The sequence below is a fragment of the Blastococcus sp. SYSU D00922 genome (genome assembly GCF_054050495.1).
The window spans coordinates 1-55,279 of the sequence record NZ_JBJGZL010000013.1 but is presented as its reverse complement, the minus strand read 5'-3'; the positions used below and the strand labels follow the sequence as shown (position 1 = coordinate 55,279).

Below are 55,279 nucleotides of genomic sequence, written 5' to 3'. Positions count from 1 at the left end.
TCCGGTGTTCGAGGGCGAGGAGGTCCCGGCCGACCACGGCCCGGGAGGCATCCCGCACCGCTGAGCCGCCTGTGGACAACGGCTGAGTGCGCCAGCCGGAACTGCCACGGTTCCGGCATGACGACGCTCCCGCCCCTCGCCGATGTCCCCGTCCGCTCCGCCGACGACCTCACCAGCCGCTGGACGCTGCTGCTCGAACCGCCGGTGTTCCGCGCGCGCAGCCTCTGGTTGGCCTGGCTGGGTCCCGACCGGCGGATGCTGCCGATCGTGATCCCGGTCGACGACGTCCCGCTGGTGCCGGAGCCGGCGATGCTCGAGAACCTGCGGCGACTGCACGACTCGCTCTTCGAGAGCCAGCTCGGCGGCGACGGGCACTTCGCGATGGCGCTCTGCCGGCCCGGTGAGCCGGTCGTCCGCGGGGACGACGAGGCGTGGGTCCAGGCCCTGTCCTCGGCGCTGGACGAGGGGCAGATCGACGGCACCTGGAGCCTGCACCTCGCGGCCGGGGGCCAGGTCGTGCCGATGGTCGAGGCGCCGAGCCGGCTCTGGTCGCGCTGACGGACGGGCGAGACGGCCGTTCACCCGATCGCGCGGTGGACGGCCGCTCTGTCCACAGTGAACGAGAAGGCCGCGTCTCGGACTGGCTACTCTCCGGCTGTGCGTGATCTTCGGGGGCTGCGTCGCACGGTCATCGGCGTCCTGGTCGGGACGGCGGTGCTGACCGGCTGCTCGGACAAGCAGGAAGCCAACGACACGCTGCCCTCGTCGAGCGCCGCGGAGACGACCGAGGCGCTCCCGCCGCTCGGCCCAGAGGACTTCCCGGTTCCCGACGAAGCCCGCACCAAGGACGCCGCAGGCGCGGAGGCATTCCTGCGCTACTACATCGAGCTCCTGAATCGCCTGCAAGCCATTCCCGCGGGAGAGCCGCTGCGCGAACTGAGCCCGGAGTGCGACACCTGTCTACGCATCGCCCGCGCTTTCGATGACGCAGCAGCGGCGGGCTGGACCTACGACGGAGGCGAAGTCTCGCTCAACGACGTCACGGCTCCGCAGTTGAACGGTGACACGGCTTCACTCGTCTTCGGGGCCCGCGTTGAGGCGCTGACTATCCGCGACTCCACTGGAGCGCCGATCCCTAATGGCGAGGAAGCCGTGTCACCGAACGCAGGCTCCGGAATGACTCTGGCGTGGTCACCTGAGCAGAAATCGTGGCTCGCAGCAGGGCTCACAATCGGATGAAGCGCTTCCTCCTGCCACTGCTGGCTATCGCGTGCTTCGCGACCTCATTCGCACTTGAGACGGGCACCGCACAAGCGTGCAACTCGATCCGTGGCTGCTCGGCTGGAGTGGGCGATGGCGCGGTGCAGGTTACCTATGAGGGGCCTGCTGTAGCGGGCGTGGTAGGGGCACCCGAATCCGAAGCGTCTGACTTCGCGTGGCGACTATTCGACCGCTGTCTCTCGGCCGCGGAATCCACGGGCTACTGCTCGCCTACCGACGTGCGCGCGTGTCCCCCCGCAGAACTGGGTCGGGTGGTCGGCTTTTTCGTCGTGGAGCGACGACCCATCGTTCGCCCGGATCTCATGTACGTGGATCCGGACACGCCCACCGGAGAACCACCGGCGCTGTTGCCTGCCCCGACTGGGGCGATGCCGGGCGATACGGTCGGTGACTGGCGGTTCCAGTCCGAGGGCTGCTTCGACATCACGCCGCTGAACCCGCCGCCGTCGCCTGCCGAGGTGTTCAGCTACTTCCAGCGCCTTCCGCTTCCCCAGCTGACCACTCAGCACCAGCCGCCGGGGAACGGGCTCACCGGACTGCCGGTCATCTTCTTCACCGACTCCCCCACGACGCAGACGTTCACCGTCGACATCCGCGGCTTCCAGGTCGTCATCGAGGCCACCGCCGAGCAATTCACCTGGCACACCGGCGACGCCACCGGCCAGATCGTCACCACTGATCCCGGCGCGCCCTATCCCGCCCAGACGATCGAGCACTCGTACCGGTCGGGCACCTACACCGCCTACCTGACCGTCACCTGGGGTGCGACGTTCACCGTCGACGGAAGCGCCGAGGCCGACGTCCCCGGCACGACGACGACCGACGGTCCCCCGGTGACCTTCGATGTCCTCCAGGCTCGGCCGGTGCTCACGAACCCGTACAACTGACTCGGGAAACGCCGCCCGGCGTCGTCAACGGTGGCCGCTGATCGATCGATCGAGCGGGGTGGCCGGGTCCTCGAACGTGCCCCACGTGCCGAAGGCCATCAGCCCGAGCGCGGCAGCGATGACGACTGCTGACTCGGCGACCTTCCTCAGCAGTCCCCGGCGCAGCACACGGCGATCCTGCCGACCGCTGGTCACCGTGCGTGACGCTCACGCGATCCGCCATCCCTCTCGGGGACACCGTCCACTCGTACGGGCGACGGCACCCGTCACTCACGGTCGGCGGTGCGGTCTCGACGCGTCCCCGTGACGAGGGGACCTCTGCTCCGAGCCCGTCGGGGCTGGACAGAGCCGAAAGTGCGAGTGACGCGCTGCCGTCGCCTCAGCCCTCGACGACCGCCAGCACCGCGTCGGCCAGCAGCTGCTGACCCTGGTCGGTCGGGTGCACGTCGTTCGGCAGCACCAGGCCCGCCGCGATCGAGTCGCCACCGGCCGCACCGGCCGCCGCCCGGAACGCCTCGTAGCCGTCCGCCACGTCGGCGTCGTACGTCGCAGCGAGCTGCGCGATCTGACCGCCCAGGGCACCGGTCGCCACACCGAACGCGTCCGAGTAGTTCAGCGCGTAGTACGTGACTACGACGATCTGGCCGTCGTAGCCGGCTTCGCCGCGCAGCGTCGAGAGGATCTGGTTGAGGTTCGTCTGCAGCGTCTGCCCGAGGTTCTGCAGCGCCGCGGCGTCCGAGCAGTTGGTCGGCGTCGTCCGCTGGCAGATGAACGCATCGTTGGCGCCGATCTGCAGGGTGACCAGCTCGATGTCGTCGTTCTCCTGCAGCGCCTGCACCGCGAAGTTCATCTGCGACTGGTCGAACGACTCGTACTGCACGTGCACCGGGTAGGCCTTGCGGTATCCGAAGTCGGAGTCGAGCGTGTTCTCGCACCCGTTGCTCTGCGCCGAGGCGTCCAGGAAGCTCGCCGTCGTCTCCCCCGGGCACGACGCGTTCAGCACCTCGAGGCCGAGCTCCTCACCGACCAGCTCCGGGTACCCGGTGAAGTTGTCGGCGTCCGGGAACTCCGCCGTCGCCCCACCCCGGTACCCGAACGGCACCGAGTCGCCGAGCGCGAGGTAGGCCCCGCTCTCCTCGACCGCGGAGGAGCCGGCCGCCGAGCCGCTCGAGGGCGAGGACTCCGACGAGCCGTCGTCCGACGAGCACGACGTCGTGACGAGGACGCAGGCCCCGAGCGCGACCGCGATCCGACCCAGCCGGCTTCCCATGTCCCTGCCTCCAGTCGCCCGCGAACCAGAGCGTCCGCGCGGCGGGCGCCACAGTAGGGGGACCAGCTGGGCACGCCCGCAGCGGCCCGCCGGTTCGGAGGCTCAGACGATCCGGATCCTCAGCCGGCGGAACCCACGCCCCTTGTTCTCCATCTTCACGACCTCCACCCGGCCCACCATCGACGTCGATGCGACATGGGTGCCGCCGTCCGCCTGCGTGTCCAGGCCGACGATGTCGACGATCCGCACCTCCTCGATGTCGGGCGGCAGCAGGTTGGTCGCCGTCCGGATGATGTCCGGGATCGCGAACGCCTCGTCCCGCGGCAGCGTCTTCACCTCGATCGGCCGATCGGCGGCGATCTCGGCGTTCACCGACTCCGCGATGCGGTCCTTGAAGTCGGGCGGCACCTCGGCGAGGTCGAAGTCCATCCGCGCGGTCAGCGGCTCCATGTTGCCGCCGGTCACCAGCGCGCCGAAGTCCCGGAAGACGACGCCGGTGAGCACGTGCAGTCCCGAGTGGGTGCGCATCAGCTGGGTGCGCCGCTCGTCGTCCAGCGCGCCGCGGACGGCGGTCCCGGGCGGCGGCACCGGGTCGCCCTCGACGGGAATCAGGTAGAGCTCGTCCCCCTTGCGCGTGCCGGCGATCCGGGTGCGGACGCCGCCCCACAGCAGCACGCCCTCGTCCGGCGGCTGCCCACCGCCACCCGGGTAGAAGGCCGAGCGGTCGAGCACGATGCCCTGCTCCGCGTCGGAGGACAGGACCGTCGCGTCCCATTCCCGGACGGTCGAGTCGGCGAGGTCCAGGCGGTGGGTGTGCCCGTGGTGGTCGGTCGCGGTCGTCACGAGGGCATGCTGCCCTCCCGCTGCGGGACGACGACAGGACCACGTCCGCCGAGTGGACCGAAACTGTCGTACGTGCTGGTTAGCGTCCAGCCATGGACGGCGACGAGGCACCCGAGGAGGGCGTGCCCGTCCACGTGCTGCCGGAGGATCTCGCACCGGCCCTGTCGGAGCTGGAACTCGTCGCCGACATCTGGGCGTCCGACGCCCGCGAGGCCCGGCACGTGGCCGAGCGGGCCGTCGCCCTCGCCCGGTTCGCCCGCCGGCGCCGTCGTGAGCGGATCCCGGAGTTCGGGCCGCGCGGTGGACCGGGGCTCGACAGCCGGCACCGCCAGCCGGCCTTCCTCGCCGACTTCTCCGAGACCCTGGTCCCGGAGGTGGCGCTGCTGCGCAACTGCTCGGAGCTCGAGGCCGAGCAGGTCCTGGTCGAGTCACTGATCCTCACCACGTCACTGCCCGGGACGTGGAGCGCGCTCTACGAGGGCCGGATCAGCGTCCCGAAGATGCGTGCGCTCGTCGACCTCCTCGGCACCGCGAAGCCCGCAGCAATCGAGGAGATCGAGTCGCTCGTGCTGCCGGCTGCCGAAGGGTGCACGGTGCCGCAGCTCCGCCAGCGCGTCCGCCGGGCCCTCGCCCGCCTCGACGCCGACGCGCTCGAGAGACGACGCCGGGAGCGGGAACTGCGCGCTGATGTCACCCACCAGGCGACGGGGGACGGCATGGGGCGCGTGGTCATCGACCTCCCCGTGTGGCGATCGGCCGCCTGCGTCGACGCCGTCCGACGGCTCGCCGACCAGCAGCGGTCGGGCGGCGACCTGCGCCCGATCGGGGTGATCCGGGCCGACATCGCCGCGGACATGCTGCTCCGGCCGTGGGACGCGTCCCGGCCACCTGTCACCGCCGTGCTCACCATCCACGCGCCGCTCGCCGCGCTCGACCCGTCCGGCGGCCAGCCGCCCGCCGAGGTGTCGGGCGACGTGGTCACTGCGGCGCAGTGCCGGGAGCTGCTCGAGCAGCTCGACATGCTGGGTGTCCGAGCGGCGCCCGCAGGCGGGTGCGTCCAGGTGGCGGTGAGCGATCCGGGCACCGGCCGGCTCCTCGCCGTGGGCACGCGCAGCGAACTGCGCCGAGCCGCGGGGAGACGCCGTCAGCGCCGCCCGTCGAACCGCCGAGCCGACGCCCGGCGCCGCAGCGGCGAGGGCCCACCGGAGAAACCGGTCGAGGACGGCACGGGTCTTCGGGCGCCGGAACCGACGACCACCTACCGCCCGACCGCCGCGCAGAGCCGCTTCGTGCGCGTCCGCGACCGGCACTGCCGCTGGCCCGGCTGCCGCCGCGCGCCGGCCCGCTGCGACATCGACCACGGCGAGGCCCATGCCGACGGCGGCCCCACCGACTGCTGGAATCTGTGCTGCCTCTGCCGGCGCCACCACCGCATCAAGACGTTCGCGCCGGGCTGGGGTTTCGAGCTGCTAGCCGACGGGTCGGTGGTGGTCCGGACCCCGAGCGGCGTCTCCCGGGTCACGCGGCCGACCGGACAGGGCGAGCTTCCAGAGCCCGATCCGCCCTGGGTGGATGAGCTGGCGCCGCCCCACCCGCTGCGCTGCTGAGCCGAAGCGTCCCCCGGCCGAGCTCCCCGTAGGCGTTGACCGTGCGGACCCGTCGCGCGCACTCTCGACAGGCGGCGGTGCCGCAGGGGCCCGCCCGCCCTGGCGAGGAGTGGTGGCATGTACGCCCGTTCCACGACCGTGCACGGCGATCCGCAGGTGCTCGACGAGGGGATCGCCTACGTCCGCGACAAGATGATGCCGGCGGTCCGCCAGATGGACGGTTGCATCGGCCTCTCGATGCTCTGCGACCGCACGTCCGGTCGTTCGATCGTCACGACGTCCTGGGCCGACGCCGAGGCGATGCGCCGCAGTGCCGACCCCATGTCGCCCATGCGGCACCGGGCGGCCGAACTCCTCGGCGGGGAGGCCGGCGACGTCAACGAGTGGGAGATCGCCGTCATGCACCGGATGCACGAGACGCACAACGGCGCCTGCGCCCGCGTCCTGGTGGGTCAGGGCGATCCGGCGCGCATCGACGAGCTCGTCGACACGTTCCGCATGAGCATGCTGCCGCGGATCGAGGACCTCCCCGGCTTCGTCAGCCTGAGCCTGATGGTGGACCGCGAGAGGGGTCGCACCGCGACGGCGGTCGGCTACGACAGCCGGCAGTCGATGGCCGAGGCCGAGCAGCCGGGCAGGGCGCTGCGCCAGGAGTTCACCAGCCGGATGGGCACCGAGGTCACCGACGTCGCGGTCTACGACATCGTCCTGGCCCACCTGCGGGTGCCCGAGACCACCTGACGCCCGCCGTCAGGCAGCGCGGCGCACCTCGTGGGGAGGGACCGGACCGGTCAGGTGCAGCGCCGCCGCGGAGGCGAGCACGTCCCGGTCCAGCCACTCGAGCAAGAACTTCGAGCCGTACACCTCGACGACGCTCGTGGCGTCCGGGAGGCGTCGAACAGGCGCGGTCTCGGTCATGCACCCATCGCAGCACCGGCGGATGACACGACCGTGGCCTCCAGACGTCGGGCATGTGTCGCTCCGGCCGTGCGGGTGACGACGGGTCACGGCATCCTCGTCTGAGGACCCCCCTGCACCTGAGGACGGACACCGTGACGACCTCTGATCCGACTCCCACGACCGAGAAGCGCGGCCGCCACGCCCGCTCCGCCGACTACGCCGACGCCGACGCAGCGCCGAACGAGAACCACCGCCCGGACGGCGACCCGCCTCACGACGGCGAGGCGCACGGCGCGACGGCGGCCGGCGCCGAACCGGAGGACCGCCGGCAGGACACCGCGCCACCTGGAGAGCCAGAACGACGCGAACAACCCCAGGCGCAGGACTACACCGAGACAGAGCCCGACAAGTCCGAGCAGTCCCGGAACGACGCGGAGGACGAGCCCGCGCAGCAGCAGCCCGCCAAGCGGTCGCGGTTCCGCCCCAGCCGCACCCTGCACCCGCTGGGCCACCACCCCGCCGGCACCTCGCTCCTGATGAGCTCCGGACTCCTCACCGGCCTGTCGCTCGCGCCGGTGATCTTCGACCAGCTCGACTTCGACGTCGCCACCCGCGCCGCACGCGCCGCCCGCAGCGCCGCCGCCCCGTGGCCGGGGGGCGGGGAGCCGTGGTTCTGGCCGTCCTGGGTCGCGATGATCGCGGCGGTCGTCGCCGCCGTCCTGATCGTCCTCGCGTTCACGGGGGTCAAGCTCCCCGACCTCGCCGTCCTGGTCCTCGGCGTCGTCCTCGCCGTCACGACCGCGCGCGCGGCCTGGTCAACTCTGGACGTCGTCAACTCCCGCCTCTGGGACCTGCTCCCGCTCTGCCTCATCTGCCTGCTCGCGTTCGGCCTGGCCATCAGCGGCGCCGCGCACTGGCGATCACCCGAGGCCGAGGCCAAGGGCAGCGGCGCCGGCGGAGCAGCCGGCGTGGTCGCCGGCGGGGCGGCGCTCTCCCTGATCCTGCTGGCCGGCGGCGCGGCCGTCGCCAGCGTCCAGGCGAAGGGCCTCGGCCCGGGCGGCCCGCCACAGGACGTCGCCGGCCTGCTGAGCACCCGCGCGGCGGACGCCCCCGAGGTCGACGTCCTCGCCGGCAGCTGGGCGCCGCAGCTCGCTGCCGCCCAGGTCGGGGACGACGACGCCGCGGCCACCGCCTTCTCGGCGCGGCACCGCGACGTCACGAACCGCGTGCCCGCCCTCCTCGCCCGCGGTGACGACCTGGGCGGCGACCTCGACGACACCTGGTGGGTGTCGCTGGCCGCCCAGCGGTTCGGCTCGGAGGCGGAAGCGGCGCAGTGGTGTTCCTCGAGCGGGCTGCCCGAGTGCACCCCGCTCGAGGTCAGCGGCTGATCAGACCACCCGGGTCAGCGCCGGCCACAAGGCGTCGGGGCCGTCGGCGAGCAGCCCGGCGCCGAGCACCCGCGACCACACGAGCTCGCTGCCGGCCTCGTCCCGCCACGACCACAGCCGCCGGGTCAGGTGGTGCAGCTTGTGCTCCTGCGTGAACCCGATCGCGCCGTGCACCTGGTGCGCCAGCCGGGCGACCACCTCGACCGCCGCACCGGCCCGCACCTTGGCCGCGGCCGCGGCCAGCACCACGTTCTCGCCCCGGTCCAGCGCCTGCACCGCGGCGTCGGTCAGCGCCGTCACCGCGGTCACCTCGCCGGCCATCTCGGCGAGCTCCATCTGGATCGCCTGGAACTTGCCCAGCGGCCGGCCGAACTGGTGCCGCTCCCCCGCGTACTGAACGGTCCACGCCAGCACCTGCTCCAGCGCCGCGGCCAGCTGCACCGCCCGCGCCAGCGCGTACCGCGCCCGCAGCTCGGCAGCCTGCACCGGGGTGAGCAGAGCGCCGGAGGTCCCCACCTGGTCGAGCACCAGCGACCCCCGCGGCTCACCGGCCAGGTTGAAGGCGTCAGTGGCCGGCAGCGACGACGCGTCCACCAGCGCCAGCACCGCGCCCTCGATCCCCGCCGGCGCGGGCGCCAGGACGACGACGTTCGCCGCCGCGCCCGCCCATGGCACGTCGGTCACGGTGCCGTTGAGCGTGAACCGCCCCGGCCCGTCGCCGTTGTCGACCGGGTGCACGGTCACCGCGTCGGCGATCGCGAACGTCGTCGGCTGGTCGGGCGACGGCAGCGACAGGGCGGCCGCCACCAACGCGGGACCGGCGACCAGCAGCTGCTCGGCCACCGGCACCGCCGCGGCCCCCGCCGCCAGCGTCCGGACGATCGCCACGGCGTCGGCCAGCTCCCCGCCGGAGCCACCGGCCTCCTCCGGCAGCCCGACGCCGGTCAGCCCGGCCTCGGCCAGCGCACCCCACAGCCCGGCGTCCCACCGGCGCTCGGCGGTGAGCACGAACGGCTCGAAGCCGCCGAGGATGTCCCGGACGGTCTCGACCACCAGGTCCTGGTCGCTCATCGCTCTACCCCCTGGCTCGACGCCGCGCTCGTTCCGCTCCTCGCTCGTTCCTCGCTGCGATGCTCGCTCGCTGTGGTCATCGCAGGCCCAGCCCGCGCGCCACGATCCCCCGCAGGATCTCGTTGGTCCCGCCGCGCAGCGTGTAGCCGGGCGCGTGCAGCTGCGCCTCGGCCATCGCCCTGCCGAGCGGATCGGGCGAGTCCAGCGACGGCGTCACGTCCACGACCTTCCGGATCTCCTCGACGACGTCCCCCTCGAACGTCGTCCCCACGTCCTTGACCAGCGCAGCCGGGATGTTGGGCAGCTCGCCGCGGTCGAGCGCCGACGCGATCCGCAGCGACATCTGGCGCAGCGCCAGCACCCGCGCCGACAGTCGGCCGAGGGTGGCCAGCGCCACCGGGTCGCCCGAGTCCGCCACCCGCCGGGCGAACTCGGCGACAAGTGGATATGTCGACAGGAAGCGCTCCGGCCCGGATCGCTCGAACGCCAGCTCCGCGGTCACCTGGTGCCAGCCGTTGCCCTCCTCGCCGAGGAGCATGTCGCCCGGGACGACGACGTCCTCGAAGACGACCTCGTTGAAGTGGTGCCCGCCGTCCAGGATGCGGATCGGGTTGATCGTGATGCCCGGCAGAGACAGGTCGACCAGCAGCTGCGACATCCCGGCGTGCCGGTTCGCGGTGTCCTGCGGCGAGGTGCGCACCAGCACGATCCCGTAGTGCGACTCGTGCGCGTTCGACGTCCAGACCTTGGCGCCGTTGACCACCCAGTCACCGGCCTCGTTGCGGGTGGCCTTGGTCCGGATCGAGGCGAGGTCGGACCCGGAGTCGGGCTCGCTCATCCCGATGACGAAGAAGCACTCCCCCGCCGCGATGCGCGGCAGGATCTCCTGCCGCTGCTTCTCGGTGCCGTAGGTCAGCAGGTTGGGGCCGGACTGCCGGTCGGCGATCCAGTGGGCCGCCACCGGCGCCCCCGCGGCCAGCAGTTCCTCGGTGACGGCGTAGCGCTCCATCGCCGACCGCTCGTGCCCGCCGTACTCCTTCGGCCACGTCATCCCGAGCCAGCCGCGCTCGCCCAGCTTCTTCGAGAAGGCGGGGTCGACGCCGGACAGCCAGGTGTCCACGTGGGTCCGGAACGTGCCGGCGGCCAGCTCGGCGGCGAGGAACTCGCGGACCTCCGCCCGTACCTGCTCCGCGGCCTCCGACCGCGGCGCGGGCGCCAGGGTCAACGAGTTGCTGCTCATGCGGCTCCCCACGTCGGTGTGGCTGCTGTCCCCTTCGGTTGTACAGGCACCCCCGCACGGCCACCGCGCGGAGGTCCCTGTCCCGGCAGGACCGGCGGGCGTAGCGTCCGCCGCGCTCCGCCCGGGCACGGAGCGGGGAGCCGACGGGGGAACGGCCATGCCGAGCACGCGAACTGCCGCCACGACCCTCGTGGTCGCCCTCCTGCTCGCCGGATGCGGCGCCGGTCGGGCACTGAGCGGGCTCACCGACGACGCCATGCGCTCGGGCGACGACCTCCTCCGCAGCGGCGACGAGCTCGCGGACGGCTCGCTCTACCTGCCGCACCTCGACGAGCCGATCCCGCCCGCGCAGGCCGCCGACCTCGCGGACGACCTGGAGCTGTCCATCGCGGCGCTCCTGGACCGGCACGTCGACGGGCTCTCCGAGGAGGAAGCCCGGCAGGTCGCCGGGTACTCGTGCGCCGCCAAGGACTGGCTCGAGGTCGGCATGGCCGACTCGGTCCCCGAGGCCGTCGAGAAGGCCCTGGTGAACGAGGGCGGCACCAGCACCTTCCGGCAGCGCGTCGAAGGCCTCACCCAGGACCTCGAGGACGCCGGCAACTCGGGCGAGGTCGCGGCGCAGATCGCCGCGTTCTCCCTCTGCGAGGCGGTCGACGCCGGCTAGCCGGACCGGTCGTCGTCCTCGTCCGACCCCCGGGTCAGCTGGCGGAACTCGCTGACGACGTCGGTCGCGACGGCGCCGAGCGAGTTCAGCGCGCCGGTGACCAGCCGCCGGACCCCGGTCATGTCCAGCCCGAGTCCCGCGCCGAGGCCCGCCGCGACGTCCAGCCCTCGCAGCTCCCCGACGGTCGTCTCCCGGTCGGCCAGCTCCGGGCACCACCGCATCGCGTCGCCCGACATCGACCAGTCGCCGGTCGCGCCGTCGATCGCGGTCGCCACCGGGTTGGGGGAAGAGTCCATGGCCGCCTCCAGCGCAGGGGTCCGCCCTCATGGTGACCCCGGCAGCGGGATGGCGGAAGGGCCCCGGGCTCAGCCGAGGCGGGTCAGTGCCAGCAGCGCGATGTCGTCGGCACGGTGCGCACCGGTGAGCTCGGCCAGCAGCCGGTCGCACAGCTCGTCGGGGTCCGACGTGCCCGCGTTCGTCGCGGCCGCGAGCAGGTGCGCGAGCCCCTCGTCGATGTCGGCCGACCGGCTCTCCACCAGCCCGTCGGTGAAGAACACCAGCGTGGCCCCGACCGGCAGCACGCCCGCCCACTCGACGGCCGGCGCCGGCGCGGGCGGGGCCCCGAGCATCCGGGTCGGCGCGACCGGCAGGAACTCGGCACGCCCACCGGCGATCAGCAGCGGCGCCAGGTGGCCCGCCGACGCGATCCGCAGCTGCCCGGTGACGGGGTCGAACGTCGCGAACAGCGCGGTCGCCATCCGCTTCAGCCCCAGCAGCGACCAGCTGGCCTGCAGCCGGTCGATGACCGCGCTGGGCGAGGGCCGGTCGACCAGCAGCGCCCGGTACACCGAGGTCAGCTGGCCCATCGTCGCCGCGGCCGTGATGTCGTGCCCGACGACGTCGCCGACCGCGAGCGCCACCTGGTCGCCGGGCAGCCGGACGACGTCGTAGAAGTCGCCGCCGACCTCGACCCCGTGCGTGGCGGCCAGGTACCGCACCGCGGAGGCCACCCCCTGCACGGCCGACTGCTCCGGCGGCAGCAGGTTGGCCTGGAGCTCGTGCGACGTCCGCACCTCGAGCTCGTACCGCTGCGCCTTGGCCAGGACCAGTGACAGCTGGAGGCCTAGCTGCTCCGCGACCTCGACGTCGGCGGCGGTGAACTGCCCGCGGCGGCTGTCGGCGCCCATGCTCAGCACGCCGAGCTGCCGGCCGTCGGCGACCAGGGGCACGGCGACGATGCCGACGAGGTCGAGCGCCCGCACCGCCTCGAGGTGCCGGTCGTCGGCGGTGACCCGGGCCAGGAACGCGTCGTCGACGGACCTGATCCACTGCGTCCGGCTCTCGGTCATCGCCCGCACCGACGGGTGCGGCGCCCCCTGCGGCGGCAGCGTCCGGCGCTGCAGCTCCTCGACCACCGCGGCCATGCCGGGGTCCCGGTGCCGGACCGTGCGCCGCGAGACCTCCTCCTCGGACGTGAGGTCGATGGTGCAGACGGCCGCCAGCCGGCTGACGACCAGTTCGGTCAGCCGCTCCACCGTCTCCGGCACGTCGGCGGCTCCGGCCAGCAAGCGGGCCGCCTCGAGCAGGAACGCGGCCCGCTCGCCCTGCCGCGCGGTCTCCTCGTGCAGCTGCGCCCGCTCCAGCGCCTGTCCCGCCTGGCGGCCCAGCGTCCAGAGCAGCTCGACGTCCGCCGGCGCGCTCGCCGGCAGCTGCTCCTCGAGGCTGATCAGCTCGTCCCCACGGCCGATGCCCAGCACGATCGCGCCCAGCCGGCGGCTGTCGGCCGCGACGGGCACGGTGACCAGCGCGGTCAGGCCCGCGTCGTCCATCGCCGTCGCGACCGCGGGCTGCGCCGTCCGCATGCGCTCGTCGAGCGGGATCGTCCGCACACCCTGGGCCAGCTCGAGGGCCAGCTGCTCGGCCGCGGCGTCGTGCAGCGCCTGCAGCAGGTCCTCGCCGAGCCCGTGCGACCGGGCCGACCACAGGCCGGCGGCGGCCTCGGGGTGGACGAGGTCCTCCACCAGCAGCAGGGCGGCGCCGGCGGCGCCGACCGCCGTCCGGCTCCGCTCCACGATCACCGTGGCGACGTCGGCCACCGAGGTGGCCGCCGCGAGGTCGGACACGACCGTCTGCACGAGCCGCGTCCGCGCCTCCGAGTCCTCCGCGGCCCGCTGCGCCGCCAGCAGCTCGCGCTCGTACCGGCGCCGGGCCGTCGCCTCGAACAGCGTCGCCCGGACCAGCACCGGTGCGCCCGTCTCGTCGCGCAGCTCGACGGCGTTGAGGAGGCAGGGCAGCAGCGAGCCGTCGACCCGGACGACGTCCAGCGCGATCTCCCGCACCGCCCCCTGCATGCGCAGGAGCGGCGCCAGGTGCGTCTCGTGGAACACCCGTCCCCCGACGGAGAGCAGGTCCTGGAACCGGGTCCCCATGAGCTCCTCGGCGGGGCGGCCGGTCCACGCGCAGAACGTCCGGTTCGCCTTGACGATCCGCCCGTCGGGGAGCGTGGAGAGGTACCCCATGGGCGCGTTCTCGTACAGGTCGGCGGGATCGTCCTCCAGCAGCCTGCCGAGCTGCGCCCGCGGGTCCTGCCCGGGGTTCCCGATGGCGTCCGTCGCGCTCACCCCGACAGGAACTCCCGGATCGCGGCCGTCGTCTCCTCCGGCGCGCTCAGGTGCGGCACGTGCCCGGTCGCCTTCAGCTGCGTGAACGTGCTGCCGGGCACCTGGGCGTGCACGAACCGGCCCACGACCTCGGGCGCGATGACGTCCTCGCTGCACTGCAGGACCAGGGTCGGGACGGCGACGCCGGCGAGGTCGGCCCGGTTGTCCGACAGGAACGTCACGCGGGCGAAGTGCCGGGCGATGTGCGGGTCGGTGCGGCAGAAGCTGTTGGTCAGCTCCTCGGCCAGCTCCGGGTGGTCGGGGTTGCCCATGATCACCGGTGCCATCTGCGCCGACCAGCCCAGGTGGTTGGCGTCGAGCGCGTCGAGCAGCCCCGCGATGTCGGTCCGGCTGAACCCGCCGACGTAGTCGCCGTCGTCGACGTACCGGGGGTTCGGGCCCACCATCACGAGCGCCCCGAAGAGCTCGGGCGCCTGCTGCAGCGCGAGCACCCCGATCATCGCGCTCACCGAGTGCCCCACGAAGACGACGTCGGTGAGGCCGAGTTCCCGGCAGACCTCGACGATGTCGCCCGCGTACCCCCGCAGGGACCCGTACCTCTGCGGGTCGTAGGCGCTCAGGTCGGAGTTGCCCGCCCCGACGAGGTCGAGCAGGACGACGCGGTGGTCGACCTCGAAGTCCGGCGCGACGAAGCGCCACATCGCCTGGTCGCAGCCGAAGCCGTGCACGAACACGATGGGCCGCCCGTCGGGGAGACCGCTGACGCGGACGCAGTTGCGCTCGAGGACGCCGGCCACGGTTCGAATCTAGGGGACCTCCGGCCGGGTGTCGCGCGTTTCCGCACCCAACGGTTCCGGACCGCTCCGCTACCCGACGGGACGACGCGCCGAGGACGGGGCGTGGGACACCACCGTCCGTATCCGGAATCCCCTGTCGCGTCGGCGATGAGGCCCCTAACCTCCCCCGCATCGCCCCGGTAGGACCGCCGGTGCGCCGGCACGACCGCCGAACGAGGTGCTGCATGACCGCAACCGCGGTCCGGCCGACCGGCCTGATCCCCGCCCCGCGCGCCGCCGCGGACGACACCGCCCCGCGCACCGCTCCGGCCTCCGCCGCCTGCCGCGCCGTCGCCTACCAGCGCGTGCTGCACCAGCTGGTGCGCCGCGAGCTGCGGCTGCTCGCCGACCTGGCCGCCTGGGCCCCCGCCGACGAGGCGGAGCGGACGGCCATGCTGACCCGGCACGCCGACCTGATCGGCCGCGTCCTGCTGCACCACCACGGCGTCGAGCGGGACGCCGTCTGGCCGGCGCTGCTGCGCGCCGCGCCGGTCGAGGCCCGGGAAGCCGTCGACGACTGGACGGCCCGGTGCGCGCGGATCGACCACATGCTGCGCGACGTCGCCACGGCCGCCCGCCAGTGGCAGGTGGCCGCCACCGCCCCCGCGCGCGACGCCTTCGCGACCGCCTGCCGGGAGCTGGCCGACGAGGTGGAGGCCCAGACCGCCGACGAGGAGCGGACGCTCGTCCCGCTGCTGGCCGAGCACCTCGCCGCCGAGGACTGGACGGCGATCGCCGCCCGGTCGCACTGCCGGCTCTCCGCCCCCGAGCAGCTGTTCGTCCTCGGGCTGGCGCTCGAGGACTCGTCGGCCACCGACCGCGCACGGCTCCTCGACGGCCTGCCGTGGTCGGTCCGCCGCGCGTGGCGGCGGCACGGCGCCCGGCGCTACCGCGCCGCGGTCGTGCGCCTGCGGGGTGCGCCCCCGTCGGCCTGACCCTGGGTCAGTAGCGGGACGTCCCGCAGTCGGAGCAGCGCTTGCGCTCCGTCGACGTGACGGCGGTGCAGTTGTCGCAGACCCAGGTGGCCCGCTCCGTCGTCCGTTCCTTGGTGGCTGTGCTCATGTCGTTCTCCCCCTCCTCCGAGGCTCGGGGAGAACGCTAGGCACCGAGTGTGTCCAGAAGGTGACGCCAGAGTTGCGCTTGGCATCAAACTAATTGCCGCCGATCAGTTCCGGCTCCGCGCACGGTCTCCCCTGGCATGACGACCTTCGTGCTGGTGCCCGGCGCCGGCGGGGACACGCTGTTCTGGCACCGGCTGGTGGCCGAGCTCGAGCGACGGGGGCACGAGGCCCTGCCGGTCGAGCTGCCGGTCCGCGACGACTCGGCCGGCCTGGCCGCCTACGCCGACCGCGTCGTCGAGGTCATCGGGGACCGCTCCCCCGTCGTCCTGGTCGCGCAGTCGATGGGCGGGCTCACGGCCCCGCTGGTCTGCGAGCGGGTGCCGGTGGAGCTGCTGGTCCTGCTCAACGCCATGGTGCCGCTGCCCGGCGAGACCGGTGGCGAGTGGTGGGCCGTCACCGGGCAGGGCGAGGCCGCGGCCGCCTACCGCGAGAGCCAGGGCCTGCCTGCCGAGCTCGACGACGAGGCGACCTACTTCCACGACGTCCCACCCGAGGCCGTCGCGGCCTACACGAGCCAGGAGTTCGCGCAGTCGGGGCGGCCGTTCGAGGACCCCTGGCCGCTCGACCGGTGGCCCGACGTGCCGACCCGGGTGGTCGCCGGCCGCGACGACCGGCTCTTCCCGCTCGACTTCCAGCGGAAGCTCGCCGCAGAGCGGCTCGGGCTGGACGTCGACGAGATACCGGGCGGCCACTGCGCCGCGCTGAGCCGGCCGGTCGAGCTGGCCGATCTGCTGGAGAGCTACCTGGGGTCGAGGTAGGCCACGCCGCTGTCGAGGTCGATCCGCCCGTACGGCGGGGCGCCGTCCTCGACGTCGTCGCGCCGCAGCTCCCGGACCCGCCGCTCCTCCAGGTCCACCGCCCTCCCGGGGAGGAGCGCGGAGGAGAACACGTCCATCCCACCCGCCGACAGCGCGTGCCGACGGCGCCCGTGCAGCCGGCTGCGGCGGCCCAGCCGCGACCAGGCATGCTCGACCGAGGCGAGGACGACGAGCAGGACCACCAGTCCCGGCAGCGTCAGCGCGAAGAGCGCACCCGCACCCATGCCGCCACGCTAACGGCTCCGGCCCTGCCCACGACCCCGGCCGGGCACAATGGTCGGTTCCGCGCGGCGGCGTGCGGTGGTGCGCAGGTCAGCAGGAAGAGGAGAGCTTGACGACGGTACGGCCCGAGGCTGCCCACGCGGCCGATCTGGCGGCGGAACAGCAGTACGTGAGCGGCCTGTACGCCCGGCTCGACGAGCTGCGCGCCCGCACCGTGGGTCGCCTCGAGGAGCAGCTGGCACTGGTCCCGCACAACCCGCAGGCCATCGGGGAGCGCGAGGCGCAGGTCGAGCTGCACACCCAGCGCATCGTCGCGCTCGACGCGGCCGAGAGCGGGCTGTGCTTCGGTCGGCTGGACCGCCACGACACCGACGTGCCGCGCTACATCGGCCGGATCGGCCTGTCGTCCGAGGACGGCAGCGACGAGCCACTGCTGGTCGACTGGCGAGCCCCCGCCGCGCAGCCGTTCTACACCGCCACTCCCCTGCACGACCTCGGCGTCCGCCGCCGCCGGCACATCCGCACCCGCGGCCGCACCGTCGACTCGATCGCCGACGAGACGCTCGACCTCACCGCCCCGGACGTCGCCGAGCGGGCCGGGCCCGCGAGCGAGTCGGTGCTGCTGGCCGCGCTGAACGCCACCCGCACCGGCCGGATGACCGACATCGTGCGCACCATCCAGGCCGAGCAGGACCGGATCATCCGGGCCGACTCCCGCGGCGTGGTCGTCGTCCAGGGCGGGCCCGGCACCGGGAAGACCGCCGTCGCCCTGCACCGCGCGGCCTACCTGCTCTACACCCACCGCGAGCGGCTGGCCCGCAGCGGCCTGCTGGTCGTCGGCCCGACCCGGACCTTCCTCCGCTACATCGCCGACGTGCTGCCCTCGCTCGGCGAGACCGGCGTGGTCCTCGCCGACCTCGCCGGGCTGCGCCCGGGCATGCGCGCCGACGCCGTCGAGCGGCCGGAGGTGGCCGAGGTGAAGGGCCGGCTCGCGATGGCCGACGTTCTCGCCGCGGCCCTGCGGAACCGGCAGGCCGTGATCGACCGGCCGGTCGAGCTCGAGATCGACGGCACGCCGCTGCGGTTCACCAAGGCCGACGCGGCGCGCGTCCGCTCCCGCGCGCGGGCCGCCTCGCGGCTGCACAACGAGGCCCGCCCCGCCGCCGCCCGCACGGTGGTCGACCTGGTGGCCCGCAAGTACGCCGACAAGCTGGGCGAGAACGTCCTCGGCGGCGCCAACCTGCTGGGTGAGGGCGACGTCGCCGCGCTGCGCCGGGAGGTCGCCGCCGAGCCTGCCGTCCACCGCCTGGTCGACCGGCTCTGGCCGCGGCTGACGGCGGAGCGCCTGGTCACCGACCTGCTCGCCTCGCCGGCGCAGTTGGCCGCCGCGGCGCCCGGCTGGAGCGAGGCCGACCTGGCGCTGCTGCACCGTCCGGCCTCCGCGCCGTGGACGCCGGCCGACGTCCCGCTGCTCGACGAGGCCGACGAGCTGCTCGGCGTCGACGACTCGGCGCAGCGGGCGGCCGACCGCCGCGAGGAGCGGCGCCGGCTCCGGCACGCCCAGGAGACCCTGGACCTGCTGCACGGCTCGCGGTCGCAGGACAACGAGACCGAGGACGAGTCGGAGGAGCTCAGCGCCGGCGACCTGCTCGACGCCGAGGGCCTCGCCGAGCGCCAGGAGGTGTCCGACACCCGGTCGACCGCCGAGCGCGCGGCTGCCGACCGCACCTGGACCTACGGGCACGTCATCGTCGACGAGGCGCAGGAGCTGTCGGCCATGGCGTGGCGGCTGCTGCTGCGCCGGTGCCCGACCCGGTCGATGACCCTCGTCGGCGACGTCGCCCAGACCGGGTCCGCCGCCGGCGCCTCCAGCTGGGCGGAGGTGCTCACCCCGCACCTCGGGCAGGCCTGGCGGCTGGAGGAGCTGACCGTCAACTACCGGACGCCGGCCGAGATCATGGCCGTCGCCGACGACGTCCTCGCCGCCGGCGGCACCGGCGGGACGACGGCCCAGGCGGTGCGCTCGACCGGGGTGCGGCCGTGGTCGCAGCGGGTCGAGGAGGCCGGGCTCGCGGACGCAGTGGCCGAGGCCGCAGCGGAGTTCGACAAGAAAGAAGGCACGCTCGCCGTCGTCGTCCCGCGCAGCCGGTTCCCCGCGGTGGCCGACTCGGTGCGGTCCCGCCTGCCGGAGACCAGCACGGACGGCGAGCTGACGACCGGCCCCGCCGTCCTCGTGCCGGAGGCGGTCAAGGGGCTGGAGTTCGACTCGGTGCTGGTCGTCGACCCGGTCGCGATCCTCGAGGAGGGCGTGCGCGGCACCAACGACCTCTACGTGGCCCTCACCCGGGCGACGCAGCGGCTCGGCGTCGTCCACCCCGGGGAGCTGCCCGGGATGCTGTCGGGGCTCGACCCGCGCTGAACGCGCGAACGGGCCCGGCGGCCGATGCCGCCGGGCCCGTCTCCGTGCGGATGGGTCACATCCGGGCCCACACCTCGTCGCGGGTGCGCAGGACGATCAGCCCGGCCCAGCCGAGACCGATCGCGACCAGCGCGGTGCCGATCGAGGGCAGCCACGGGTCGCCGGAGAACATCGTGAAGACGACCCAGCCGACGACGTTGAGCACCAGCGGGTAGACCGGGATGGCGCGGGCCCGCCAGGCGGCGAAGACGGCCAGGTTGATGCCGAGCGCCATGCCGAACACGCTGCTGGCCGCGATGATCGCGCCCTGGCCGTAACTCCCGGCGAGGTTCCAGATGTCGAGCGCCTGGTCGGCGGGCAGCGCGTTGGCCAGCGCCACGTCGTAGAAGTCGACGACGATGATCCCGGACAGGCCCGAGCCGAGGCCGGCGAGCACCATCGCGACCAGCGACGTCCTCGGCGCCCCGCGGCGGGCCAACCGGACGAGCGTGAACGCCGCCGGCACCAGCAGCAGGTAGCCGAAGTGCAGGACGACGGCGGCCCACAGGATGTTCGTCCTGTGGTCGACGCCGGTCTGCAGGTACTCGGCGTGCGTCTCGTTCTGGTACGGGATCATCAGCAGGCTGACGCAGGTCAGCGTGCCGGCGCCCAGCAGGGACAGCGCTCCGCCGATCCGGCGGAACCGGGTCTGCGGCTTGAGGTCGGCGGCCGCCGCGGTGGGCGCCGGCTCGGTGGTGGTGGTCATCGGGATCGGGTCCTTCCAGAGGGTCGGTTCGTTCTGGGGAAGACCCTCGTGCGCCCCGCGTCCCCGATCCCAGGGACGGCCGTCCCGAACTCCCGGGCAGCGAGATCCGGGTAGGCCGTCCCGGCCCCGCCGCCTCAGCCTGCCGTCGCGTGGCGGAAGGCGGCCCGCTCCTTGCGCTCGAACGGACGGCGGAAGGCCAGCGACCACAGCGTGTACGCCGGCTTGCCGAGGAACCCGGCGGCGGCGGTGCGCCCGTCGGCCGGCAGGTCGTGCATGACCCACGCCAGCGTGAACGGGATGAGCTTCGCCGGGTAACCCGCGCCGACCTGCTTGTCCATGCGCGCCCAGTCCTCGACGGTGAGGAACCGCTGCACCAGGGCGAGGGCGTCGCGCTCCTCGTGCCCCAGGTGGGCGCCCAGCTTCTCCCGGGTCCGCGTCACGTCGGCCACCAGCGCGGCGCGCGCGGTCTCGTCGGCCCGCTCGGCCAGCCGGGCGAAGCCGCGGGCGCACGCCTCCAGCATCGGGTCGATCTCGCCGTGCTCGGCCTCCATGGCCTCCAGCGTCGCCAGGTCCTCCGGCCCCCCGCCCTTCTCCGCCGCGGCCACCAGCTCGGGCCAGATGAAGCGGTCCTCGCCGCTGTGGTGGTGGTGCAGGATCGTCGCGAAGCGCTGCCACCGCTGGTCCAGGGCGCGCCACGTGGACCGGTCGGCCACCGGCGTCGCGCGCACCGCGCTCGCGAAGTTGCCCAGGTCGCGCCGGAACGCGTGGTGCATGAGGAACATCGGGGTGAGGTCCACCGGGCCGTCCGGCGACGCGGCCTGGCCGGGGAGCGTCAACTGGCCCTGCGTGGAAGTGCTGGTCATCGGGTTCCCTCTCGTGGGCGGCCGCCTGCCGGCCGGCTCGCGGTGACTGTCGCCGTCACCACTTGGAGGCCACTGAAAGGTGACTGGGATACCGAGGGCTGTCCGGAACCGGACCCCGCCGGGCAGGATGTCGCCCGTGCGTCGCTGGGTGCCGGGCCTCCTCGCCGCCCTCGGCGTCGGGTGCACGCTCGCGGCGGTGGCCGTGGGCGCGCTCGTCGAGGACGCCCGGCCGGTGGACGCCGGCGACGCCACCCTCGGCCTGCTCTACCCGCTGGTCGCCGCGCTGGTGCTCAGGCGGCAGCCGGGCAACCTCGTCGGCCGGCTGCTCATGGTCACGGTGGTGACCGGGCCGTACCTGCTGGCCGCCGAGTACGTCGTGCTGACCGGGAGCACCGACGGGCTGCTCGGCGGGGCGGCCGCCTGGCTCACCGCCTGGGGCTTCGTGCCGTACTACGTGATCGTCGCGCTCGTGCCGCTCTACTTCCCCGACGGCACCCTGCCCTCGCCGCGGTGGCGGCCGATCGCCCGCGTCCTCGCCACCGTGGTGGTCGTCGGCACCGTCGCCGCGATGTTCCGCAGCGGGCCGCTCGACTACGCGCCCGAGCACGAGAACCCGCTCGCCGTCGGCCTGTGGGTCAACGTCGTCCTGCTCGCCTGCTCGTTCACCGCCTTCCTGGTCGGCGGCGCGGTCGGTGTCGCCGCCCAGCTGGTCCGCATGCGGCGCGCGGAGGGCGTGGAGCGCACCCGGCTGCAGTGGCTGCTGCTCGGTGAGTCCGTGCTGTTCGTCTGCACGATCGCCTCGCTGGTGCTCGACCTGCCGGTCGTCTCCAGCGCGCTGTTCGCCGTCGGCTTCGCCGCGCTGCCAGTGGCCGTGGCGGTCGCGGTGCTCCGGCACGGCCTGTTCGACGTCGGCCTGGTGGTCAGCCGCGCCGTGGTGTTCAGCGTCCTGTCGGGGCTGCTGCTGATCGGCTACGCCGTGCTGGTCGCGGTGGTCGGCGAGCTGAGCGCCGGCGAGCGGCGGTTCGCCGTCGCGGCGGCCGCGCTCGCCTCGCTGGCCGCGGCGGCCGGCTGGGAACGCGCGCAGCGCGCCGTCGACCGGCTGCTCTACGGCGAGCGGCGCGACCCGCTCGCCGTCGCCACCCGGCTGGGGACGACGCTGGACTCGGCCGCCGCACCCGCCGAGGCGCTGCAGGCGCTGGCCGACGAGACCGCCCGCGCGCTCCGGCTCCCCCGGGTCGAGATCGTGCCGGCCGACCCGCGCCTGGCGCCGGCCGCTTCCTCCGGTCCGGTCCGCGGGGAGCCGACGGCCGACGTCCTGCCGCTGGTCTCGCTCGGCCGCGAGGTCGGCCGGCTCGCGGTGACCCACCGGCACCCCGGCGAGCGGTGGCGGCGGTCGGAGAAGGACGCCCTGGACGACGCCGCGCGACGGGCCGCCGCCCTCGTCTGGGCCGCCGGCCTGGTCGCCGACCTGCAGGCCGGCCGTGAGCGGATCGTGGCCGGGCGCGAGGAGGAGCGCCGCCGGCTGCGGCACGACCTGCACGACGGCGTCGGCCCCGAGCTCGCCGGGATGGCGCTGCAGCTCGAGCGGCTGGCCGGGAAGCTCTCCGACGACCCCGACCTGGCCGCGCTCGCCGGGCGGCTGCGCGACCAGATGCGCCGCACGGTGGCCGCCGTCCGGCGCGCCGTCGACGACCTGCGTCCACCGGCGCTGGACGAGCTGGGCCTGGTCGAGGCCCTCCGCGAGCACGTCGCCGCCTACCGGCTCCCGGTCCCCGCGGGCGGCCCGGCCGGCCAGGAGGACGCCCGCGTCACGGTGACCGCCGGCGACCTCCCGGACCTGCGCGCCGCGGTCGAGGTGGCCGCCTACCGGATCGCGACCGAGGCCGTCGCCAACGCCGTCCGCCACGCCGGTGCGTCGTCGTGCACCGTCTCGCTGGGCCTCTCCGGCGACGATCTGCTCGTGGAGATCGCCGACGACGGGCGCGGGGTCGCGGCCGACGCCGTCCCCGGGGTCGGCTCGACGAGCATGCGGGAGCGGGCGGCCGAGCTGGGCGGCTCGCTCGACGTGACGTCGGCCCCCGGTTCCGGGACGACGGTCCGCGCCCGGCTGCCGCTGGTGGCCCGGTGAGCGCCCCGATCCGGGTGGTCGTCGTCGACGACCACCCGCTCTACCGCGAGGGCGTCGCCGACGCGCTCGGCGACGCCGACGACATCGACGTCGTGGGCACCGCCGCCGACGGCGAGTCCGGCGTGGCCGTCGTCGACGAGGTGCGGCCGGACGTCGTCCTCATGGACCTGCGGATGCCCGGTGGCGGCGGGCTGCCGGCGACGACCGCCATCGCCGCGAGGCACCCCGGTACCGCGGTCGTCGTGCTCACGATGAGCGACGACGACGACTCGGTGTTCGCCGCCCTGCGCGCCGGTGCCCGGGGCTACCTGCTCAAGGAGAGCGAGGGCGCCGACATCGCGCGGGCGGTGCGCGCGGCCGCCCGCTCGGAGGCGGTGTTCGGCCCGCGCATCGCCGACCGCGTGCTGGCGTTCTTCGCCAACTCCCGGGCCCGCGCCGCCGCGGTGCCCTTCCCCGAGCTCACCGACCGGGAGCGCGAGGTGCTGGACCTGGTCGCGCACGGGCTGCCCAACGCCGCCATCGCCGCCCGGCTGTTCCTGAGCGAGAAGACGGTGCGGAACCGGGTGTCCGACGTGCTCACCAAGCTGCACGCCGCCAGCCGCGCCGAGGCGGTCGCCCTGGCCCGCGACGCGGGGCTCGGACCTAGCTGAGGCTGCCGGTCACGCGCAGGACGACGCCGCTGGCCGGCTTGGCCGGGATCCGGTGCAGCGCGATGGTCAGGTCCTGCTCCGGGACGTCGAACTGCAGCCGCGCCAGCCGGACCGCCAGCGCCGACAGCAGCGCGACCGTCAGCTGCTCGCCCGGGCAGCGGTGGTTGGTGCGCGGGTCGCCGCCGCCCTGGGGCACGAGCTCGAACGCCCCGATGTCCCGGCCGAGGAACCGCTCGGGCCGGAACGCGTACGGGTCGCCCCAGAGGTCCGGGTCGTGGTTCTGCCCGTACAGGTCGAGCAGCACCATCGAGTGCTTCGGGATCCGGACGCCGTCCCACTCCACCTCGCGCGGTGCCCGGCCGCCGATGAACGGGGCGAACGGGTAGAACCGGCGCACCTCGTGGGCCCACGCCTCGGCGTAGGCGGGGTCTCCGTCGGCGAGCCGCTTCCGGTTCTCCGGCCAGCGGATCAGCGCGTGCCCGGAGAAGGCCGTGAACCAGGCGACGGCGGTGGTCGGCCGGACGATGTTGAGCAGCTCCACCGCGGCGACCCGCGGGTCGAGCTGCTCGCCGTCGGCGTCCCGGTGCCGCGCGACGACCTCGACCGCCGATCCCGGCGCGACAGTCGTGCGGCCGGCCCTCACGTCGTCGACGAGCTGCGCCAGCCAGGCCTCGCGGCGGCCGCGGGCACGCCGGGCCCGCCAGTGCCGCGGGCCGCCGGTGGCGAAGCCGTCGACCATCGCCACCAGGTCGCGGGCGAGGCCCGGCACCTCGTCGTCGGTCACGGGGACGCCGGCCCAGCGCGTGACGGCGCCGGCGATCACCTGGGCCGCCTCGTCGAACAGCACGATCCGCGGGCGGCGGGTCCACTCCCCGACCGCGGCGTCCCAGGCGGCGCTCACCTGCTCCACCAGCGAGGCGATCCCGTCCTCGCGCATGAGCAGCGCGACGAACATCGCCTTGCGCACACGGTGCGCCTCGCCGTCGAGCGTGTGCACCGCGCCCTTGCCGAACAGCGTCCCCTGCACCGGCTCCGGGATCGCGTGCGCCCGGTGGACGTGGTCCTCGTCGTAGAGGAAGCGGGCGGCGTCGGGCCCCTCGACGGCGGTCACCGGCAGCCCGCCGAGGCGGGCGCCGACCGTGCGCCGGCCGGTCGCGCGGCGCCGGTCGGGGAGCCAGCCGTACCCGCGGGTCAGCAGCTGCAGGGCGTTCTCGGGACGACGCACCTTCGATCCGGGCATGTGGGGCACGGTGCCCCGGGGCCGCCGCGCACAACCACTCAGCCGGGGCGCTGCTCCTGCACGCGGTCGTCGTGGCCGTCGGTGGCGACGTCGCTGGGCCGGTCGTCGCCGTCCGCCGCCGTGCCGCCGTGGCCCAGCCGGCGCAGCAGCGCCGCGACCTCCTGCGCGGCCGCGGAGTCCGACTCGTGCCCGACCGCCTCGGCCACGCCGCCCAGGGCGTCGGCCAGGGCCCGCTCCCTCTCGTGGAGCAGCCCGCGGTACGCCGGGTCCAGCAGGTAGCCGGTCGGCGGCGTGGAGAGGCAGCCGATGAGGTCGAGCAGCACCTCGAGCCGCCGGGCCGCCTCGGCCGCCGGCGTGCCGGCCGCGCCCATGGCCACCGTCTCGACGTCGCGCTCCCACAGCCGGGCCCGCGCGGGGTCCTCCCGCAGCGCGAGCACGGTGCCGTTGCGGCGGCGCGACGGCGAGCCCTGCAGCTGGAGCGCGCTGCGCACCTGGTGGGCGATCCGGATCAGGTCGTCGTCGAGCATCGACGTGCCGACGAAGAGCACGTGCCGGGTGAGCAGCAGCGAGTGCAGGACGCCGGCCAGCGCCGCCCGGGTGTCACCGGACTGCAGGTACTCCTCGCGCGTGAGGACGACGCTCTCCGGGTGCGCGGCGTCCCCGTGCAGCTTGAGCAGCCACGGCGCGCCGGGTGTCGCCTCCTCGAAGGGCAGCACCCGGACGTCGCGGCCGATGTCGCGGGCCACCTGCTCCACGAGCGGGTCGTAGTTGGTGGTGACGAACTCCTGCACGGGCAGGTCGGCGATCAGCGCGTGCGCCAGCGAGTAGGAGCCGGGGCCGAACCGCTCCTTGACGAACGCCTCCAGCCGCTCGCGACCGAGCTCACGGGCGAGCAGCGCGGCGGAGTCCTGCGGGGGCAGCCGCGAGAGCCCTTCGCGCAGCTCGCCCTCGAGCCCCGAGGCCTCGGCGAGCTCGTCGACCAGCTCCTCCCACGTCGGCAGGCCCGCCGCGGCGCTCACGCCGGCGCCGAAGAACACGGCGAGCTGCCCCTTGCGCGCCTGCTCCCCCAGCCGCTCGGCCAACGCCCGCAGCTCGTCGGGGAGGTCCCAGCCGCCGTCCTCGCCGCGCCGCACGCGCTGGGCGGCGGCCAGGTCGCTGGGCCCGCGGAGCACCAGGGCGACGTCGAAACCGTGCTCGTCCGCGGCGGCGCGCAGGACCGGCAGCAGCTGCTGCAGCAGCGCTCCGCGCCGGCCGGCGGCGCCACCCCAGCCGGTGCCCAGCGCCGGCAGCCCGACCAGCCGGCGGGCGCGGCCGTGCGCCGGGTGGGGCACCTCCCGCCGGGCGACGGCGGCCAGCGCCTCGCGGGCGCCGTCGAGCAACCGGTCGAGCCCCCGGCCGTCGTCGTCCACGGAGTCGACCAGCCAGACCCGTCGGTCCCCCTCGCCGGGGACCTCGAGGACCCGCTCGTCGCCTTCCCACCGGAGCGCCACGCAGGCGCCGTCGTCGTCCTGCTCGGTCACCAGCTCACGCGGGAGCAGCGGGCAGAAACCGGGCGCCACCCGCAGGGTGCGGTCGGTCGGCACGAGGACGTCGTCGCACGAGAGCCGGGTCAGGTCGGCGCCGACCACGAACACGTGACCGCTCACGGCCACTGCCTTACCCAGGAACCGGTCCCGAACCGGCCGGATCTCCCCGGAGGCGGATCAGGCCCCGCAGCCGCCGGCGCCGCAGGCGCAGCCGGCGCACGCCGACGAGATGGTGCGGGTGGGGACGGGCCGGGCGGCGACCGTGCGCAGCCCGGAGGCGCCCACCAGCACCGGCACGGCGAGCGCGGCGACGACGAGCGCGGCGATCACGGTGGCGACGTCGGCCGCCCGCTCCCAGCTCTGCCCGAGCCCCGTGACGACGAGGAGGCCGGTGACCAGGGCGGCCCAGACCAGCAGCGCCTGCCCCCCGCGCCGGAGGCCGCCACCGCGACCGAGCAGCGCGGCACCGGCCACCAGGAGCAGCACCGGGACGGCGACGAGCAGGACGCCGGCCGCCGCGGTCTCCGACACCAGGGCGGCGACGAGCGCCCCGGCTCCGGCGGCGGTCGCCACGGCACCGAGCCCGCGCGCGCCGGCCGCCAGCTCGGCCGCCGCCGTCCGCGCCCCGCGCAGGAGCACCGTGCCGCGGACGACGAGGAAGGCGCCGATCGCGCCCAGCAGCAGCCGCGCCCCGGCGGCGTCCCACAGGACCGCGGTGACGGCGACGACGAGCATTCCCACGCCGAGCGCCACCCAGCGCGGCCACGTCCGGCGCGCCACCTCGGGGGCCATCGACTCGGTGCTGCCGGTCAGGATTCCGTTCGCCACCCGCCCAGTGTCCCTCACGCCGGCCGTCTCCTCCGCAGGCCGGGCACCGTGCCCTGTGCCACGCTGAGCCGTTGGCGTCGCGCGGTCGGAGGAGCCGGTCATGAGTGCGGAGAGTGCGGCGGGTTCGGCGCTGCGTGGGGTCCGGCAGGCGGGGAACGGCGACGCCCTGGAGCACCTGGCGCGCGTCGGGCTGCTGGCCTACGGCGTCGTCCACCTGCTGGTGGCCTGGCTGGCGCTGCAGCTGGCCTGGGGTGGAGGCGGCCAGTCCGCCGACCAGTCCGGCGCGATGGCGACGGTCGCCGAGTCCCCCGTCGGGAAGCCGCTGCTGTGGGTCGTCGCCGTCGGGCTGATCGCGCTCGCCGCGTGGCAGGCGGCCGAGATCCTCCGGTGGCGGAGCGGCTGGTCCGCCAGCGGCAAGGCGCGGACCAAGGCGCTGCGCAGGTCGGGGCGGGCGCTGGTGAAGGCCGTCGTCTACGCGGCGCTCGCCGTGCTGGCGATCAAGTTCGCCACGGGCAGCGGCACGTCCAGCTCCCAGTCGCAGCAGCAGACCACCGCCGGTGTCTTCGGCTGGCCGGCCGGGCAGTGGCTGGTCGGGGCCGCGGGCCTGGTGCTGATCGGGGTCGGCGCCTGGCACGTCCGCAAGGGGTTCAACAAGCACTTCCTCAAGGAGATCGACACCTCCGAGGCCTCGCCCGGAGCGCTCCGCCTGGTCACGCGGCTGGGCCAGGTCGGCTTCCCGGGCAAGGGCATCGCGCTCGCGGCGGTCGGCGTCCTGCTGATCTGGGCGGCGGTCACCTTCGACCCGGCCAAGGCCCGCGGGCTCGACGGCGCGCTGCGCGCGATCCTCGACCTGCCGTTCGGCCAGGTCCTGCTGACCATCGTCGCGGTGGGCGTCGCGGCGTTCGGCGCCTTCTGCTTCGCCCGGGCCCGCTACCCCGAGCGCACCTAGCCGTCACCGGCCGGGCCGCCGCACGCCGAGCCGTCGGCACGCTCTGCCTCTGCTCGCACAGGGAAGCAGAGGCAGAGCGTGCCGGATGCCCTCCAGCTCGCCCGGCCGGCACCTGTCCCGGACGATCAGCGGGTGCTCTCCGCCCGCTCGCTGCTCGACCGCGTGCACGAGGTCGTGGAACGGGCCCGCACCGTCACCGACCACCCCGTCCTGACCCACGTCGCCCGCATCGGCCTGGTCGCCTACGGCGCGATACACCTCCTCATCGCGTGGCTGGCGCTCCGGCTCGCCTGGGGGCTGCGCGGAGCGGACGCCGACCAGACCGGGGCCCTGCAGACCGTGGCGGCCGGCCCCGGCGGGCGGGTCCTCCTCTGGCTGATCGGCCTCGGGATGCTGTCGCTGGCGCTCTGGCAGGCCGGCGAGGTCCTGCTGTGGTGGCGCGGGCTCCTCGACCGCGCCCACCGCAGGCGCACCGCCGTCGTCTGCGCCAAGTGCCTGGCCAAGGCGCTCGTCTACGCCGTCCTCGGCATCACCGCGCTGCTGTTCGCCGTGGGGCTGGAGTACGAGGCGGACGAGCGGCTGGCCGACCTCACCGACGACGCGCTGGAGATCCCCGGGGGCGCCGCGCTGGTGTTCGTCGCCGCCGCCGGTGTCGTGGCGGTCGGCCTCTACACGCTGGTGCGCGGGCTCACCGGCGGCTTCATGCGCGACATCGACCTGCCCGCCGCCCCGGACCGCTGGGAGCCGCTGATCGAGGCGGTCGGGAGGGTCGGCTACGTCGCGAAGGGCGCCGCGTTCGGACTGGTCGGCGTCCTGCTCTGGCGGGCGGCCGCGTCGGCCGACGTCTCGACCGCCACCGGCCTGGACGGCGCGATGACCGCGATCGCCGGCGTCCGGACCGGGCCGTGGCTGCTCACCGCCGTGGCGGTGGGCTTCGCGGCCTTCGGCGGCTACGCCCTGGCGCGGGCGCGCTACCCCGACCGCGACCCGTCGTCCTAGTTGCGGGGACCGCCGGCGACGTAGACGACCTGGCCGGAGACGAAGCCTGCGCCCTCGCTGACGAAGAACGACACCGCGTGGGCGATGTCCTCGGGCACCCCGGCGCGGGCGACGGGGATGGCCGCCGCGCGCTTCTGCACGTAGGACTCCCACTCCTCGCCGATGCGCTCAGCGGTCGCCTTGGTCATCTCGGTCTGGATGAAGCCGGGGGCGATGGCGTTCGCGGTGACGCCGAACTTGCCCAGCTCGATCGCCAGCGTCTTGGTGAAGCCCTGCAGCCCGGCCTTGGCGGTGGCGTAGTTCGCCTGGCCGCGGTTGCCCAGCGCCGAGGTGCTCGACAGGTTCACGATCCGGCCCCACTTGGCGTCGATCATGTGCTTCTGCGCCGCGCGGGTCATGAGGAACGACCCGCGCAGGTGCACGTGCATGACCAGGTCCCAGTCGGCGTCGCTCATCTTGAACAGCAGGTTGTCGCGGGTCACCCCGGCGTTGTTGACCAGCACGACCGGCGGCCCGAGCTCGGCGGCGATCCGGTCGACGGCGGCCTGCACCTGCTCGGCGTCGCCGACGTCGGCGCCCACCGCCAGCGCCCGGCCACCCGCGGCCTCGATCGCCTCGACGGTGCCGCGGGCGTCGTCCTCGGACAGGTCCAGGACGGCGACGTCGAAGCCGTCGGCTGCCAGCCGCTGCGCCGTGGCGGCGCCGATTCCCCGGGCGGCCCCCGTGACGATGGCGACGCGGGCCATCAGGCGACCCGCTCGAAGACCGCGGCCAGGCCCTGGCCGCCGCCGATGCACATGGTCTCCAGTCCGTAGCGGGCCCCGCGGCGGTCCATCTCGCGCAGCAGCGTGGCGAGGATGCGCCCGCCGGTCGCGCCGACGGGGTGGCCGAGCGAGATGCCCGAGCCGTTGACGTTGGTGCGGTCCCAGTCGCTCTCGGTGAAGTCCCACTCGCGGGCGACCGCGAGGACCTGCGACGCGAACGCCTCGTTGAGCTCGATCAGGTCGATGTCGGAGAGCTTGAGGTCGGCCTGCGCGAGCGCCTTCGCCGTGGCCGGCACGGGACCGATGCCCATCGTCCTCGGCGGCACGCCCGCGACACCCCACGAGACCAGCCGGGCCAGGGGCCGAAGCCCGAGCTCGGCCGCCTTCTCCGGCGTGGTGACGACCGCGATCGCGGCGCCGTCGTTCTGCCCGCTGGCGTTGCCGGCGGTGACGGTCGCCTCGGGGTCGTCCTTGCCCATGATCGGGCGCAGCTTCGCGAGGGTCTCGACGTTCGAGTCGGGCCGGATGTGCTCGTCCCTGTCGACGACGGTCTCGGCCTTCCGGCTCGTCACGGTGACCGGGACGATCTCGTCGGCGAACCGGCCCGCCTCGGTGGCCGCGGCGGCGCGCTGGTGGCTCCGGACGGAGTACTCGTCCTGCTCGTCACGGCCGATCTTGTACTCGCGACGCAGGTTCTCCGCCGTCTCCAGCATGCCGCCGGGAACCGGGTGGTTCTGGCCGCCGGCGGTGACCCGGCCTCGGGCCAGGCCGTCCTGCAGCAGGACACCGGGCCCGGCCTTGACGCCCCAGCGCATGGCCGTCGAGTAGAAGGGCGCGTTGCTCATGGACTCCGCGCCACCGGCCAGCACGAGGTCGGAGGCGCCGGACTGGACCTGCATCGCGCCGTAGAGGACCGCCTGCAGGCCCGAGCCGCAGCGCCGGTCGATCTGGAGCCCGGAGGCCGTCACCGGCAGGCCGGCGTCGAGGGCGGCGACGCGGCCGATGGCGGGTGCGTCCATCGTCGGGTAGCAGTGGCCGAGGAGGACGTCCTCCACCGACTCCGGCGGCAGTCCCGTCCGCTCCATCAGCGCGCGGATCACCGTCGCGGCGAGCTCCTGCGCCGGCACGTCCCGCAGCGATCCGCCGAAACCCCCGACCGGGGTCCGCAGCGGCTCGCAGATGACCGCATCTCGCACGGTGGTCCTCCCTGAACCTCTCGACCGAGCCCCGCCCCGTCAGCCGGGGACGGCGGCACCGAGTCTGCCCCCGCGGGCACGCGGCCGCGCGAGCGGCCCGGTCAGCGGGGGCGGGGAGGTGCGGCTGGAGGGGTCAGGCGACGCCCTGCGCGGCGCTGTCGCCCACGCGCTCGGCCTTGAGGAGCTCCCACAGGCCGGTGATCTGCAGCGGGCGGATGACCGCCCGCGAGGACGCCAGCACCCGCATCGTCACGTCCTGTCGCACGGCACGGCGGTGGGCCGCGGCGAGGACGCACAGGCCGGCGGAGTCGAGGAAGGTGACCTGCCCGAGGTCGACGGTGAGCTCGCGGACGTCGCCGCCCTCGAGGAGGGTCTCGAGCTGCTGGCGGAGGACGGGAGCCGAGGTCGAGTCGACCTCACCGGACGCGGTGACGCAGACCGACGAGCCGGTGCCCGACACGTCGACGGACACGAGGTCCGTGGTGGTGGGTTCGAGTGAGGAAGCGGTCACGGATGTGCCTCTCGAGGCGGTGAAACCGGACCAGCGACGGGGCCTCCGAGGCGGAGGCGGCGGAACTGGCGAGACGGCTGACTGTTGAACCGCTACCCATGACCGTAGGGATCCGGCTCTCCGACCGCAAGGCTTCCGCCCCCGCACGTGTCCCATCCGTCACACGGGGAGCGGCCGCGAGCGGGCGCCCGGCCGGCGGATACTGGTGCGCGTGAGGACTCGGTGGGCAGTGGGCGGCGCGGTCGCGGTGGCCGTGTCGGTCGCCGCCTACCTGCTGCTCGACCCGGTCGTCGCCACCTTCGTGGCGATCGTGCTGGTCACCGTCGTGGGCATCGCCGTCCTGGCCGCCGACTGGGACCGGCACTCCACCTTCGAGGAGCGGGAGCTCCAGCGCGCCCGCCGGCGCAAGGAGAAGTGGGAGCGGGGGGCGGCCGCCCGGGAGCGCGACCGCGTGAAGTGGGAGGCGCACCGGGCCCGCCAGGAGGCGAAGAAGGCCGGCCAGGGGCAGTAGGCGGTTATTCGCTCGACGCGTCCGCGGACCGTCCCTAGCCTTCCCGGCATGCGGTACTCCGTGCGCGCGCGCACCGTCTGAGCCGACCACTCCCGCGGAGCGGCATCGCCGCCCGCCGTCGGCACCCGTGACTCCTCCGGGTGCCCGCTCCCTCTGCCCGGCGGGGCTGCTCCGGCGTCCCCGGGCACCCCTGCGACCTCTCCCGGAGGCACCCCGTGTCACGTCCCACCCCTGTCGGCGACGGCCCCGCGGCCGCCGCCCGCGCCGCCCTGCCCGAGTCCGACACCGCGGCGTTCGACCGGCTCGCCGGCGCCGTGCTCGCCTCGGCCGGCGCTCCGCTCGGTGCGCTGCTGCGCGCCCAGCTCCCCGGCACCGCCGGTGTCCGCTGGCTCCGCCAGGAGGGCCTGCCGCCGACCACGCGGCCCACGGCGCTCACCGCGGTGCACTGGCGCTCGCTCTTCGAGTGCTGGCGCGCCACCTCCCGCGCCCCCGGACCCGGTGCACCGGCCGGGCGGCGCGGCGGGCGCCCGTCCACCCACGGCCACGCCCCGGGTGCGGCCGCGATCCCGCGCTGGGGCCAGTAGAAGGACCCCCTCCCTCTCACCGCTCGCCCGCTCGCGGCGAGCCTCCGGAGAGGGCCGGTGGAGCCTGACCGGAAGAGATCCTTCAGCCCCCGACCGCGTCCTCGGCCGCCAGGTCGAGGACGCGGTCGGGGTGCGCGAAGGCCTCGGCCAGCGCCTGGCGCGCCGACCACGCCCCGGCCCGCCACGCCAGGGCGCGGCCGAGCCCCTCCGGGGTGCCGTCCACGTGGTCGACGTCCCCGTCCGGCCACCAGCTGACGGGCCGCCCGTCGACGACCAGCCGCTCGTGGACGACGACGTCACCGGCCAGGCGGTCGACGCCGAGCCGGGCGGCGGCCAGGTCGGCACCGGGCACGTCCGCCCAGGCGCGCCGCTCCCCCGGGCCCGTCGGCGCGCCCCTGACGACCTCGCTGGCCAGCGGCAGGTCGAGCAGGTCCGCGACCGCTCCGGGCGCACCACCGGCAGGGACGATGGGCGCTCGCACCAGTGGCTGCAACCACGGGGCGTCCAGCACCACGGCGTCCTCGACCACCCGGTCCGGCGCGACCCGCACCCGGTCCGGTGGGTCGACGTCGATGCCCTCGAGTGCCACTGCCAGGCGGGCGTAGACGGTGCGGAGGACGTCGGGGCGCACCGTCAGCGCCGGGTTCCCGAGCCGGTCGAGCAGATCGATGGCGGCGTCGACGTCGGCGAGGACGTCACCGACCGTCGCCGGTGGCCGGAGCAGGGCCAGGAGCCCGGCCGGCCCGTGCGCGGGTTCGTACAGTCCCTGTAACTCCGTGCTCTCGGGGTGCCGGAGCCGGTCGGGACGCCGGCCGGCCAGCACCGGGTGCGTGAGCAGCCACCACCGCAGGTACCCCGGTACCGCGACACCGCCCAGGTCGACGTCGGCCCAGGCGTCCGCCGGGAGTGCGGCGGCCAGCGGCAGCGCGCGCTCCCAGTCCGTGACCAGCTCGAGGTCGCGGACGGCGACCACCGCGGGCCACCCGGGCGGCGGGGCGTCGTGCGGGAGGCGGTCGAGGACGGCGTCCACCCATTCCTCGGCGCCGTCGACGTCGAGGTCGTCGGGGTGGTCGGCGCGCACGAGCGCGAAGGTGTCGAGCACGCCGACGGCCCGCAGCACGTCCGGGTCGGTGGCCGCCGCCGTCCGCGGGTCCAGCACCCCCAGCGCCCCCTCGGCCAGGACTCCCGCGAGCACCGACCCCGGCAGCACGAGCTCCCCGGCGGGTGCCCAGCCGCCGTCCGCGTCGGGCAGGGCGAGCTCGGCCAGCCACGGCAGCTCCCCCACCGCCGGCCGGGCCGCCGCCACCAGGGCCAGCACCGCCTCCGCGAGGTCCTCCGGATCCGGCGCGCTCTCCAGCGCGTCCTCGACCGAGTCCATCGACGCCTCGACGGCGGCCCGCACGCCCGGGTCGGCGAGCACGGCGTGCGCGGTCGCGGGCCGGGCGCCGAGGCGTTCCAGCAGCAGGCGGGCAGCGCGCGGGGCGACCGCGTCCGGCTCCGCCAGCCGCAGCCCGAGCGCACCGAGGCGGCGGACCGGGAGCCCCTCCTCCGGCAGCAGCACCCCGGCCGGACCGTGCGCCAGCCGGCCGTCGGCGAGCGGCACCGGCAGGGCAGCGAGCTCCTCGCGGTCGGCGCCGTCCAGGGCGGAGTACAGCGCCGCCCACCAGGACGGGGGCCGCTCGACCCCGCGGACAGCCTCCACCGCCTCCGCCGTCCCGATGCGCCGGACGCCGAGCGCGGTGAGCGCGCCGCCGTCGGAGCGCCGCGACCAGGCGGCGGGCAGGAGCCCCGGCACGACGTCCCGCAGCGCGGCGACCCGCTCGTCGGTGGGGTCGTCGAGGGCGGTCGCGCGGTCGGCGGTCTGCCGCGCCGCGGGATCGGCCGCCACGGGCAGCCAGGCCACCGTCCGCAGCCGGTCCAGGACCGCGGCGCACAGCGCGGCGTCGAGGGCGGCCCCGGCCAGGCCCACCCGCGGCACCAGCGCCAGCACCGCGGGATCGGCGGGCAGTCCGGTCACCAGGTCGCCGACCGTCGCGGCGGCCGCCCCCACCAGGGCGTCGGTGACCGGGCCGGGCGCGACGTGGCGGCGGTCCGGCCCGAGCGGGAAGGGCGCGATCAGCCGCACCGGCACCGACAGCGGCTCGTCGCTCGGCGTCGGTGCGTGCACCACCTGGGCGCCCGGCAGGGGTCGCGGGCGGCCGTCGTCGTCGAGGGGCACTGCCGCCGTCACGGTCCAGGCCCGGCGGGACCGCTCCTCCACCGGCCGGTCGGCGACCAGGTCCGCCGCGAGCTCGCCCGACCGCTCCGCGACCGCCCACGTCGTCGTCCCGGTGCCGTCGGTGATCCGCGCGGACCCGCCGGAGCGCTCGATGCGCAGGCTGCGGCACCGGCCGCCGGACACGACCTCGATCTCCGCCAGGCCCGGCAGGGCGAGCAGCAGCTCCGGCGGGAGATCGTCGAGGGCCCGGGCGACCGATTCCTCGGCCCCGGCGCGCAGCCGCAGCACCACCTCCGTGGCGAAGCCCTCGGGCGGCGACCCCTCGGCCGGCCAGGGCAGCCGCAGCACCGGCACCCCGCCGTCCCGGCGCGCGACCTCGGCCGCGAGGGCCGGCACCGCGGCGACCTCGGCCCGGGTCAGGTCGGCGCTGAACCGCATGCCGCCGGCCTCCGAGAGCACCGCCGGCTCGTCGGTCACGGCCAGGACGGCGGAGAACCCGACCCCGAAGCGCCCGACGGCCGCCGCGTCGTCCCGCTTGGCCGAGGCCCGCAGCGTCGCCAGCCCCTGGACGCCGGCCGCGTCGAGCAGTGCGCCGGTGTTGGCCGCCCGCAGCGTCGCGTCGGAGAGCTCCAGCCGCAGCCGGCCGGGCACCCCGGCGCGGACGGCGGCGTCCGCCGCGTTCTGCGCGAGCTCGACGACCAGCCGGTCGCGGTAGCCACCGCGGACCAGGTCCTCCTCGGCGTTGGCGTCCTCCCGGAAACGGGCCGGGTCGGCCGACCACGCGGCCAGCACGCGCCGCCGGACGGCCGCGGTGCCGAACGGGTCACCGGCGAGCGGGGTCTGCATGGGCTCGGGGGCCTCCCTGGCGGCGCGGCGGATCCCTCCACGACACTAGTTCGGCGGGGCGTCCGACGATCTCCAACTATGGGGTGACACCGGGGTTCGCCGCCCCGGGCGGCGGGCACCCGACGCCTGCAGGACCGCGCCCGGACCCGGGCGTGGCAGACGGCCCGGAACCGGGCCCGGCCGACGAGGCGGTGACCGTGGCGCTCTGGGAGTCGGCGCCGTCCCCGTTCGGCTTCCGCGAGCTCTGGTGCGAGCAGCTGCACTCGCTCTCGGAGCTGGCGAAGCTGCGGGCCCGGCTGCGCCGGTCCCTCACCGGCAGCGCGACCGTCGTGCACCCCGAGCGGGAGCACTGGTCGGAGCGGCTCGTGCTCATCGCCGACGAGCTCACGTCCAACGCCCTCCGGCACGGTGGCGCCCCCGTCGCCACCGCGCTCAGCCGCACGGGCGATCGCTGGCTGCTCGCGGTCAGCGACTCCTCCACCGAGGTGCCGCCCACCCCGGCGGTGGGCCGCGACCCCGGGCTCGGCGGCTTCGGCCTCTACCTGGTCGCCGACCTGTCGAAGCGGCACGGCTGGTTCGTCGACCGCGGCACCAAGACCGTCTGGGCCGAGATCGAGGCCGACGAGGGCTGAGCCACCCCTCTGCCGCCCGTCCCCGCTCGGGTCTCCCCGTGCCGGGACAAGTGACTCGCAGGTAACCTGCGCCACATGTCGCTCGTCGAGCAGATGGACACCGTCACCGACGCCTCCGCGGGCACGGTGGACCGCCACGACACCACCCAGACGTTCGAGTCGACGAACCCCGCCTCCGGTGCGGTCGTCGGCGTCTTCCCGGTGCACGACACCGAGGCCGTCGAGGAGACCGTCGCGCGGGCCCGCACCGCCGCCGCGCACTGGGCCGACCTCGGGTTCGACGGGCGCAAGGCGCGCCTGGCGGCCTACCGCGGCTACCTCGCCCGCCGGATGAACGAGCTCGCCGACCTCGTGCACCGCGAGAACGGCAAGCCGCACGCCGACGCGATCCTCGAGATCACGCTCGCCGTCGACCACCTGGCCTGGGCCGGCGCCAACGCCCGGAAGACACTCGGCCCGCGCCGGGTGAAGGCCGGGATGCTGGCGGCCAACCACGCCGCCTACCTCGAGTACCAGCCGCTCGGCGTCGTCGGCGTCATCGGCCCGTGGAACTACCCGGTGTTCACGCCGATGGGCTCCATCGCCTACGCGCTCGCCGCGGGCAACGCCGTCGTCTTCAAGCCGTCGGAGTACACGCCCGCCGTCGGGGCGTGGCTGGCCGCCGCGTGGCGGGCCGCCGTCCCCGACTGCGAGGACGCGTTCCAGGTCGTCACCGGCTACGGCGAGACCGGCGCGGCCCTCTGCCGGGCCGGCGTCGGCAAGCTGGCCTTCACCGGCTCGGCGCCGACCGGCCGCAAGGTCATGGCCACCTGCGCGGAGACCCTCACCCCGGTGCTCATGGAGCTCGGCGGCAAGGACGCGATGATCGTCGACGACGACGCCGACGTGGTGGCCGCCGCCGACGCCGCCGTCTGGGGCGCGATGAGCAACGCCGGGCAGACCTGCATCGGCATCGAGCGGGTCTACGCCACCAGCAAGGTCTACGACCGGTTCGTCGCCGAGGTGACCGAGCAGGTGCGCCGGCTCCGCCCGGGTTCGGACGACGAGGCGACCTACGGCCCCATGACGATGGCCTCGCAGGGCGACACCGTCCGCCGGCACGTCTCGGACGCCGCCGCGAACGGCCGCGTGGTCCGCGGCGAGGCCGACCCGAACCTCTTCCCGAGCGAGAACTTCCTGGCGCCCGCCGTGCTGCTCGACGTCCCCGAGGACTCCCCCGCCATCCAGGAGGAGACGTTCGGGCCGACCCTGGCGATCACCAGGGTGCGCGACGCCGAGGAGGCGCTCGAGAAGGCGAACGCCACCAGCTACGGCCTCGCCGGCTCGGTGTTCACGAAGTCGAAGGCGCGGGGCCTGGAGCTGGCCCGCCGGATGCGCAGCGGCATGACGTCGGTGAACTCGGTGCTCACCTTCGCCTCGGTGCCCGCGCTGCCCTTCGGCGGCGTCGGCGAGAGCGGCTTCGGCCGGATCCACGGCGAGGACGGGCTCAAGGAGTTCACCCGCGCCAAGGCCATCACCCGGCAGCGCTACGCCCTGCCGGTGAACCTCATGAGCTTCAGCCGCCCGGCGTCGGCCACCGACGCCGTCGCCCGCGTCATGGGCATGATCCACGGGCGGCACCGGTGACCGAACTCGACACCGAGTACGACGTCGTCGTCGTCGGCGCCGGGTCGGCCGGTTGCGCGCTGGCCGGCCGGCTGTCGGAGGACCCGACGCTGAGGGTGCTGCTGCTCGAGGCGGGCGGCTCCGACGACGTCCTCGAGGTCCAGATCCCGGCCGGGCTCTACAAGACGTGGCGCACCCGGCTCGACTGGAACTACACGACGGAGCCGCAGCCGGGGCTCGACGGCCGCAAGCTGTTCTGGCCGCGCGGCAAGCTGCTCGGCGGCTCGTCGTCGATCAACGCGATGATCTACATCCGCGGCGCCCGGGCCGACTACGACGAGTGGGCCGAGCTGACCGGGGACAAGGCCTGGTCCTACGACCACGTGCTGCCGCTGTTCCGCCGCATGGAGGACAACGAGCGCGGCGCCGACCGCTTCCACGGCGTCGGCGGCCCGCTGCGGGTCGAGGACCTGCGGTCGCCGCACCCGTGGACCCGCGCCGTCGTCCAGTCGGCGGTCGCCGCCGGCTACCCGCGCAACGACGACTTCAACGGTGAGACGCAGGAGGGCGTCGGGCAGTACCAGGTGACGCAGAAGCGCGGGCGCCGCTGGTCGTCGGCCGCTGCGTACCTGCACCCCGCGGAGCGCCGTCCCAACCTGACCGTGCGGACAGGGGCCCTCACCACCCGGGTGCTGGTGGAGAACGGCCGGGCGACCGGCGTCGAGTACCGCGCCGGCGGCCGCGTGCACACCGTGCGCGCCACCCGCGAGGTGGTGCTCTCCGGCGGCGCGATCAACTCGCCGCAGCTGCTGATGCTGTCGGGCATCGGGCCCGCCGACCACCTGCGCGAGGTGGGCGTCGACGTCGTCCACGACCTGCCGGGCGTGGGCGCGAACCTGCAGGACCACCCGCTGGTGCCGATGGTCTACGACGTGCGGTCGGGCAGGTCGCTGCGCCTGGCCGAGACGCCGCTCAACCTGGCGCGGTGGAAGGCGGCCGGCCGCGGCCCGCTGACCTCCAACCTCGCCGAGGCGGGGCTTTTCACCCGCTCCTCCCCCGAGCTCGCCGAGCCGGACCTGCAGTACCACTTCCTGCCGGTCAAGTTCTGGAAGCAGGCGGAGATCGACCCGGACGTCGAGGCCTTCAGCACGCTCGTCGTCCTGGTGCACGTGCACTCGCGCGGCTCGGTGCGGCTGCGGTCGGCCGACCCGTCGTGGGCGCCGTCCATCGACGCCGGCTACCTCACCGACGAGCGCGACCTCGAGGCGCTGGTGACCGGCGTGGAGAAGGCGCGCGACATCGCCGGCGTCGGGCCGCTCGCCTCGGTCCTGGCCGGCGAGTGGTCGCCGGGCAAGGACGTGCAGGGCCGCGACGCCCTCCGCGCGAAGGTGAAGGAGACCCTCGAGTCGCTGTACCACCCGGTCTCGTCGTGCCGGATGGGCGTCGACGACCAGGCGGTCGTGGACTCGCAGCTGCGGGTGCGCGGCATCGAGGGCCTGCGGGTCGCCGACGCCTCGGTGATGCCGACGCTGGTGCGGGGCAACACCAACGCGCCGACGATCATGATCGCCGAGCGCGCCGCGGACCTCATCCTCGGCCGCTCCGTCGACCCCGCCCTCGCCGCCGCCCTCTAGGAGGCCCGGGGGGCCGAAGTGGCCACCACGGCCCCCGTCGGCGTCAGCCGTGGGCCTGGGCGGCGGCGGCTTCCTCGCGGTCGGTCGGCAGCGCGGTCCGCGCCGGCGGCGGCAGGTTGCGGCGGATGGAGATCGACGCGACGGCGGCCACCATGCACAACCCGCCGGCGAGGAACCAGGCCAGGTCGTAGGAGCCGGTGACGTCGCGGATCACGCCGCCGCCGAACGCCGCGACCGCCGAGCCGACCTGGTGCGAGGCGAACACCCAGCCGAAGACGACGGGCGCGCGGGCGCCGAAGTGCTCGCGGCACAGCGCCAGCGTCGGCGGCACGGTGGCCACCCAGTCCAGGCCGTAGAAGACGATGAACGCGACCATGCTCAGGTGCAGCTCCGGCCCGAACAGGGTCGGCAGCGCGAACAGCGACAGCCCGCGCAGCCCGTAGTAGGCCAGCAGCAGCGCCCGCGGGTCGACGCGGTCGGTCAGCCAGCCGGAGAACACGGTGCCGGCGATGTCGAAGATGCCGACGACGGCGAGCAGGCCGGCCGCCGTGGTCACGGGCAGCCCGTGGTCGTGCGCCGCCGGGATGAAGTGCGGCTGCACCAGCCCGTTGGTCGACATCCCGCAGATGAAGAACCCGACGGCCAGCAGCCAGAACGGCCGGCTCTTCGCGGCGAGCACCAGACCCTGGAGGGCGGCCCGCGCGGCGCCGGTGCGCACCGGCTCGACGTCGTCGGCCGCGGTCCCGCCGTAGGGGACGGCGCCGACGTCACGGGGCCGGTCGCGCAGCAGCCAGGCGACCAGCGGCAGGACGGCCAGCGCCGCCGCCGTCGTGCCCAGCGACGCCGCCCGCCAGCCCCACTCCGAGTCGATCCAGGCCACCAGCGGCAGGAAGATCAGCTGCCCCGCCGCACCGCCGGCGGTGAGGATGCCGGAGACCAGACCGCGCCGGGCGACGAACCAGCGGCCGGTCACCGTCGCCACCAGCGACAGCGCCATCGAGCCGGCGCCCAGGCCGACCAGCACGCCCCACAGCAGGAGCAGCTGCCAGCTGGCGGTCATGAAGACGGTGAGCCCGCTGCCCAGCGCCACCACCAGCAGCGCCCCCATGACGACACGGCGGATGCCGAACCGCTCCATGAGCGCGGCGGCGAACGGCGCGGTCAGCCCGTAGAGCGCCATGTTGATGGCGACGGCGGCCGAGATGGTCGACACCGACCAGCCGAACTCCGCCCGCAGGGGGTCGATCAGCACACCCGGCACCGCGCGGAACGCGGCCGCTCCGACGAGGGCCAGGAAGGTCACGGCGGCGACCCACCACGCGGGGTGGATGCGGTGCGCGCGCGGCGGGGCGAGGGCGGTCACGACGGAGAGCATGGCGGATCGGGCCCGCCGGAGGGAGTGGCCCGACGGCCAACATGTGCAAGGATCCGGCCATGACCGCTGAGCGGCACGAGGTCGCCGTCCTGGCCCTGCCGGAGACGATGGCCTACGAGGTCGGGCTCCCCCACCAGTTCCTCGGCAGCGCGGCAGGGCCCGACGGCCGGAAGCTGTACCGGGTCCGGGTGGCCAGCCTCGACGGCGGCCCCGTGCGGACGTCGGCCGGCTACTCGGTCCTGCCCGAGCACGACGCCTCCATCCTCCGGACGGCGCAGACCGTCGTCGTCCCCGGCGTCTACGGCACGTCGGCGATGACCGAGGGCACCGTGCCCGACGAGCTGGCCGACCTGCTGCGCGAGACGGCCGCGCACGCGCGGCTGGTCTCCATCTGCACCGGCGCCTTCGTCCTGGCCGCCGCCGGCCTGCTCGACGGCCGGCCGGCGACCACCCACTGGGTGCACGCCCCCGCCTTCGCCCGGCTGTTCCCTCAGGTGGCCCTCGACCCGGACGTCCTGTTCGTCGACGACGGCGACGTGCTCACCTCCGCCGGCAACGCCGCGGGCATCGACGTCCTGCTGCACGTGATCCGCCGCGACCACGGCAGCGAGGTGGCCAGCCGGGTCGCCCGGCGCAGCGTCGTGGCGCCGTGGCGGGACGGCGGGCAGTCGCAGTTCATCGAGCGGCCGGTGCCCGAGGCCGGCGACTCCGGGACGGCGGCCACCCGCGCCTGGGCGCTCGAGCACCTCGACGAGCCGCTCACCCTGGCCGACCTCGCGCACCACGCCCGGATGAGCGTCCGCACGTTCACCCGGCGGTTCCGCGACGAGACGGGCCTCTCGGCCACCCGCTGGCTGGTCCAGCAGCGGGTCGCGCTCGCCCGCCGGCTGCTGGAGTCGACCGACGTCCCGGTCGAGCGGGTCGCCGAGCAGGCCGGCTTCGGCACCACCGCCTCGCTGCGCCAGCACCTGCACGCCGCGATCGGCGTCGCTCCGCTGGCCTACCGCCGCACCTACCGCGGACCGGTCGCTCACCCGATGTGACCGGCGACTCCCCCGCCGTGGGACCACGGGCGGGCGATCTCTGGTTGAGTGAGGAGTACCGGCGCCGCCCTCGCTCACCCTGAGCGGCAGGAATCGACGTCGGGCTGAGGCTGCGCCACCGAGGTGCGCCCGGCTGACCGACGTCTCGCCGACGGAGTGAGCCCGCCCTGCCCCGAGCAGGTGCGCCGGCACGCGCCCGCCGAGGTGTCGTGCGGCCACTCGAGCGTCGAGGAACCCATGACTTCGCAGAACGGCACCACCCAGAGCTCCGACCGTCCCCGCCGCCGTCGCGGCGGCCGCGGTCGCGGCACCCGTCCCGCGGGCGAGCCGCAGGTCCAGCAGGCGGCGCCCGCCGCCGCGCCCGTGGCGCCGGCCGTCGTGCCCGTCCAGGCACCCGCGACCGTCCTCCCCACCGACACCACCTTCGACGCCCTCGGCGTCCCCGCGCCGATCGTCGAGGTGCTCTCGGCCAGCGGCATCACCGCGCCCTTCCCGATCCAGGTCGCCACGCTGCCCGACAGCCTCGGCGGCCGCGACGTGCTCGGCCGTGGCCGCACCGGCTCGGGCAAGACGCTCGCCTTCAGCATCCCGCTGGTCGCCCGCCTGGCCGCCTCGGACAGCCGCCGGCAGCCCAAGCGCCCGCGCTCGCTGATCCTCGTGCCGACCCGCGAGCTGGCCAATCAGGTCGCCGCCGTCGTCGAGCCGATGGCCACCGCCCTGGGCATGAAGACGACGACGATCTTCGGCGGCGTCGGCCAGAACCCGCAGGTGCAGGCGCTGGCCGGCGGCATCGACGTGCTCATCGCCTGCCCCGGCCGGCTCGAGGACCTCATCGGCCAGGGTCACTGCGACCTCGGCGCCGTCGAGATCACGATCCTGGACGAGGCCGACCACATGGCCGACCTCGGCTTCCTGCCCGGCGTGAAGCGCCTCATGGACCGCACTCCGAAGGTCGGCCAGCGGCTGCTCTTCTCGGCCACGCTGGACAACGGCGTCGACGTCCTGGTCAAGCGCTACCTGAGCGACCCGATCACGCACTCGGTCGACCCGGCCGTGGCACCGGTGAGCACGATGACCCACCACGTCCTGCAGGTGCAGAACGCGGACAAGGCCGAGGTCGTGCGCCAGCTCGCCTCGGGCCTCGGGCGCAGCGTGCTGTTCACCCGCACCAAGCACCAGGCCAAGAAGCTGGCCAAGCAGCTCACCGCCCAGGGCATCCCGGCGGTCGACCTGCACGGCAACCTCAGCCAGAACGCCCGCGAGCGCAACCTCGAGGCGTTCACCACGGGTGCGAGCCGGGTGCTGTGCGCGACCGACATCGCCGCGCGCGGCATCCACGTGGACGACGTCGCGCTGGTCGTGCACGTCGACCCGCCGGCCGAGCACAAGGCGTACCTGCACCGTTCCGGCCGCACGGCCCGAGCGGGCGCCGAGGGCGCCGTCGTCACCGTGTCGACGCCCGACCAGGCCGGCGAGGTTCGCACGCTCGCGCGCCAGGCCGGGATCACCCCGAAGGTCAGCGTCGTGCGGCCGGGTGCGCCGGAGATCAAGGCACTCACCGGCCCGGCCGCGCCCTACGTCGAGCCGGCCCCGGCGCCCGAGCCGCAGCCCCAGGGCAACGGCGGCGGCCGTCGCCGTCGCGGCGGTTCCGGTGGCGGTGCGCCCAAGGCGACGTCGTCGTCCGGCGCCTCGCGTGGTGGGTCGGGCCGCGCGTCCGGCCCCGCGCGCACCCGCGCCGAGCTGGCCGCGCGGGCGGGGACGACGTCCGCCGCCTCCTTCAGCGCCCGCTCGCGCCGCGGCGGCCGCTGACCCCACGGACGACGAGTGCCGACTCGTCGACATGTCAGCCGGTTGACATGACGACGAGTCGGCACCCATGACGCACCGGGTGCGGGTGCGCGACGGAAGCCCGCCCGCCCCGGTGCAGCTCTGCTAGTTCCCGCTGGAGAAGGCGGCGTCGAAGGCCGCGGCCGGCGGGTCGAACGCCAGCCGGCGCACGAACTCCAGCGCCTCGGGGGCGCCGACGAGGCGGTCCATGCCGGCGTCCTCCCACTCCACCGAGATCGGCCCGTCGTAGCCGATGGTGTTGAGCATCCGGAAGCAGGCCTCCCACGGGACGTCGCCGTGGCCCGTGGACACGAAGTCCCACCCGCGCCGCGGGTCGGCCCAGGGCAGGTGCGAGCCCATGCGGCCGTTGCGCCCGTTGCCGACCTGCTTCTTCGCGTCCTTGCAGTCGACGTGGTAGATCCGGTCCTTGAAGTCCCAGATGAACGACACCGGGTCCAGGTCCTGCCACACGAAGTGCGACGGGTCCCAGTTGAGCCCGAACGCCTCGCGGTGGCCGATGGCCTCCATGGTGCGGACCGTCGTCCAGTAGTCGTAGGCGATCTCCGACGGGTGGACCTCGTGGGCGAACCGCACGCCGACCTCGTCGAAGACGTCGAGGATCGGGTTCCAGCGGTCGGCGAAGTCGCGGTAGCCGTCCTCGATCATCGACTCGGGCACCGGCGGGAACATCGCGACGGTCTTCCAGATCTTGGACCCGGTGAAGCCGACGACGGTCTTCACGCCGAGCTTCGCCGCCGCACGGGCGGTCAGCTTCATCTCCTCGGCGGCGCGCTGGCGGACGCCTTCGGGGTCGCCGTCGCCCCAGACGCGCGGGTGCACCATGCCGCGGTGCCGCTCGTCGATCGGGTCGTCGCAGACCGCCTGGCCGTTGAGGTGGTTCGAGATCGCGAAGACCTGCAGGTTGTAGCGCTTGAGCAGGTCCAGCTTCTCCTGCACGTACGAGTCGTCGTTCGCGGCGCGCTCGACGTCGAGGTGGTCGCCCCAGCAGGCGATCTCCAGGCCGTCGTACCCCCACTCCGAGGCGAGCCGGGCCACCTCCTCGAACGGCAGGTCGGCCCACTGGCCGGTGAAGAGGGTGACGGGACGGGGCATCAGATGTCCTCTCGGGTCATGACGGGAACTCGGTCCAGGTCGAGCGGTCGCCGGCGCTGCGCTCCACGGCGTCGAGCACCCGCTGCACCTGCAGTCCGTCGGCGAACGACGGCGCCGGGTCGGTGTTCTCCGCGATCGCGGTGACCAGGTCGACGACCTGGTGGGTGAAGCCGTGCTCGTAGCCCAGACCGTGCCCGGCCGGCCACCACGCGGCGACGTACGGGTGCTCCGGCTCGGTCACGATGACCCGGCGGAAGCCGGCGGTCTCCGCGGGCTCGCTGCCGTCGAAGAACTCCAGGACGTTCATGTCCTCGAAGTCGAACGCCAGGCTGCCCGCCGACCCGTTGATCTCGATGCGGATGCCGTTCTTGCGGCCGAGCGCGAACCGCGTGGCCTCGAAGACGCCCAGCGCCCCGCCGGTGAACCGGCCGAGGAACACGGCGGCGTCGTCCACGGTGACCGTGCCGGTCCCCTCGCCGCCGACGCCGGTGAGCGAGCCGGCCGAGGCGGGCAGCGGACGCTCCTTGACGAACGTCTCGAGCATCGCGCTGACGCCGGTCAGGTGCTGGCCGGTGATGTACTGCGTCAGGTCGACGATGTGCGCCCCGATGTCACCGAGCGCACCCGAGCCGGCCTTGTCCTTCTCCAGCCGCCACGACATCGGCGCGGCGGGGTCGGCGATCCAGTCCTGCAGGTACTGAGCCCGCACGTGCCGGATGTCGCCCAGCCGGCCGTCGGCGACCAGCTTGCGGGCCAGCCCGATGGCCGGCACCCGGCGGTAGGTGAAGCCGACCATCGACCGCACGCCGCGGGCCGCGGCCTTGGCGGCGGCCTCGGCCATCGCCTCCGCCTCGGCGACGGAGTTGGCCAGCGGCTTCTCGCAGAGCACGTGCTTGCCCGCCTCGAGGGCGGCGATCGCGATCTCGGCGTGGGTGTCGCCGGGCGTGCAGACGTCGACCAGGTCGACGTCGTCGCGCTCGACGACGCGGCGCCAGTCGGTCTCGGTGGACGACCACCCCAGCGTGTCGGCGGCCTCGGCGACGCGGGCGGCGTCGCGGCCGGCCAGCACGGTGAGCTCCGGCCGCAGCGGGAGGGCGAAGAAGTGGGGGGCGGTCCGCCAGGCCTGCGAGTGGGCGGCGCCCATGAAGGCGTAACCGACGAGGCCGACGCGGAGGGCCGGCGTGCCGTGCGTGCTGGTCATGAGGGGGCTCCTGGGTGGAGCGGAGCCGCCGGGCAGGTGGGGACACCCACCCGGCGGCTCCGGATCAGTCGGTCAGGACTCGAAGGCGGCGTCGATGAAGTCGTCGACGTTGTCCGCGGTCACGACCGGGGCGTTGAGGACGATCGTCCGCGGCACGCCCTGCGACTCCAGGTCCGAGATGCTCTTGCCCTGCGCCACGAGGCGGGCCAGGCGGACACCGTCAGCCGCCTGGGTGTGCGGGTAGATGACCGTCGCCTGGAGGACCGAGTCACCGGCCTGGATGGCCCGCATCGCGTTCGCCGAACCGGCGCCGCCGACCATGAAGAACTCGTCGCGGCCGGCGTTCTCGATGGCGGCCAGGACGCCGACGCCCTGGTCGTCGTCGTGGTTCCAGATGGCGTCGATCTGCGGAGCGGCCTGGAGCAGGTTGGCCGCCGCCTCCTCGCCGCCCTCGACGGTGAAGTCGGCGGCGACGCGGTTGCTGACCTCGAGCCCGCAGTCGGACAGCGCGTCGGAGAAGCCCTGGCTGCGGTCCTGGGTCAGCGGCAGCGAGTCGATGCCGGCGATCTCGGCGACCACGGCGTCGGGCTGGTCGCCCAGCTCCTCGCAGATGTAGGTGCCGGCCGAGACACCCATGCCGTAGTTGTCGCCCAGGATCGTGGCGCGGGCGGCGAACGGGCTGTCGAACTCGCGGTCGACGTTGATGACCGGGATGCCGGCCTCCATCGCCTGCAGCGCGACGGGGGTCATCGCGGCGCCGTCGAACGGCAGCAGGACGATGGCGTCGACGCCGTCGTTGATGAAGGTCTCGACCTGGCTGATCTGGGTGCTGACGTCGTTGGTGCCCTCGGCGACCTGCAGCTCGATGTCGCCGTACTCCTCGGCCGCGGCGCGCGCGGCCTCGGTGATGCCGGCCATCCAGCCGTGGTCGGCCGCGGGGGCGGAGAACCCGATGGTGACGGTCTCGCCCTCCTCGTCGTTGTCGCTGGCGGCGTTGTTGCCGCCGCCACCGCCGGAGGACTCGGGCGTGTTCCCGGTGCAGCCGGCGAGAAGCACGCCGGCGCCGATGAACGCGACCGCGGTGGACGTCACGCGGCGGTACCCGCGCTGCCTCGTTGCAGACAATGTTCTCTCCTCGCTCTCGCCACCTGACTCCGTCGCCAGGGGGTGGTACTGCCGTGCCGTGGTGCGCCGGGAGGCCGGGCGGCCCGCCGGGGTGGTGCTGACCCGCGCGCGGGTCAGGTCGTGGGGCCGCTCGCGCCGCCCTGGGCGGCGCCGGCCGGCGAGCCGGGCACGGCGGCCGCGCCGCTCGTCACGCCTCCGGGTCCGCCGGCCGTGCCCGTCGCCGCCGGCGACTTCGTCTTCCGGCTGCGGCCCTCGGCGCCGGCCAGGCGCATCTGCAGGAGGACGGCGAGCACGATGATCACGCCCTGGGCGACGGCCTGCGCCGAGCTCGTCAGGTTGTTCAGCGTGAACACGTTGCCGAGCGTCGTGAGGAGCAGCACGCCGAGGACGGTGCCGACGATCGTGCCCCGGCCGCCGATGAGCAGGGTGCCGCCGATGACGACCGCCGCGATGGCGAGGAGCTCGTACAGCGTGCCGTGCGTGGAGCTACCGGTCGTGGTGCGGGCCATCATCATCACCGCGGCGATGCCGCAGCAGACGCCGGACAGCACGTAGAGCATCACCGTGTGCCGCTGGACGCGGATGCCGGCCAGGCGGGCGGCCTCGGCGTTGCCGCCGACGGCGAAGGTGCGGCGGCCGAACGTCGTCCGGTTGAGCAGGACCCAGCCGACCACGGACACCAGGGCCCAGATGATGACCAGCGTCGGGATGCCCAGGACGTCGCCGGAGAAGAAGGACAGGAAGTCCCGGTCCTGCACGATCTGGGTGCGCCGGTTGGCGATGATCTCGGCCAGACCGCGGGCCGAGACGAGCATGGCCAGCGTGGCGATGAAGGCGACGAGCTTGCCGTAGGCGATGACGACACCGTTGACCAGCCCCGCACCGGCCCCGACCAGGATCGCGGTGACGACCATGACGATCCAGTGGACGTCCTCGGCCAGCGCCTGGGTCGCGAGGGTGGTGGCCCAGACCGACGCCAGCGCGAGGATGGCCCCGACCGACAGGTCGATGCCACCGCCGATGATCACGAACGTCATCCCGATGCTCACCACGCCGATGACCGCGGCCAGCCGGAGGATGGTGAGGACGTTGTCGACGTCGGCGAACCTGTCGCCGGCCGTGATGACCCCGACGATGCAGAGGATCGCCAGGGCGACGACCAGCCCGAGGTTCCGGCCGATCGGTCCGGACATGAAGCCGGCCCGGCCCCCGTTCTGCGACGCCGTCTCCTCCTGCGTCGTCCCGGTCAGTGCGCTGCTCATGCCACGTCCCCTTCGTGCAGTGCGGTGCCGGTGTGCGGCGTGCCTTCCATGACCAGGTCGAGCACGCGGTGCTCGTCGAGCTCGTCGGCCGGCGCCTCGGCGACGACGGCGCCGTCGGCGATGACGAGGACCCGGTCGGCCAGACCGAGCACCTCCGGGATCTCGCTGGAGACCACGACGACGGCCACGCCGCGGTCGGCCAGGTCGCGGACCAGCGCGTAGATCTCCGAGCGCGCGCCGACGTCCACACCGCGGGTGGGCTCGTCGAGGAGCAGCACCCGGCAGTCGCGCAGCAGCCAACGGGCCAGCACGACCTTCTGCTGGTTGCCGCCGGACAGCGTCCGGACGATGCGCGTCACGTCGGCCGGCCGGACGTCCAGCGACCGGGTCTGCTCGCGGGCGGCCGACTTCTCGGCGTTCCCCGACAGGAACCCTCCGCGCGCGAAGCGGCGGAGGCTCGAGACGGTGATGTTGCGGTAGACCGAGTCGTCGAGCAGCAGCGCCTGGCTCTTGCGCTCCTCGGGGGCCAGCCCGATGCCGGCGGCGACGGCGGACCCCACGTCGCCGTTGCGCAGCCGCTTGCCGCCGAGCCGGACCGTGCCGGACGTGGCGCGGCGGGCGCCGTAGATCGTCTCGAGGATCTCCGAGCGGCCCGAGCCGACGAGCCCGGCCAGGCCGACGATCTCCCCGGGCCGGACGCTGAGGCCGACGCCCTCGAAGTGGCCGCGCAGACCCAGGCCCTCGACCTCGAGCAGCGGTGCGCCCGTCGGGGCGGTGCGCCGCTCCGGGAAGACGTACTCGATCGTGCGGCCGGTCATCAGCGTGATGACGTCGCGGGTGGGGGTGTCCCGGGCGGGCAGGCCCGTGGCGACGGTGCGCCCGTCCTTGAGCACGGTGATCCGGTCGCCGATCTCGCGGATCTCCTCGAGCCGGTGGGAGATGTAGACCACGGCGACGTCGTGGGCGGTGAGGTCGCGGATGACCCCGAAGAGCCGCTCGACCTCCTCGTTGTCCAGGACGGCGGACGGCTCGTCCATGATGATCAGCTTCGCGTCCTGGGACAGCGCCCGCGCCATGCTGACCATCTGCTGCTGCGCCGCGGACAACGAGCCGACCTCGGAGGTGGGCCGGATCTCGGGGTGCCCCAGCCGGGTGAGCAGCTGCGTGGCCGCCCGGTTCGCGGCCGCGGGGCGGGTGATCCCCAGCCGCGCGGTCTCCCGGCCGAGGAAGATGTTGTCGGCCACGGTGAGGCCGGGCACCAGGTCGAGCTCCTGGTAGATCGTGGCGATGCCCAGGCGCATGGCGGACTGCGGGTCGTGCAGCGAGACCTGCTCGCCGCGCCAGGTGATGGTGCCCTCGTCGGGCTGGTGGGCCCCGGCCAGCACCTTGATCAGCGTGGACTTGCCGGCGCCGTTCTGGCCGAGCAGGCAGTGCACCTCGCCGGCGCGGACGTCCAGGTCGACCCCGCCGAGGGCGCGGACACCGGGGAACGTCTTGACGATCCCGTGCATCTCCAGCAGCGGGGCCGTCACGGGCACGCACCCGTCGGAAGGTCATTCACATCATCACCCGGGACTTTTGCTCATCGTTGACCATTAGTCGGCGCAGCCGAGAACATATGTCCGCGGTCACACGCGGTCAAGGGCCGCCGGTCCCGGTTATCGGAATGAGATGAAAGCTCCACCCGGTCGTGCCGAGTGGGCCCCGGGAGGGGGCCGCAGAGGCGCGACGCAACGGCTCAGCGCGTCAGGGGGACCGCTCTCGGCCGAGGCGACCCGGAGGGTCGCAGCGCTACCGGGCCAGCGCCTCGACGACGGAGTCCTCGTCCAGGAACCCTTCGATCGCCATCAGGGCCGCACCCACGCGACCGGATCGGTCGGGGGCCTCGCTGACGGTGATGTCGAGCGCCCGGGCGGCCAGCGGCATCGAGCGCCGGTAGACCGCCTCTCGGATGCCCGCGAGCAGCGGGACGCCGGCGCGCGCGACGCCGCCGGTCATGACGATGCGGTGCGGGTTGAAGAAGTTCACCAGCGCGGCGAGCACCGTGCCGATGGTGCGGCCGGCGTTGCGCACCAGCTCGAGGGCGGCGCCGTCCCCCTGCGCGGCGAGCTCCACGACGGCGCGCACGCTGTCGACCGGGAGGCCGGCGGCGAGGGCGTCGCGCAGCAGGGCGCCTCCCCCGGCGATCGCCTCGAGGCAGTTCTCCTGGCCGCAGCGGCAGGTCACCGTGCGCCCGTCGGGCTGGGCGACGTGGATGTGCCCGATGTCGCCGGCGCTGCCCTGCGCACCGCGGTACACCTGCCCGTCGACGATGACCCCGCAGCCGATGCCCGTCCCGACCTTGACCACGAGCAGGTCCTGCGACGACCCCGCGACGCCGATCTCGCCCAGCGCCATGACGTTCACGTCGTTGTCGACGTAGACGGGGCACTCGTAGCGCCCGAACGCGCTCGGGATCGGGTAGTCGTGCCAGCCCGGCATGATCGGCGGGTGCGACGGCCGGCCGGTCGAGAACTCCACGGGTCCGGGCACGCCGACCCCGACGGCGCACACGTCGGCCGGTGTCACGCCCGCCTCCCCCAGCACCTTCTGCGCGAGCCGGTCCACCTCGGCGAGCACCGGGCCGGGCCCCTCGGCGATGTCGATCGGGTGGCCCACGGTCGCGAGGATCTGCGCGGAGAGGTCGGTGACCGCGACGTCGACGCTGGTGGCCCCCATGTCGACGGCCAGCACGCACCCGGCCCGGCTGTTGAACTGCAGCAGGGTCGGCGGGCGGCCGCCCGTGCTCCAGCCCCGCCCGCCCTCCTCCAGGAGGTTGGCGGCGATCAGCTGGTCCACCCGCGCGCTCACCGTGTTGCGGGAGGCGCCGGTCAGCGCGACGAGCTCCGCCCGGCTGCGGGCACGACCGGTCCGCACGTGCCGGAGCAGCGCGCCGGCCGAGGCAGAGGTGTGCGCCACGCCGCCATAGTGGCACGCGGAGACGCCGGTACCGGCGCGTCCGCCCGGGCGGTCACCTCTCCGAGGTGCGCGGCGTCGGGACGGTTGACGCGCGGGCCGGTGGGCACTGAGCCACCGACCGAGCAGCTGGTTGAGCTCTGGACGAGCATCCCCGACGAACGAGCGAGGTACCCATGGGCCTGCCCATCACCCTGTCCGAGATCGCCCCGCGCATCTCCGCCGGCGCCTTCATCCTCAACAGCGGGCTCGGCAAGCGCGGCGCCGACGAAGAGGCCGCCGCGGGCATGCACGGCTTCGCGGCCGGCACCTACCCGTTCCTCAAGTCGATCCCGCCGCAGCAGTTCGCCCAGGGCCTCGCGACCGCGGAGATCGTCGTCGGAGGCCTCCTGCTCACCCCGTTCGTGCCGACCTTCGTCGCCGGAGCGACCCTCACCGCCTTCTCCGGCGGGCTGCTCGGCCTGTACCTGAAGACGCCGGGCATGCGGAAGCCGGGCAGCCTGGCGCCGACCGAGCAGGGCCTCGCCATCGCCAAGGACAGCTGGCTCCTCGGCATCGGCATCGGGCTCATGACCCGCGGCCTCATCGAGCGCAAGCCGCGGGTGACGGTCAAGAAGGCCAACAAGCTGGCGAAGAAGCAGGCGAAGCAGGCCGCGCGGGAGGCGCGCCGGGCCGCGAAGTGAGCCGTATGGTTGCCCGGTGAGCGAAGTGGCGTTGCTGCTGCAGGTGGTCGCGCTGCTCGTCGGCGTCCCCGTGTTCTTCGCACTGCTCGGCCGGCGGGCACGCCGGCGCGGGCTGGGCTACGCGGTCATGTCCCCGCTCGAGGAGGTCTTCGCCCCGGGGTCCCACCGCGCGAACGTGGAGGTGCACGCGCACGTCGAGCGGGCCGCCCCCAGCCCCGGGGTGGCACCCCGCCGGTGACGCGGGTCAGCCGGCGGGCAGGTGGACGGTGGTGACCAGCCGGCGGCGCCGTCCGCCGCCCGGGCCGTTCGCCATGCGTGCGCGCAGCGCCTCCCGCAGGTCGCCGGCCAGCTCGTCGAACTCCTCGTCGGTGACCCACACGGCCACCTGCCGGTAGCCCACCCGGTCCGCTGCCGGGTCGAGCCCGACGCCGTCCGCCGAGGCGCGGGCGACGTACCTCTCGAAGTCGGCCAGCAGCCCGGCCACGAAGACGGTGAACGCGCGCCGGTGCTCGTCGGCCGTCATCGCGGCGGCCTCGTCGGGCCCGACCGAGGCGGCCGCCAGGTCCAGCCGGTAGCTGCGCTCCGCCGCCCCGCGCACCTTGCGCTCCCCCACCACCTCGAGGACGCCGGCGTCGGCCAGGACGCCGACCTGCCGGTAGAGCGTCGCCTGCGGGACGTCGGGCAGCTCGGCATGCAGATCCGCGGTGGTCAGCGTGCGCTCCCCGAGGAAGGCCTGGACGACGCGCAGCCGCACGGGGTGCAGCAGCAGCTCACCGCTCGGCACGCGACCTCCCACCGTTCTCGCGATTGACAACGTTCTCACCATCGAGAATAGTGAGGTCATGGCCCGCGTGCAACTGACACCCACCACCGTGACCGTCCGTCTCACCCGCGCGGAGAAGTTCTGGGGCCTCCTCCGCGACGTGGAGTTCGACCGCGCCGCCGTCCGGGAGGTCGACGTCGTGCAGGAGCCCCTGTCGGCCGCGCGGGGCCTCCGCGCTCCCGGTCTGGCCTGGCCCGGCGTGCGGAAGATCGGCACCTGGCGACGGCCCGGCGAGCGCATACTGGTCTCCGTGCGCAGGGGACGGCCCGCCGTCCGGCTGCGGCTGGCAGGCGCGCGCTACGACACCGTGCTGGTGAGCACGGACGACGCCGCCGCACTCGCCGGCGCCCTCGCCTGACGTGCGGGAGCTCCCCCTGCGGGTGCCCGGCGACAACCCGCTGAACGGCACGCTCACGCTGCCGGCCGGCCCGCTCCCAGCCCCGGCCGTCCTCATCGCCTCGGGCTCGGGCCCGCTCGACCGCGACTCCGACCACCGGCGCGCCCGCTTCGGCGTCGCCCGTCAGCTGGCCCACGCGCTCGCCGCCGGCGGGCTCGCCTCGCTCCGCTACGACAAGCGCGGGGTCGGCGAGAGCCCCGGCGACTGGCGGACCGCCGGCCTGTTCGACAACGTCGACGACCTGGGCCGCGCCCGTGAGGCGCTGGCGACGCGCGACGAGGTGGACGCCGACCGCATCCTGCTCGCGGGGCACAGCGAGGGAGCGATCCTCGCGGCCGCGCTCGCCGGCCGCGGCGCCCCGACCGCCGGTCTGGTGCTGCTGTCGATGTCGGCCACCCGCGGCGACGAGCTGCTGCTCTGGCAGGCACGCCGCATCGCTCCCACCCTGCCGACGCCCGTCCGCGGGCTGCTCCGGCTGTTCCGGGTGGACCTGGCCAGGAAGGTCGCGGCCAACCACGACCGCATCCGCGCCACCACCACCGACGTCGCACGGATCGGCGGCGCCCGGCTCAACGCCCGCTGGCACCGCGAGTTCCTGGCGCACGACCCGCGCGAGGACCTCCGCCGGGTGACGGTCCCGGTCCTGGCGCTCACCGGTGCGAAGGACCTGCAGGTCGACCCCGCGGACCTCCCCGTGATCGAGGCGACGGTCCCCGGACCGGTCACCGCGGTGCTGGTCCCCGACCTCACGCACACCCTGCGCACCCAGGCGGGACCGCCGTCGCTGGGCGCCTACAAGCGGGAGATCCGCGGGCCGGTGAACCAGGACGTCCTGGCAACCGTGGTCACGTGGTGTCGGGAGGTCACCGGCCTCACCTGAACACCCGAGGAGGTCCGCCGTGCCGCACCGGCTCCGCTCCGCACCCGTCCACCGGTTGACCGCAGGAGCGGCCACGCTGCTCCTGGCCGCCGGCCTCGCCGCGTGCGGCGGCTCCGGCGACGACGACGCCGCCGCCGGGTCCTCGTCCCCGGCGAGCTCGACCACCGAGGAGGCGCCGTCGTCGGCCGGCGAAACCACGAGCGCCGCCCCCACCTCGCCGTCCGAGCAGGAGAGCGAGGCGGTGACCGTGACCGCGAGCGACTTCGCGTTCTCGGTCGACGAGGACACGTTCACCGCCGGGCAGGTCGTGTTCACGCTCGTCAACGACGGCGGCTCCACCCACGACCTGGTCATCGAGCGCGACGGTCAGGAGGTGGCGGCGGCCGACGCCGTCGACCCGGGCCAGACGTCGACGGTCGCGGTGACCCTCGAGCCGGGCCGGTACGTCCTCTACTGCTCGATCGCCAACCACCGGGCGATGGGCATGGAGACCACCATCGAGGTGAGCTGATGACCGCGCCGCCCGTCACCGACCACCGCCGGGCCACCGGGCTCCTCTGGGCCCTGCGCCTCGCCGGCGCGGCACTCCTGGCCGCGATGGGGTGGATCCACCTGGACCTCTGGGGCGACGGCTACCGGTCCATCGACGTCATCGGGCCGGCGTTCCTGCTGAACACGATCGCGGGCTTCGGCCTGGCGGTCCTGCTGCTCGTGATCCCGCGCGCCCTGGTCACCTGGGTCGCCGCGGTCGGGGCGCTCACCGCGGCCGGGACGCTCGGCGGCCTCCTGCTCGCCACCACCGTCGGGCTCTTCGGCTTCACCGAGTCGACCGCGGCACGCCTGTGGTGGGAGTCGTTCTGGGTGGAGCTCGCGGCCGTCGTCGTCCTGGCCGTCCTCGCGGTCCTCGGCCGGCGACGGGCGTGACCGGGACGGGAGGGGCGCGCCCCTCCCGTCCAGGTTCGGCTCACCCGAAGCCGC

At 74.6% G+C, this 55,279-nt stretch carries 55 protein-coding genes (1 of these 55 cut by a window edge); 28 read left to right on the top strand and 27 right to left on the bottom strand.

The features are described from left to right. The 4 genes from ACI78T_RS17075 to ACI78T_RS17060 all read left to right on the top strand — a co-directional run. A protein-coding gene (locus tag ACI78T_RS17075) for a glutathione S-transferase family protein (RefSeq protein ID WP_456559314.1) crosses the window boundary here: on the top strand, positions 1-64 show its 3' end. The gene continues 971 nt to the left of window position 1, outside the view; 64 of the gene's 1,035 nt are visible here — the last part of the coding sequence; its start codon lies beyond the left edge, outside the window; the stop codon is at positions 62-64. A 53-nt stretch (positions 65-117) separates the two neighbouring features. Further along, a complete protein-coding gene (locus ACI78T_RS17070; protein ID WP_456559313.1) occupies positions 118-558 on the top strand; it encodes a hypothetical protein in 441 nt (146 codons plus the stop codon). A gap of 99 nt (positions 559-657) precedes the next feature. Continuing rightward, positions 658-1,239 (top strand): DUF6318 family protein, encoded by a 582-nt coding sequence (locus ACI78T_RS17065; protein ID WP_456559312.1) that lies wholly within the window; start codon positions 658-660, stop codon positions 1,237-1,239. Next, positions 1,236-2,168 (top strand): hypothetical protein, encoded by a 933-nt coding sequence (locus ACI78T_RS17060; protein WP_456559311.1) that lies wholly within the window; start codon positions 1,236-1,238, stop codon positions 2,166-2,168. The genes ACI78T_RS17065 and ACI78T_RS17060 overlap by 4 nt, the downstream gene beginning before the upstream one ends. Before the next feature lie 24 nt (positions 2,169-2,192). Here the strand turns inward: ACI78T_RS17060 and ACI78T_RS17055 are convergent, their stop codons facing one another. The 3 genes from ACI78T_RS17055 to ACI78T_RS17045 form a co-directional block, all read right to left on the bottom strand. Next, positions 2,193-2,336 carry a hypothetical protein gene (locus tag ACI78T_RS17055; protein ID WP_456559310.1) on the bottom strand — a complete coding sequence of 48 codons (144 nt, stop codon included), beginning with the start codon at positions 2,334-2,336 and terminating at the stop codon, positions 2,193-2,195. A 211-nt stretch (positions 2,337-2,547) separates the two neighbouring features. After that, the gene (locus ACI78T_RS17050) at positions 2,548-3,438 is read right to left on the bottom strand and encodes an SGNH/GDSL hydrolase family protein (RefSeq protein ID WP_456559309.1); all 891 of its coding nucleotides are present in this window, start codon (positions 3,436-3,438) and stop codon (positions 2,548-2,550) included. A 102-nt stretch (positions 3,439-3,540) separates the two neighbouring features. Beyond that, positions 3,541-4,281 (bottom strand): alanyl-tRNA editing protein, encoded by a 741-nt coding sequence (locus ACI78T_RS17045; RefSeq protein ID WP_456559308.1) that lies wholly within the window; start codon positions 4,279-4,281, stop codon positions 3,541-3,543. Positions 4,282-4,373: 92 nt separating this feature from the next. Here ACI78T_RS17045 and ACI78T_RS17040 point away from each other — a divergent pair, with 92 nt between their 5' ends. Next, on the top strand, positions 4,374-5,888 hold the full coding sequence (locus ACI78T_RS17040) for an HNH endonuclease signature motif containing protein (protein ID WP_456559307.1): 1,515 nt from the start codon (positions 4,374-4,376) through the stop codon (positions 5,886-5,888). A gap of 117 nt (positions 5,889-6,005) precedes the next feature. Beyond that, positions 6,006-6,629, top strand: a complete 624-nt coding sequence (locus ACI78T_RS17035; RefSeq protein WP_456559306.1) for a hypothetical protein — start codon at positions 6,006-6,008, stop codon at positions 6,627-6,629. Between the two features lie 9 nt (positions 6,630-6,638). Here ACI78T_RS17035 and ACI78T_RS17030 read toward each other — a convergent pair whose 3' ends face one another. Next, positions 6,639-6,806, bottom strand: a complete 168-nt coding sequence (locus ACI78T_RS17030) for a hypothetical protein (protein ID WP_456559305.1) — start codon at positions 6,804-6,806, stop codon at positions 6,639-6,641. 134 nt (positions 6,807-6,940) lie between these two features. Here ACI78T_RS17030 and ACI78T_RS17025 point away from each other — a divergent pair, with 134 nt between their 5' ends. Beyond that, positions 6,941-8,176, top strand: a complete 1,236-nt coding sequence (locus ACI78T_RS17025) for a hypothetical protein (RefSeq protein ID WP_456559304.1) — start codon at positions 6,941-6,943, stop codon at positions 8,174-8,176. Here the strand turns inward: ACI78T_RS17025 and ACI78T_RS17020 are convergent, their stop codons facing one another. Next, entirely contained in the window at positions 8,177-9,247 is a 1,071-nt protein-coding gene (locus tag ACI78T_RS17020; protein WP_456559303.1) for an acyl-CoA dehydrogenase family protein, read from the bottom strand. Positions 9,248-9,323: 76 nt separating this feature from the next. Next, a complete protein-coding gene (locus ACI78T_RS17015; protein WP_456559302.1) occupies positions 9,324-10,487 on the bottom strand; it encodes an acyl-CoA dehydrogenase family protein in 1,164 nt (387 codons plus the stop codon). A 157-nt stretch (positions 10,488-10,644) separates the two neighbouring features. On the opposite strand from ACI78T_RS17015, the gene ACI78T_RS17010 reads away from it, so the two are divergent. Next, entirely contained in the window at positions 10,645-11,151 is a 507-nt protein-coding gene (locus ACI78T_RS17010) for a hypothetical protein (protein ID WP_456559301.1), read from the top strand. Here ACI78T_RS17010 and ACI78T_RS17005 read toward each other — a convergent pair. The 3 genes from ACI78T_RS17005 to ACI78T_RS16995 form a co-directional block, all read right to left on the bottom strand. Then, a complete protein-coding gene (locus tag ACI78T_RS17005) occupies positions 11,148-11,447 on the bottom strand; it encodes a hypothetical protein (protein ID WP_456559300.1) in 300 nt (99 codons plus the stop codon). The genes ACI78T_RS17010 and ACI78T_RS17005 overlap by 4 nt on opposite strands. 69 nt (positions 11,448-11,516) lie before the next feature. Continuing rightward, positions 11,517-13,772, bottom strand: a complete 2,256-nt coding sequence (locus tag ACI78T_RS17000; protein WP_456559299.1) for a SpoIIE family protein phosphatase — start codon at positions 13,770-13,772, stop codon at positions 11,517-11,519. Continuing rightward, a complete protein-coding gene (locus ACI78T_RS16995; RefSeq protein WP_456559298.1) occupies positions 13,769-14,569 on the bottom strand; it encodes an alpha/beta fold hydrolase in 801 nt (266 codons plus the stop codon). The genes ACI78T_RS17000 and ACI78T_RS16995 overlap by 4 nt, the downstream gene beginning before the upstream one ends. Positions 14,570-14,793: 224 nt before the next feature. Here ACI78T_RS16995 and ACI78T_RS16990 point away from each other — a divergent pair, with 224 nt between their 5' ends. Both ACI78T_RS16990 and ACI78T_RS16985 read left to right on the top strand, forming a co-directional pair. Next, a complete protein-coding gene (locus ACI78T_RS16990; protein WP_456559297.1) occupies positions 14,794-15,543 on the top strand; it encodes a hemerythrin domain-containing protein in 750 nt (249 codons plus the stop codon). 263 nt (positions 15,544-15,806) lie between these two features. Then, complete coding sequence (locus tag ACI78T_RS16985; RefSeq protein ID WP_456559296.1) at positions 15,807-16,487, top strand: alpha/beta fold hydrolase; 681 nt, start codon at positions 15,807-15,809, stop codon at positions 16,485-16,487. On the opposite strand, the gene ACI78T_RS16980 is transcribed toward ACI78T_RS16985, so the two are convergent. After that, positions 16,469-16,771, bottom strand: a complete 303-nt coding sequence (locus ACI78T_RS16980; RefSeq protein WP_456559295.1) for a DUF6191 domain-containing protein — start codon at positions 16,769-16,771, stop codon at positions 16,469-16,471. The genes ACI78T_RS16985 and ACI78T_RS16980 overlap by 19 nt on opposite strands. Before the next feature lie 107 nt (positions 16,772-16,878). On the opposite strand from ACI78T_RS16980, the gene ACI78T_RS16975 reads away from it, so the two are divergent. Next, entirely contained in the window at positions 16,879-19,188 is a 2,310-nt protein-coding gene (locus tag ACI78T_RS16975; RefSeq protein ID WP_456559294.1) for a helicase, read from the top strand. A 55-nt stretch (positions 19,189-19,243) separates the two neighbouring features. On the opposite strand, the gene ACI78T_RS16970 is transcribed toward ACI78T_RS16975, so the two are convergent. Together ACI78T_RS16970 and ACI78T_RS16965 are read right to left on the bottom strand one after the other, a co-directional pair. Further along, positions 19,244-19,933 carry a hypothetical protein gene (locus tag ACI78T_RS16970; RefSeq protein ID WP_456559293.1) on the bottom strand — a complete coding sequence of 230 codons (690 nt, stop codon included), beginning with the start codon at positions 19,931-19,933 and terminating at the stop codon, positions 19,244-19,246. 134 nt (positions 19,934-20,067) lie between these two features. Continuing rightward, positions 20,068-20,796, bottom strand: a complete 729-nt coding sequence (locus ACI78T_RS16965; protein ID WP_456559292.1) for a hemerythrin domain-containing protein — start codon at positions 20,794-20,796, stop codon at positions 20,068-20,070. A gap of 136 nt (positions 20,797-20,932) precedes the next feature. On the opposite strand from ACI78T_RS16965, the gene ACI78T_RS16960 reads away from it, so the two are divergent. Continuing rightward, on the top strand, positions 20,933-22,924 hold the full coding sequence (locus ACI78T_RS16960) for a sensor histidine kinase (RefSeq protein WP_456559291.1): 1,992 nt from the start codon (positions 20,933-20,935) through the stop codon (positions 22,922-22,924). Continuing rightward, entirely contained in the window at positions 22,921-23,574 is a 654-nt protein-coding gene (locus ACI78T_RS16955) for a response regulator (RefSeq protein ID WP_241038376.1), read from the top strand. The genes ACI78T_RS16960 and ACI78T_RS16955 overlap by 4 nt, the downstream gene beginning before the upstream one ends. Here ACI78T_RS16955 and ACI78T_RS16950 read toward each other — a convergent pair. Genes ACI78T_RS16950 through ACI78T_RS16940 form a run of 3 tightly spaced genes read right to left on the bottom strand, consistent with a single transcriptional unit; the run spans position 23,567 to position 27,168 of the window. Then, positions 23,567-24,814 carry a cytochrome P450 gene (locus ACI78T_RS16950; RefSeq protein ID WP_456559290.1) on the bottom strand — a complete coding sequence of 416 codons (1,248 nt, stop codon included), beginning with the start codon at positions 24,812-24,814 and terminating at the stop codon, positions 23,567-23,569. The genes ACI78T_RS16955 and ACI78T_RS16950 overlap by 8 nt on opposite strands. A gap of 38 nt (positions 24,815-24,852) precedes the next feature. Continuing rightward, positions 24,853-26,460, bottom strand: coding sequence for an SIR2 family protein (locus tag ACI78T_RS16945; protein ID WP_456559289.1), 1,608 nt, complete (start codon positions 26,458-26,460; stop codon positions 24,853-24,855). A gap of 57 nt (positions 26,461-26,517) precedes the next feature. Beyond that, entirely contained in the window at positions 26,518-27,168 is a 651-nt protein-coding gene (locus ACI78T_RS16940; protein ID WP_456559288.1) for a hypothetical protein, read from the bottom strand. Positions 27,169-27,268: 100 nt separating this feature from the next. On the opposite strand from ACI78T_RS16940, the gene ACI78T_RS16935 reads away from it, so the two are divergent. Both ACI78T_RS16935 and ACI78T_RS16930 read left to right on the top strand, forming a co-directional pair. Further along, entirely contained in the window at positions 27,269-28,117 is an 849-nt protein-coding gene (locus ACI78T_RS16935) for a DUF1206 domain-containing protein (protein ID WP_456559287.1), read from the top strand. 78 nt (positions 28,118-28,195) lie between these two features. Further along, positions 28,196-29,116 carry a DUF1206 domain-containing protein gene (locus tag ACI78T_RS16930; protein WP_456559286.1) on the top strand — a complete coding sequence of 307 codons (921 nt, stop codon included), beginning with the start codon at positions 28,196-28,198 and terminating at the stop codon, positions 29,114-29,116. Here ACI78T_RS16930 and fabG read toward each other — a convergent pair. The 3 genes from fabG to ACI78T_RS16915 form a co-directional block, all read right to left on the bottom strand. Continuing rightward, positions 29,113-29,862 carry a 3-oxoacyl-ACP reductase FabG gene (fabG, locus tag ACI78T_RS16925; RefSeq protein ID WP_456559285.1) on the bottom strand — a complete coding sequence of 250 codons (750 nt, stop codon included), beginning with the start codon at positions 29,860-29,862 and terminating at the stop codon, positions 29,113-29,115. The two genes, ACI78T_RS16930 and fabG, sit on opposite strands and share 4 nt — an antisense overlap. Further along, positions 29,862-31,076, bottom strand: coding sequence for an acetyl-CoA C-acetyltransferase (locus ACI78T_RS16920; RefSeq protein WP_456559284.1), 1,215 nt, complete (start codon positions 31,074-31,076; stop codon positions 29,862-29,864). Before ACI78T_RS16920 ends, fabG begins: the two co-directional genes overlap by 1 nt. A 133-nt stretch (positions 31,077-31,209) precedes the next feature. Then, positions 31,210-31,587 (bottom strand): anti-sigma factor antagonist, encoded by a 378-nt coding sequence (locus ACI78T_RS16915; protein ID WP_456559283.1) that lies wholly within the window; start codon positions 31,585-31,587, stop codon positions 31,210-31,212. A 211-nt stretch (positions 31,588-31,798) separates the two neighbouring features. Between ACI78T_RS16915 and ACI78T_RS16910 the strand changes: the two genes are divergently transcribed. Together ACI78T_RS16910 and ACI78T_RS16905 are read left to right on the top strand one after the other, a co-directional pair. Next, positions 31,799-32,098 (top strand): hypothetical protein, encoded by a 300-nt coding sequence (locus tag ACI78T_RS16910; RefSeq protein WP_456559282.1) that lies wholly within the window; start codon positions 31,799-31,801, stop codon positions 32,096-32,098. 215 nt (positions 32,099-32,313) lie between these two features. After that, positions 32,314-32,682: a hypothetical protein gene (locus tag ACI78T_RS16905; protein WP_456559281.1), complete on the top strand. Its 369-nt coding sequence runs from the start codon at positions 32,314-32,316 to the stop codon at positions 32,680-32,682. An 82-nt stretch (positions 32,683-32,764) separates the two neighbouring features. On the opposite strand, the gene ACI78T_RS16900 is transcribed toward ACI78T_RS16905, so the two are convergent. Next, positions 32,765-35,746, bottom strand: coding sequence for a sacsin N-terminal ATP-binding-like domain-containing protein (locus tag ACI78T_RS16900; protein ID WP_456559280.1), 2,982 nt, complete (start codon positions 35,744-35,746; stop codon positions 32,765-32,767). Positions 35,747-35,898: 152 nt separating this feature from the next. On the opposite strand from ACI78T_RS16900, the gene ACI78T_RS16895 reads away from it, so the two are divergent. The 3 genes from ACI78T_RS16895 (at position 35,899) to ACI78T_RS16885 (ending at position 39,617) form a co-directional block, all read left to right on the top strand. Then, positions 35,899-36,378 carry an ATP-binding protein gene (locus ACI78T_RS16895; RefSeq protein ID WP_456559279.1) on the top strand — a complete coding sequence of 160 codons (480 nt, stop codon included), beginning with the start codon at positions 35,899-35,901 and terminating at the stop codon, positions 36,376-36,378. Positions 36,379-36,453: 75 nt separating this feature from the next. Then, positions 36,454-38,004, top strand: coding sequence for an aldehyde dehydrogenase family protein (locus ACI78T_RS16890; protein WP_456559278.1), 1,551 nt, complete (start codon positions 36,454-36,456; stop codon positions 38,002-38,004). Beyond that, positions 38,001-39,617, top strand: coding sequence for a GMC family oxidoreductase (locus tag ACI78T_RS16885; RefSeq protein ID WP_456559277.1), 1,617 nt, complete (start codon positions 38,001-38,003; stop codon positions 39,615-39,617). Before ACI78T_RS16890 ends, ACI78T_RS16885 begins: the two co-directional genes overlap by 4 nt. Positions 39,618-39,660: 43 nt before the next feature. On the opposite strand, the gene ACI78T_RS16880 is transcribed toward ACI78T_RS16885, so the two are convergent. Then, on the bottom strand, positions 39,661-40,980 hold the full coding sequence (locus ACI78T_RS16880) for an MFS transporter (protein WP_456559276.1): 1,320 nt from the start codon (positions 40,978-40,980) through the stop codon (positions 39,661-39,663). A 71-nt stretch (positions 40,981-41,051) separates the two neighbouring features. Between ACI78T_RS16880 and ACI78T_RS16875 the strand changes: the two genes are divergently transcribed. Together ACI78T_RS16875 and ACI78T_RS16870 are read left to right on the top strand one after the other, a co-directional pair. After that, positions 41,052-42,035 carry a GlxA family transcriptional regulator gene (locus ACI78T_RS16875; protein ID WP_456559275.1) on the top strand — a complete coding sequence of 328 codons (984 nt, stop codon included), beginning with the start codon at positions 41,052-41,054 and terminating at the stop codon, positions 42,033-42,035. 237 nt (positions 42,036-42,272) lie between these two features. Further along, a complete protein-coding gene (locus ACI78T_RS16870; protein WP_456559274.1) occupies positions 42,273-43,844 on the top strand; it encodes a DEAD/DEAH box helicase in 1,572 nt (523 codons plus the stop codon). A gap of 123 nt (positions 43,845-43,967) precedes the next feature. Here the strand turns inward: ACI78T_RS16870 and ACI78T_RS16865 are convergent, their stop codons facing one another. From ACI78T_RS16865 to ACI78T_RS16840, 6 genes are all read right to left on the bottom strand, one after another. Next, a complete protein-coding gene (locus ACI78T_RS16865; RefSeq protein ID WP_456559273.1) occupies positions 43,968-44,975 on the bottom strand; it encodes a sugar phosphate isomerase/epimerase family protein in 1,008 nt (335 codons plus the stop codon). 16 nt (positions 44,976-44,991) lie between these two features. Then, entirely contained in the window at positions 44,992-46,176 is a 1,185-nt protein-coding gene (locus ACI78T_RS16860; protein WP_456559272.1) for a Gfo/Idh/MocA family protein, read from the bottom strand. Between the two features lie 72 nt (positions 46,177-46,248). Next, positions 46,249-47,268, bottom strand: coding sequence for a substrate-binding domain-containing protein (locus ACI78T_RS16855; RefSeq protein WP_456559271.1), 1,020 nt, complete (start codon positions 47,266-47,268; stop codon positions 46,249-46,251). A 146-nt stretch (positions 47,269-47,414) separates the two neighbouring features. After that, a complete protein-coding gene (locus ACI78T_RS16850; RefSeq protein ID WP_456559270.1) occupies positions 47,415-48,563 on the bottom strand; it encodes an ABC transporter permease in 1,149 nt (382 codons plus the stop codon). Beyond that, complete coding sequence (locus ACI78T_RS16845) at positions 48,560-50,095, bottom strand: sugar ABC transporter ATP-binding protein (RefSeq protein ID WP_456559269.1); 1,536 nt, start codon at positions 50,093-50,095, stop codon at positions 48,560-48,562. Before ACI78T_RS16845 ends, ACI78T_RS16850 begins: the two co-directional genes overlap by 4 nt. Before the next feature lie 259 nt (positions 50,096-50,354). After that, positions 50,355-51,521, bottom strand: a complete 1,167-nt coding sequence (locus ACI78T_RS16840) for an ROK family protein (RefSeq protein ID WP_456559268.1) — start codon at positions 51,519-51,521, stop codon at positions 50,355-50,357. A 173-nt stretch (positions 51,522-51,694) separates the two neighbouring features. Here ACI78T_RS16840 and ACI78T_RS16835 point away from each other — a divergent pair, with 173 nt between their 5' ends. Together ACI78T_RS16835 and ACI78T_RS16830 are read left to right on the top strand one after the other, a co-directional pair. Next, entirely contained in the window at positions 51,695-52,201 is a 507-nt protein-coding gene (locus ACI78T_RS16835) for a hypothetical protein (protein ID WP_456559267.1), read from the top strand. A 16-nt stretch (positions 52,202-52,217) separates the two neighbouring features. Then, positions 52,218-52,439 carry a hypothetical protein gene (locus tag ACI78T_RS16830; protein ID WP_456559266.1) on the top strand — a complete coding sequence of 74 codons (222 nt, stop codon included), beginning with the start codon at positions 52,218-52,220 and terminating at the stop codon, positions 52,437-52,439. A 6-nt stretch (positions 52,440-52,445) separates the two neighbouring features. Here ACI78T_RS16830 and ACI78T_RS16825 read toward each other — a convergent pair whose 3' ends face one another. Beyond that, positions 52,446-52,985 (bottom strand): helix-turn-helix domain-containing protein, encoded by a 540-nt coding sequence (locus ACI78T_RS16825; RefSeq protein ID WP_456559265.1) that lies wholly within the window; start codon positions 52,983-52,985, stop codon positions 52,446-52,448. A 58-nt stretch (positions 52,986-53,043) separates the two neighbouring features. Between ACI78T_RS16825 and ACI78T_RS16820 the strand changes: the two genes are divergently transcribed. Genes ACI78T_RS16820 through ACI78T_RS16805 form a run of 4 tightly spaced genes read left to right on the top strand, consistent with a single transcriptional unit; the run spans position 53,044 to position 55,225 of the window. Continuing rightward, the gene (locus ACI78T_RS16820; RefSeq protein ID WP_456559264.1) at positions 53,044-53,382 is read left to right on the top strand and encodes a hypothetical protein; all 339 of its coding nucleotides are present in this window, start codon (positions 53,044-53,046) and stop codon (positions 53,380-53,382) included. A 1-nt stretch (position 53,383) separates the two neighbouring features. Then, positions 53,384-54,301, top strand: coding sequence for an alpha/beta hydrolase family protein (locus ACI78T_RS16815; protein ID WP_456559263.1), 918 nt, complete (start codon positions 53,384-53,386; stop codon positions 54,299-54,301). A gap of 19 nt (positions 54,302-54,320) precedes the next feature. After that, positions 54,321-54,812 carry a plastocyanin/azurin family copper-binding protein gene (locus tag ACI78T_RS16810; RefSeq protein WP_456559262.1) on the top strand — a complete coding sequence of 164 codons (492 nt, stop codon included), beginning with the start codon at positions 54,321-54,323 and terminating at the stop codon, positions 54,810-54,812. Continuing rightward, positions 54,812-55,225, top strand: coding sequence for a hypothetical protein (locus ACI78T_RS16805; protein WP_456559261.1), 414 nt, complete (start codon positions 54,812-54,814; stop codon positions 55,223-55,225). The genes ACI78T_RS16810 and ACI78T_RS16805 overlap by 1 nt, the downstream gene beginning before the upstream one ends. Positions 55,226-55,279 lie beyond the last annotated feature (54 nt).

What these genes read in the sequence shown, in the direction of transcription:
- ACI78T_RS17070 (WP_456559313.1), top strand. Translation starts at nt 118, where the DNA reads ATGACGACGCTCCCGCCCCTCGCCGATGTCCCCGTCCGCTCCGCCGAC.
- ACI78T_RS17060 (WP_456559311.1), top strand. Translation starts at nt 1,236, where the DNA reads ATGAAGCGCTTCCTCCTGCCACTGCTGGCTATCGCGTGCTTCGCGACC.
- ACI78T_RS17050 (WP_456559309.1), bottom strand. Translation starts at nt 3,438, where the DNA reads ATGGGAAGCCGGCTGGGTCGGATCGCGGTCGCGCTCGGGGCCTGCGTC.
- ACI78T_RS17040 (WP_456559307.1), top strand. Translation starts at nt 4,374, where the DNA reads ATGGACGGCGACGAGGCACCCGAGGAGGGCGTGCCCGTCCACGTGCTG.
- ACI78T_RS17035 (WP_456559306.1), top strand. Translation starts at nt 6,006, where the DNA reads ATGTACGCCCGTTCCACGACCGTGCACGGCGATCCGCAGGTGCTCGAC.
- ACI78T_RS17030 (WP_456559305.1), bottom strand. Translation starts at nt 6,806, where the DNA reads ATGACCGAGACCGCGCCTGTTCGACGCCTCCCGGACGCCACGAGCGTC.
- ACI78T_RS17020 (WP_456559303.1), bottom strand. Translation starts at nt 9,247, where the DNA reads ATGAGCGACCAGGACCTGGTGGTCGAGACCGTCCGGGACATCCTCGGC.
- ACI78T_RS17015 (WP_456559302.1), bottom strand. Translation starts at nt 10,487, where the DNA reads ATGAGCAGCAACTCGTTGACCCTGGCGCCCGCGCCGCGGTCGGAGGCC.
- ACI78T_RS17010 (WP_456559301.1), top strand. Translation starts at nt 10,645, where the DNA reads ATGCCGAGCACGCGAACTGCCGCCACGACCCTCGTGGTCGCCCTCCTG.
- ACI78T_RS17005 (WP_456559300.1), bottom strand. Translation starts at nt 11,447, where the DNA reads ATGGACTCTTCCCCCAACCCGGTGGCGACCGCGATCGACGGCGCGACC.
- ACI78T_RS16990 (WP_456559297.1), top strand. Translation starts at nt 14,794, where the DNA reads ATGACCGCAACCGCGGTCCGGCCGACCGGCCTGATCCCCGCCCCGCGC.
- ACI78T_RS16985 (WP_456559296.1), top strand. Translation starts at nt 15,807, where the DNA reads ATGACGACCTTCGTGCTGGTGCCCGGCGCCGGCGGGGACACGCTGTTC.
- ACI78T_RS16980 (WP_456559295.1), bottom strand. Translation starts at nt 16,771, where the DNA reads ATGGGTGCGGGTGCGCTCTTCGCGCTGACGCTGCCGGGACTGGTGGTC.
- ACI78T_RS16970 (WP_456559293.1), bottom strand. Translation starts at nt 19,933, where the DNA reads ATGACCACCACCACCGAGCCGGCGCCCACCGCGGCGGCCGCCGACCTC.
- ACI78T_RS16965 (WP_456559292.1), bottom strand. Translation starts at nt 20,796, where the DNA reads ATGACCAGCACTTCCACGCAGGGCCAGTTGACGCTCCCCGGCCAGGCC.
- ACI78T_RS16950 (WP_456559290.1), bottom strand. Translation starts at nt 24,814, where the DNA reads ATGCCCGGATCGAAGGTGCGTCGTCCCGAGAACGCCCTGCAGCTGCTG.
- ACI78T_RS16935 (WP_456559287.1), top strand. Translation starts at nt 27,269, where the DNA reads ATGAGTGCGGAGAGTGCGGCGGGTTCGGCGCTGCGTGGGGTCCGGCAG.
- fabG (WP_456559285.1), bottom strand. Translation starts at nt 29,862, where the DNA reads ATGGCCCGCGTCGCCATCGTCACGGGGGCCGCCCGGGGAATCGGCGCC.
- ACI78T_RS16900 (WP_456559280.1), bottom strand. Translation starts at nt 35,746, where the DNA reads ATGCAGACCCCGCTCGCCGGTGACCCGTTCGGCACCGCGGCCGTCCGG.
- ACI78T_RS16890 (WP_456559278.1), top strand. Translation starts at nt 36,454, where the DNA reads ATGTCGCTCGTCGAGCAGATGGACACCGTCACCGACGCCTCCGCGGGC.
- ACI78T_RS16875 (WP_456559275.1), top strand. Translation starts at nt 41,052, where the DNA reads ATGACCGCTGAGCGGCACGAGGTCGCCGTCCTGGCCCTGCCGGAGACG.
- ACI78T_RS16870 (WP_456559274.1), top strand. Translation starts at nt 42,273, where the DNA reads ATGACTTCGCAGAACGGCACCACCCAGAGCTCCGACCGTCCCCGCCGC.
- ACI78T_RS16865 (WP_456559273.1), bottom strand. Translation starts at nt 44,975, where the DNA reads ATGCCCCGTCCCGTCACCCTCTTCACCGGCCAGTGGGCCGACCTGCCG.
- ACI78T_RS16860 (WP_456559272.1), bottom strand. Translation starts at nt 46,176, where the DNA reads ATGACCAGCACGCACGGCACGCCGGCCCTCCGCGTCGGCCTCGTCGGT.
- ACI78T_RS16850 (WP_456559270.1), bottom strand. Translation starts at nt 48,563, where the DNA reads ATGAGCAGCGCACTGACCGGGACGACGCAGGAGGAGACGGCGTCGCAG.
- ACI78T_RS16835 (WP_456559267.1), top strand. Translation starts at nt 51,695, where the DNA reads ATGGGCCTGCCCATCACCCTGTCCGAGATCGCCCCGCGCATCTCCGCC.
- ACI78T_RS16820 (WP_456559264.1), top strand. Translation starts at nt 53,044, where the DNA reads ATGGCCCGCGTGCAACTGACACCCACCACCGTGACCGTCCGTCTCACC.
- ACI78T_RS16805 (WP_456559261.1), top strand. Translation starts at nt 54,812, where the DNA reads ATGACCGCGCCGCCCGTCACCGACCACCGCCGGGCCACCGGGCTCCTC.